This is a genomic window from Streptomyces sp. RK62, assembly GCF_018070255.1.
GTDB classification, from domain to species: domain Bacteria; phylum Actinomycetota; class Actinomycetes; order Streptomycetales; family Streptomycetaceae; genus Streptomyces; species Streptomyces nigra.
Window position 1 is genome coordinate 112,196 of the sequence record NZ_JAGPYD010000003.1, and the last position, 56,064, is coordinate 168,259.

A 56,064-nucleotide genomic window follows, 5' to 3' on the forward strand; every position below is an offset into this window, starting at 1 on the left:
CGGGCGGGCCGACATCGCCAACCCCGACACTCTCACTCGCGCTGCGACACTTGATCCGCTATCGGCGGTGACCTTACCCACCAGGGCGGTGCGGGCGGTGCCGGGCCACCCCGGGTCAGTCGCGCGCGGGGTGCCACCCCTCCGGGCCGCCGCCCCGCCACTCGATCAGCGCGGACCGCCGTACCCAGTCGTCGTCGACGTCGTCCAGGCCGGCGAGGCGCAGGAACTCGACGATGTCCAGCAGGCCGTAGGCCATCCCCACGAAGTGCTCGTCGACGCGGACGCGCCGGCCGCCGTCCTGGGCGGCCGGGTAGATGACGATGGGCTGTGCGCTGACCATGGCACCAGGGTGCGGCCAGGCCCCGGTGCCCGCATGCGGGAGGCCTCGGTTCCGGGGCCGCGTGGTGGCGGTCGTGATCCTGACGGGTGTCTTCGCCTCCGCCATCCCGATGACATCGCTCGTCGCCGTGATGGTGATGGTGTCGTTCGCGACGTTCGACTGGCACTCCATCGCGCCGAAGACGCTGCGGCGGATGCCGGCGGGCGAGAAGTACGCGCGGCACGGCAAGACCGTGGAGATCACCGGTCTGAACGGTCCCAGCGCCCATCTGCACGACCGCCTCAGCGGCGAGCTGGTCGCCGGGCACTGACCCCCGCGCGGCGTCCTCCGATCGCGCCCGTGCCGGGCACCGGGTGAGGATGGCCCGAGGAAGAGCCCGCGCGGGCCGGTTCGGGAGGTGGCGACGCTGGACACGGTGCTCCCCGTCGTCTTCGCGGTCTGCGCCGCCCTGAGCAACGCCGTGGCGACCGTGCTGCAGCGCATGGCGGCGCTCACCGTGCCCAGCTCGCAGGGGCTGCGGGCCGGGCTGATCCTCGATCTGCTGCGCCGGCCGGTCTGGCTGCTCGGCATGCTCGCGGTGATCACGGCGGCCGTCTGCCAGGCGGTCGCGCTGGTCACGGGGCCGCTGACGATCGTCCAGCCCCTGTTCGTGCTGGAACTCCCCCTCACCCTGATCGTGGCGTCCGTGCTGATGCACCGGCGGCTGCCGGCGTCGGGCTGGGCGTCGGTGGCGGTGGTGGTCGTGGGCCTGGCGGTCGCGCTCGCCGCCGCCGCGCCCTCCGGCGACCGCACCCGGGTGGCCTTGGACCGCTGGATCCCCGCACTCGCCGTCTGCCTGGGCCTGGTCGCCGTCCTCACCCTGATGGCGCTCAGACGCCCGCACGGGCCCGCCCGGGCCGCCTGCCTGGGGGCCGCTACCGCGATCAGCTACGCGCTCACGGCCGCGCTGCTCAAGACGTCGACGCACATCCTCGACGAGGAGGGGATCGTCGGGTTCCTGACCGCCTGGCAGACGTACGGGTTCGCGCTGACCGGCGTGTGCGCGCTGTTCCTGCTGGAGAACGCGATGCAGGCCGGGCCCCTGGTCGCCTCCCAGCCCGCCCTCACCCTCGGGGACGCCGCGGTCAGTCTCGCCCTCGGTATCACCCTGTACGAGGAGACCGTCCGCACCGGCTGGTGGCTGCTGCCGCAGTTGCTCGGGGTCGCGATGATCGCGGTGGGGATCGTCGCCCTGTCCCGGACGGCGCTCAACGAGTCGCTGGTGGCGACGGACGAGAAGGCGCCGGTCGCGTAGGCCGTGTCAGCGGGGTCTGCGAGACGCGCGAAGCGGTGCCGGACATGTCCGAACCTGTGGGCGTTCGACCCCGCCGGGCAGCGGGAGTGGCTCCAGGCCGCGTACGGGGAGCTGGTGGCCTTCGTGACCGGGGCGGCCGAGCGGGGCCAGGGGGCGTTCATGGGCTTCGAGTACCGAACGCCTCCCGAAACCGCTCACTCACGCGGTGCGCGCCTGCCACAGGTCGCGCAGCAGGGCGATCTCCGCCATGTGGTGGATGAACTCGAGGTTGGCGCCCCACAGGACCGCCGCATAGGGCTCGTCCGGGTCGGAGCCGTACGGGTACTGGGAGAAGCCGATCGTGTCGAGCTGCTCCTCCGTCACCGCGCCGACACTGTCGCGCCAGCGGTCGACCGACTTCCAGAACCGCTCGAGGGCCGTCGCGGCGGACGGGCTGAAGTCGACCATCTCCTTGGGGTCCTGACGCCGTTCGCCGAAGGCCCACTCCCAGTGCCCGGCGAAACCGTAGTGCAGATGACCCAGCCGCCAGGCGATGGTGGTGACCGGCGTCCGGTCGGGCTCCACGGGACCGGTGTGGGCGAGGACCTCCTCGACGCGCTCGACGGACACGCTCCAGTCCTCGGCGACCTTCTCGACGGTCATGCCGTCGGCGACCTGCCGCGCCACCTCGGCGTACTCGCTCGCCGGGATGTCGGCGGCGCCCAGGTCGAGCACCCACTCCCCCGGTCCGAACGCCCGCGGGGTCGTCGCCGCGCCGCGCGGGCGGATCGACCAGCCGCCGGGGGCCGGCTCCCACAGGTACTCCTCGTCGGTGAGCCCGGTCAGCCGGACCTCCGCCATCTCCCGGGCGCGGTCGAACTGGTCGAGCAGCAACCCCAGCCGGTCCGTCCGCAAGCCGCCGATCTCCATGCCTGGCCCCCTCGCCGGTATGCCGCTCGGCGGTCATGTCCCCCTGCGGGCATGCGCGTTCGCGGACACGCGGAGGCTAGTGGGCCGCCCGGCCCGGACGCGAACGATTTTGGGCTCAGGGCACGTCCACGTCGGCGAGCAGCGGATGGTGGTCGGAGTACACGGTGGGCCGTACGCCGTGCTCGACCGGGTCGACGCCGCGCAGGAAGACGTAGTCGAACTTGCTCAGCCAGTCCGTGGTCGGCTCGCACGGACCGGTGGGCGTGGGGCGGCACTCGGGGTCGACGTCGGTGCCCACCTTCCACATCGCCGCGAGTTCCGGGGCCTCCGGGACGGCGTTGAAGTCGCCCATGACGATGGCGCGGCCGTGGCGGGCGACCTCGCGGGCCAGCACGGGCACCTGCTCCGCGCGGACGGACTCCTGACGCCGCTGCGCGAGATGGGTGTTGAAGACCCGGACGGAGTGGCCGTCGACAAGGGTGGTGACGGCGAGATAGCCGCGGTCCTCGGACCCGCCGTCGGGGTACTCCCGCCGTACGACGTCCGTCATCGGCGCGGCGGAGAGGATCGCCTGCCCGAACCCGCCGGGGTTCCACGGCGACCCGCCGCACCGGCTCAGGCTGTCGAGCACCGTCCCGTACGCCACGTGGTACTTGAGCCCGTAGTAGCCCTCGAGGAAGTCCCGGATCCGCGCGACGTCCCGGTCGCATGCCTCCTGTACGCCGATGACCTGCGGGGCGTAGGTGGCGATCTCCGCCGCCCGGTCGACGTCGCTCACCCCGCAGGGATTGCAGAGGTTCCACGTCATCACACGGTTCGGGACGATCGACTCGGCCGCGTCGACGGGAAGCGCACGCGCGAAGACGGCGCCGCTCGGCGCGCTGGGGCCGACCAGCGCCACACCGGCCACGATCATGGCGGCCACCAGCAACCGCGTGCCGAGTCCCCGCACCCTCGCCTCCTCGCAGCGGACGGACGCGCCCTCGGCGTTCCGCCTTCTCAGGCACGAGGTTATGGGACGAACCTGTCAGCGCCGCGTGAGAGTCCCCGTCAGGGCCGGGCGGCAGGTGGGGTGTGGGAAAAGCACTGGCGTGGCCGGGGGTGCGGGCGCAGACTCCTGCCATGGGTGACATGGGGGCGTTCCAGCGGGCGGTGACCGCGTGGGCGGCCGGCGGGGACGGCGGTCCGGCGCGGGAGCTGGCAGGGCGGCTGCCCGTCCGGGTGGCGGTGCTGCTGGAGGGGCCCAGTGACGCGGCGGCGGTCAACGCGCTGGCACAGCGGCGCGGGCGGGATCTGGCGGCGGAGGGCGTCTGCGTCCTGCCGATGGGCGGCGCGATGAGCGTCGGCCGGTTCGCGGAACTGCTCGGGCCGTCAGGTCTGGGCATCCGCCTGGCCGGGCTGTGCGACGAGCGTGAAAGCCCCTACTACGCCCGGGGTTGGCGGCGGGCGGGCGCGTCACGGCCCGACTTCTTCGTGTGCGCGGCGGACCTGGAGGACGAGCTGATCCGCGCGCTGGGTGTGGGGCGCGTGGAGGAACTCGTCCGCGCGGAAGGGGACCTGCGTCCGCTGACGACGTTCCTGCGTCAGCCGGCGCAGCGGGACCGCACCGCGCAGCAGCGGCTGCGGCGCTTCTTCGGCACGACCAGCGGACGCAAGATCCACTATGGCCGGGTGCTCGTCGAGGCGCTCGACACCGACCGTGTCCCGGCCCCGCTGGAGGACCTGCTGGCCGTCGTCTGAGCCACGCGGCGGGGGGAGTTCGTGCCCGCCCGCTGCTGATGCGAGGCCGCCAAGTCGGGCGCAGACTGGACGCGTGAGTGGCTCGTACACGGGGCGTGGCCCGACCTCGCCCTCCTCCTCGACGGCACCACGACAGACCGTGGCGCTCGCGGCCATGATGTTCGCGGTCGCGATGACGTTCATCGACCAGACCATCGTGTCGATCGCGGCCCCCGACATCGTCCGGGAACTCGGTCTGTCCGCCTCCGGTATGCAGTGGGTCGTGAACGCCTATCTGCTGGCGCTGGCGGCGTTCTTCGCGCTGGGCGGCCGGATGGCCGACCTGTACGGCCCGCGCCGGGTGGTCGTCGTCGGCACGCTGGTCTTCGTCGTCTCGTCGGTGCTGTGCGGCTGCGTGCCCGAGGGCGATGTGGCGCAGGGGTGGCTGATCGCGTTCCGGGCCACGCAGGGGTTCGGCGCGGCGCTGCTGTTCCCCGCCGCGCTGGCCGTGGTGGTGGCGGTGTTCCCCCGGGAACGGCGGGGCCGGGCCCTGGCCCTGTTCTTCGGGATCTCCGGCGCGCTGACCGCGATCGGGCCGCTGCTGGGCGGCTGGCTGACCAGCTGGACCTGGCGGGCGGTGTTCTGGGTGAACGTCCCGGTGGCCGTCGTGGCGCTCGCGCTCGTCGCCGCCGCGCACATCGTGGACCGCCGGCGGGAGGGCACACTCGACGTGCCGGGCGCCGTGCTGATGGCGGCCGGTATGGGCCTGTGCGTGCTGGGCTTCCAGCAGGCGTGGTCCTGGGGCTGGGACAGCGCGGCCACCTGGATCTGCATCGTGGGCGGCCTGGTGATCCTCGGCGCGTTCATCCGCTACGAGCGCGGGGTGCGGCACCCCCTGATCGACCTGCGGGTGTTCCGGGACAAGGCGTTCAGTGTGGACGCCGCGGTGCTGTTCTTCGCGATGCTCGCGTTCGTCCCGGTGTTCTTCTTCGCGTCCGTGTACGCCCAGGTGTCCCTGAGCGCCTCGCCGAACCAGGCGGCGCTGTTCCTGCTGTACTTCTTCGCGGGCTTCGCCATCGCCTCGCAGTGGGGCGGCCGCATCCTCGACAAGCAGGGCGCGCGTCCGGCCCTGAAGATGGGCGGTGTGATCGGGGCCGTCGGGTTCGCGCTGTGGGCGGGCGAGTTGACGGACCTGTCGATCCACGACCAGTGGCCGTACGCCGCGCTCGCGGGCGCCGGGATCGGCTTCATCCTCGCCCCCGCGTCCACGGACGCCGTCAACCGGGCCATCGGGCCGTCGTACGGCGAGGTCACGGGCATCACGCAGACGATCCGCAACTTCGCGGCCAGCGTGGGCCTCGCCGTATTCGGCACGATCCTGACCCACGTCACGAACACGAACGTCCGCGACACCCTGGAAGGGCGCGGGCTGCCGGAGAACGTGTCGGACGACGTGGCCCACGGGGTCACCGAGTCCATCACGGGCAACGGCGACGACGCCGCGCCCACCGGCACGGGTCCGGTCGCGGACGCGATCCGGGACGCGGCGGGGGCGATCCGCATGGACTTCGCCGAGGCCAACCAGTGGGTCTTCTACGGCATGGCCATCGCCCTCGGCCTCGCGTTCCTCTGCGCGCTGCGCCACCCGGGCGGCCGGGCCGTGACGCCGGACGAGCAGGAGGAGGCGACGGCGCCCGCGTCACCGGGTGCCGGGCGGTCCGGGCAGCGGGCCGGTTCGTGACCGGTGCCGGCCGTACCGGCTGACCGCAGGGCGTCAGCCGTCGTCCGACAGCTCCTCCACCCTGCGGGCCGCCTTCTGCGCCGCACGGTCGGCGTCACGGACGCGCCGCTCGGCCGCCCGTGTCTCCTCGCGGGCCGTACGGTCGTCCGAGCGGGCCTGGCCGAGGTCGGCCTCGGCGCGCTTCAACTCCTTGGACAGGCTCTCCACCCGGTCCCTCAGCCCGGCGACCTTCTCCTTGACCTCCTCCGCCCGCCGGGCCGCCTCCTCCGCCTCCGCGGCCCGCGCGGCCCGTTCGCGGTCGGCCTCCTCGGCGGCCTTGCGGGCCTCGGCGAGCTCGCGGCGGCGGCGCTGCTCCGCCGCCGACTTCTTCTTGTCCTCGGCCGGGGCGGGCCGTTTCGCCCGGTCCGGTTTCTCGGCCCGGCGGGGCGGCGCCTCGCCGCTGGTGACGGGGAACGCGGCCGTGGGCGTGAGGGGTTTGGTGAGCCGGCCCGACGCCCACTGCCGTGCGGCCTCCTCGTCGGCGAGCACCGCCTGGAGGGTGTCCTGGACTTCGCGCTGGGCGTCCTGGCCGAGCGGATGCCCGGCGTCGGCGGCGAGCCGCGCGGCCTCCCGGGTCAGTGCGCCGATCAGCAGGCGCTGCTGGTGGACGAGGTCGCGCAACTGCCCGGGGTCCAGGTCTCGGTGGGCCTGCCGCAGGGCCTCGCCGAGTCCGACCAGGGGCTCGACCTGGTCGCGTTCGGCGCGGACCAGGGTGTTGCTGGCCCAGGCGGACAGGCTGGGGCGGCGCAGCTTGCCGATCGCGTCGGCGAGGGCCCGGTCACCGGCCGAGCGCGCGGCCGCCACCCGCTCGTTGCGCGCGGCGGTGAACTCCTCGGGCCGCAGTCCGTACAGCTCGTCGGCCACGGCGTCCAGATCCACGGGCTCCCTCTCGGCGAACGACTGCTCACGCCGAGATTTTCCCATTTCAGCCGGTATGCGCCACACGGTGGGGGGCCTGTGCCGGGTTTTGCCGTTCCGGCAAACGCGTTCGCCGGGGTGCCGGGGCGCTCCGCAGGATCGGTACGACCGCTCAGGCTCGTACGGGAGCCGCGCGGGCGAGGTGACGAGGTCCGCGGGAGGACACATGGCACGGCAGGACGGCTCGGCAGGCTTCACACATCGCACGGTCCTCGGCCCGGCCGGCCGGATCCATCTGGTGGAGCAGGGCACCGGGCCGCTGGTGCTGCTCGTGCACGGCTTCCCGGAGTCCTGGTACTCCTGGCGCCGCCAACTGCCCGCCCTCGCGGCGGCCGGGTACCGGGCCGTGGCACTCGACGTGCGCGGCTACGGCCGGTCCGCGAAGCCGGCGGCCACGGACGCGTACCGGATGCTCGACCTGGTCGCGGACAACGTCGCCGTGGTGCACGCGCTCGGCGAGGAGTCGGCCGTGGTCGTCGGCCACGACTGGGGCGCCACCATCGCCGCGAACTCCGGCCTGGTACGGCCGGACGTGTTCCGGGCGGTGGGGATGCTCTCCGTGCCGTACGTGCCGCGCGGCGGGCCGCGCCCCGGTGAGGTCTTCGCCGGGATGGGCGGGGACGAGGAGTTCTACGTGTCGTACTTCCAGGAGCCGGGCCGCGCCGAGGCCGAGATCGAGCCGGACGTACGGGGCTGGCTCGCCGGCTTCTACGCGGCGCTGTCCGCCGACACCATGGCCGGGCCCGGCGCCCCCGATCCGCACTTCGTCGGCGCGGGCGGGACGCTGCGGGACCGGTTCCCGGAGGGGCCGCTGCCCGGCTGGCTCGGCGAGGCGGACCTCGACGTGTACGCCGGTGAGTTCGAGCGGACGGGGTTCACCGGCGCGCTCAACCGCTACCGGAACATGGACCGCGACTGGGCGGACCTCGCCGCGTACGACGGGGCGCCCCTGAAGCAGCCGTCGTTGTTCGTGGGCGGGACCGAGGACGCCTCCACGATGTGGCTGGCCGACGCCATCGAGGCGTTCCCGGCCACCCTGCCGGGGCTCGTCTCCTCCCGTCTGCTCGATGGGTGCGGGCACTGGGTTCAGCAGGAACGGCCCGAGGAGACGAACCGCCTCCTCGTCGACTGGCTCGCGCGGGTCACTCCGGCTGGGTCGCGATCTGGATGAGGTTGCCGCAGGTGTCGTCGAGGACGGCGGTGGTGACGGGGCCCATCTCCAGGGGTTCCTGGGTGAAGCGGACGCCGAGGGCGCGCAGCCGCTCGTACTCCGCCTGTACGTCGTCCACGGCGAACTGGGCGAGCGGGATGCCGTCCTGCACGAGCGCGTCACGGTAGGTGCGGGCGGCGGGGTGGCCGAGGGGTTCCAGGAGGAGTTCGGTGCCGTCGGGCTCCTCGGGCGAGACGACGGTCAGCCAGCGGTCCTTCTCGCCGACCGGGACGTCGTGCTTCGTCCGGAAGCCGAGGATCTCGGTGTAGAAGTGCTGGGCCTTGGCCTGGTCGTCGACGAAGACGCTGGTCAGACGGATCTTCATGAGGGGTTCTCCTCGGGTGCGGAGCGGTCGGGCAAGGGGTCGGGCAGGGGCCAGCGCTCGGTGATGTGCCGCAGCGGGGCGGTGTCGAGGTCGTGGAACTTGTAGCGGCCCTCCCGCCGGGTCACGACGAGACCGGCGGCCTCCAGCACCGCGAGATGCTGGGAGACGCCCTGCCGGGAGATGCCGAGTCCGTGCTTCATGGCGAGGCGGCCGCAGATCTCGAACAGAGTCTGCCCCGACCGCTCCGTCAGCTCGTCGAGGATGATCCGGCGGGTCGGGTCGGCAAGGGCTTTGAAGAGGTCGTCGGCCACACCGCCACCATAGGCAAGTCATCGCTTGCCTATCAAGTCGCAGCGCCGCCTTTCGTCACCGGAGTCACCGGAGTCGGGCTCCCGGCTCAGTCCTCGGCCGGGTAGAGGCGGGTCACCTTGCCCTTGGGGTCGGCCACGAGATAGCCGGTGCCGTAGTCGTCCGTGAGGTAGATGGCCATACCCGCCGGGGTGTCGAAGGTGGTGCTGGGCGGCTGGAGGGTCACGTACCGAAGTGTCGGCTTGTCGACGTTCAGCTTCTTCTCGGCCTGGTCGAACAGGCCCGGGACCTTCGTCCAGTCGAAGCCGTCGAGGCGGACGGGCCGGTCGCCGCTGATGATCGTGCCGCTGATGATGTCCTTCTCGACGCCGCGACCGGGGCGATAGGTGTAGGAGTCGTACTTCTTGTCGCTGCCCTCGACCATCAGCTGGGCGGAGGCGTGGTCCGGGTAGACGGTGAGGTCGGCGTACCGGTCGCGGCCGGTCGCCTCCTCGAACGCCGCGATGGCGGTGCGGATGCCGTCCGGGGTGAGCAGGCCGCCCGCCGGGACCGCGTCCGCGGCCTGCGACCGGTCGGCGTCCGGGGTGCGCGCGGCCGAAGAGGCGGTCGAGGAGCCGGTCGGGGTGGTGGCGGGGGTGGTCGGCCGGTCGCCGGAGTCGGCCTTGTGGGCGTCGCCGCCGCCGAGGGGCAGCAGCCACCACAGGAGCGCCAGCGCACCGGCGAGCGCGGTGCCCGTGACACCGAGCAGGGCGGTGCGGTGGCCTGGCGTGCGGGCGGGGGGACGCGCGAGCGACAGGACGGGCGGGGGCCCGAAGGTGCCGTGTGTGACGGGGACGGTGGGCTGCCCGGGCGGCGACAGCGGGTACGACGTCGTGGCGGCCTGGGGCGGCGGGCCCGGGTGACCCGACTCGACGCCGGCCAGGGCCCGGTCCAGCGCGTCGGCGGTGGGGCGCGCGGCCGGGTCCCGGACGAGTACGCGCATCAGGACGTCACCGAGGGCGCCGGCCCGCACCGGCGGCGGCACGTCCTCGTGGAGGACGGCGGCGAGGGTGGCCACGGTGGTGCCCCGGCGCAGCGGGTGGCGGCCCTCCACGGCGGTGTAGAGCATCATCGCCAGCGACCACAGGTCGGCCGGGGCTCCGCCCTCCTGCCCCGAGACCCGCTCGGGCGCCATGAAGTCGGCGGTGCCGATGAGGGAGCCGGTGGCGGTGAGGGTGGTCGTCCCGCGGATCGCGGCGATGCCGAAGTCGGTGAGGGCGGGGCGCCCGTCGGGCCGTATCAGGACGTTGGCGGGCTTGACGTCGCGGTGTTCGATCCCGGCGTCGTGCGCGGCGCGCAGTGCGGCGAGCACCCCGCGGCCGATCCGCGCGGCCTCGGCGGGCGCCATCGGGCCGCGCTCCAGCCGGTCGGCCAGCGATCCGCCGGTGACCAGCTCCATGACGAGCCACGGGTACGTGCCCTCGCCGCCGTCGACGACGTGGTGGATGGTGACGACGTTCGGGTGGTCGAGGCGGGCCAGCGCCCTGGCTTCACGCAGCACGCGCTCGCGGAGCATCCGGGCGCCGTCGGGGTCGTACTCGGCGAGGTCCCGGTCGGGCGGGCGCACCTCCTTGACGGCCACCAGCCGGTGCAGCACCAGGTCCCTGGCGCGCCACACCGTCCCCATCCCGCCCCCGCCGAGGCGGGCCTCCAGCTCGAAGCGCCCGTCGACCACGCGTCTCGCGGGGTCTCTGCCGTCCTCACTCATGGGCGGGAGCTTAATTGCCCGGCGGCGCGGGCTTGTCAGGCGTCGGTGCGGGCTTCCAGGGCGCGCAGCACGGCCACCATGTCCTCGGTGCCGTGCCCTTGGGCGACGGTCTCGCCGAACAGGGCGTGACAGACGTCGAGAAGAGGTGACGCCACCTCGGCCTCGCGGGCGGCTTCGGCGATGAGCCGGTTGTTCTTCAGGACGTCCGCGGCGGCCGCCTGGACGTCGAAGTCGCGGGCCACCAGCTTGGCCGCCTTGCCGCGGGATACGGCGCTGGCCATCGGGCCCGCGTCGAGGACGTCCCGCAGCAGGGCCGGGTCGAGCCCGTGCCGGCCCGCGAAGTGGAACGCCTCGGTCAGACCGGTGACCAGGGTGATCAGGAAGAGGTTGACCGAGAACTTCATCAGCAGGGCGCCGGGGACGTCACCGCAGTCGAACGTCGCGCCGCACATCGGCGCCAGCAGGGGCCGTACGGCCGCGACGGCGTCGCTCTCACCGGCCAGCATCGCGACCAACTGCCCCTGTTCCGCCGGGATCCGGGAACCGGAGACGGGAGCCTCGACATAGCATCCGCCCGCAGCCTGTACGGCGTCCCCCAGTCCCGCCGAGTACGCGGCGGAGGTCGTGCCCATGTGGACGACGGTGTGCCCCGCGACACGGACCGCGAAGTCGGGGGTGCCGCGTCCGAGGACGGCGTCCACGGCGGTGTCGTCGGCCAGCATCAGGAACACCGTCCCGGCCCGCGCGAAGACCTCGGCGGGGCTCTCGGCGACGTGCGCGCCCGCTGTGTGGAGAGGGGCGCTGCGGTCGGGGGTGCGGTTCCAGACGACGAGGGGTGTCCCCGCCCGGACCAGGTTGAGGGCCATGGGGCGTCCCATGACCCCGAGTCCGATGAATCCGACGTCCATGCCGCACCGCCGTTCGCTCCGCACCGCGCCTGCCACTATGACAGTGGTCATAGTAGAGGAGCGATATGACGCCGGTCATAGGATGAGGGCTGGAACCGCACCGGGACGGACGGAGGGCCGGCGATGACGGGGCCACAGGCACGGGGACCGCGCGAGCGGATGGTCTTCAGCGCCGCCCAGCTGCTGCGCCGGGGCGGGGTCGCGGCCGCGGGCATGCGGGAGGTCGCCGCGCACGCCGAGGCGCCGCGCGGCTCGCTCCAGCACTACTTCCCGGGCGGCAAGGAGCAGGTCGTCAACGAGGCGGTGGGCTGGGCCGGCCGGTACGCCGCACGCCGGGTCGCGCGCTTCGTGGGCGGGCTCTCGGAGCCGACGCCCAGCGGGCTGTTCGCGGCGATGGTGCGCCAGTGGACCGACGAGTACGAGGCCGCCGGGTTCGCGGGCGGCTGCCCGGTCGCCGCGGCCACGGTGGACTGCGCCGAGGGCACGCAGTCGACGCGGGAGGCGGTGACCGCCGCGTTCGCGGAGTGGACATGCGCGGTCGCCGACGCCTTGGCGGGCATGGGCGTGCCGCGCGAGCGCGCCGGCTCGCTCGCCACGCTCATGATCAGCTCACTGGAGGGCGCGATCCTCATGGCCCGGGCCCAGCAGGACGTGCGACCGCTGGCCACGGTGAGCGCGGAGCTCGGTCCACTGCTGGACGCGGCGGTCGAACGGGACGGCTGAGGACCCACTTAGGGCGAGTCCTACGCTCCGTGGCCGTGGGACTCCGCACGGAGGGCGGCCTTCCGGATCTCCTCCTCGACGCCGCTGCGTGACGTGCCCTGACTCCGGGCGTACTCGGCCACGGCCGTCTGCAGATCCCTGGCGAGGTCCCGCCAGGCCCGCAGGGCGGTGTTGTAGGTCTCGGTCTGGCGGGCGCTCCAGCCGCCCACCTGGGTGGGTGGACCGTACTTGGCCCGCAGTTCCTCCACGCGGCTGTGCGCCTGCTCGGCCGCGCGCTGCTTCGCCACGAGCTCTTCGAAGATGGTCGTCACACAAATGGAGCATAGGCGGACGAATGCCGGAATGCGCGGCGAGCCCGCGCGGTACGGCTCAGCTCCGCAGTGTCAGGGCCTGCCCACTCCCCCGCGGGGAGGCCAGCCGCTCCCGATCCGGCAGGGACCATGACCGCCGGCCACGCGAAGCGCCCGCCCGGCGGGCAGGTGCCCCAGCGCAGCCCCGGCACCGCTCACACCTGCGGCGTCAGGGCCGCCCACTCCCCCGTCGGCAGAGCCAGCAGTTCCTCCAAGCGCTCCCGGTCCGGCAAAGGACCGTGGTCGCCCGTCACCCCGAGCGCCGACCCGGCGGTCAGGTGGCCCAGGCGCAGCGCCACCATGACGGACCGGCCCCGCAGCAGTCCCGCCAGGAAGCCCGCCGCGAAGGCGTCCCCGGCGCCCACCGCCTCCACGACCCGGACCGGCGGCGTGGGGACCGTGACGGGGCCTTCGCCGGTGAACGCGGTCGCGTCGCGTGGGCCGTCCTTCACCACGAGGACGCGCGGGTGCGGCAGCAGGGCCCGTACGTCCTGTGCCGTGAGGTCCGCTCCCCACAAGCCCTGCGCCTCGTCCAGGCCGACCAGGACGACGTCGGCTCGGTCGGCCAGGTCGCGCAGGACGGCCGGGGCGTCGCCGTCCGGCCACAGTGCGGGTCTGTGGTTCACGTCGAAGCTCACGGCGTACGGCCGTACGGGCGCCAGGGCCTGTTCGGTCAGGCTGCGGCACGACGGGGACAGGGCCGGGGTGATGCCGGTGAGGTGCACGAGCGCGGCACCCCGGACGGGCGCCGTGTCCAGCAGGTCCGGGCCCAGCGCGGAGGCCGCCGAGCCGCGCCGGTAGTAGTGCACGCGGGTCCCGTCAGGTGACGGGTCCTTCACCAACAGGCCAGTCGGGCGGGCCGGATCGGTGCGCACGTGCGACACGTCGACGCCGGGTGCCGCGACCGCGGCGCGCACGCGGCGCCCCAGCGGGTCGTCGCCGAGCGCCGAGAGCCAGGCGACCGGGACCCCGTGGTCCGCGAGGTACATGGCGACGTTCGACTCGGCCCCCGCCACCGACATCCGCAGCCGCCCGGCGTCGGCCAGCGGGCCCGGCGGGTCGGGGGCCAGGGCCGCCATCGTCTCGCCCACGCAGACGACCGGGCCCGGCGCGGGGCGCCACGCAGCGCCGGTGACCGTCATGCCGAGCCCTCCACGCGCACGCCGTCGAGGCGGCAGGCCGGCGTCGGCGTGCCCGGCACGTCCACCCGGACGGAGAACAGCGCCCCGTCGTCCGGTCCCGGCGCCTCCAGGCCCACGCGAGCCGTCGTGATGTGCAGGACGTGCCCGGCGAGGCAGACGCCCGCTGGCTGACGCGCGGGCAGCCGCAGCGTCCGGTCGAGCGTGCCGTCGGGCAGGTGGCGGCGAACCGTACCGGTGCCCCAGACCGCGATCCACACGGCTCCCTCGGCGTCGACGGCCATGCCGTCGGGGCTGCCGTCCTCCACCGTGACGAACTCGCGCGGTGTGCCGAGGTCGCCGGTGGCGGGGTCGACGGGGTAGCGCCGGACCACCCCCCGGGCGCTGTCCGCGAGGTACATGACGCTGCCGTCCGGGGTGAACGCGGGCCCGTTGGGCACGGTGATGCCGTCCAGGACCCGCACGACCGTGCCGTTCCGGTCGAGCCGGTACAGGGAGCCGGCGCCCTCGTCGGCGTCGTACGCCATGCTCCCGGCCCAGAACCGGCCGAACGGGTCGGCGACGGCGTCGTTCATGCGCATCCGGGCGGGGGCGCCGTCCTCGGGGCGGGCCAGCCAGTCGACGGTGCCGTCGGGGCGCAGCAGGCAGATCCCGGTGCCGGCGGCCGCGACCCAGGTGCCGTGGTGACCGGCGAGCGGGGCCACGGCGCCCAGCGGGACGGGGAGTTCGGCCAGCGTGCGCAGCGGTGCCGTCTCCCGCTGTGGGACGGACAGCAGGCGGCCCGCCAGGATGTCGACCAGGACCACCTCCGTGCCGGTCCAGCGGATGCCCTCGCCGAGTTCGAGCCGGTCCGGGCGGGTGGCCTGCGGTCGTACGGCGGTCATCGGACCGCCTCCTCGGCAATGGCGTGGAAGCGGCGGGCGCGCTCCCTGAGCGCCGCCACGCTGCCGCCGTCGGCCGCATCGCCCACCAGCGGGGAGCCCACGCCCACCGCCAAGGCCCCCGCCGCGAGGCACTCCCGGGCCGCGCTATCGTCGATGCCGCCGACGGGCACGAACGGAGCGTCGGGGAACGGGCCTTGCAGTGCCTCGAGATAGGCCGCTCCCCCGGCCTGGGCGAGCGGGAACAGTTTCAGCGCGGCCACGCCGAGGGCGCGGGCGGCGATGATCTCGGTCGGGGTCAGCACCCCGGCGAGGACCGGCAGGCCCAGATCCTGGGCGGCCGTGACGCCGGGCCCCAGGCCGGGGGTCACGGCGAAGTCGGCGCCGGCGGCGTGCGCGGCCCGGGCGTCCTCGGCGGTGAGGACGGTGCCGGCGCCGAGGGGGCGGTCGGGGCCGAGGGCAGCGCGGGCGCGTTCGAGGACGGTGAGCGCGTCCTTGCCGGACAGCGACACCTCGACCAGGTCGACGCCCTCCTCGACGAGGGTCAGGACGGTGCGCAGCGCGGCGTCGGGATCGTCGCCCCGCACGATCGCGACCAGGCGGTGGGTGGCCAGCGCGGCGGTGAGGTCCACGGGTGGTGCTCCTTATGGTGCGGGGGTCTCGGGGCAGCGGCAGGCCCCGGTGAGGGTGAGCCGCCAGCGGACCTCGCCGGAGGCGGGAACCCGGGCGGCGTCGCCGGGTCCCGCGTCGGCGAGGTCGAAGACGCGGCCGAGCATGGGTTCGACGCCGGTGCTGCGGTAGGGACCGGTGTCGGGGAAACCGCCGAGATTCCGCCACAGGGCGACCGACATGGGCTGCCCGTCCGCCCGCACGCGCAGGGCGAGCCGGTCGGTCCCGTCGTGCACGCAGCACGAGTCGGTGTCGACGACGGCGCCGACCGCGGTGCCGTCGTCCGGCCCGAGCCGGTCCAGGGGCACCCCGTGCGGGGCGGGCCACGGCCCGGCGATCCAGGGCGCGCCGGCGGGCCAGGGCCGGTCGAGCAGCGGGGCGGCCTCCGGGAAGAGTCGGGTGTCCGCTCCGTCCGGCATCCGCAGGCGGGCGTCCTCGGAGAGGTCCAGCAGGGCGTGCGCCGCCCACACGAACCGGAACCCGGCGGGAGCGGTCAGCCGATAGTCGACGCGGATGCGGTCGCCGTCGGTCCGGGCGGTGCGGGCGAGCGTGAAGGACGTGCCCCGGACGTGCTCGGTGCCGTCGGCGTCCCGGGTCCAGGGCCGGGCCCAGACGTCCCCGTGGTCGGGCCGGCCCCGCACTGTGGGGACGCACTCCTCCAGGCCGCCCGCGTCGACGAACGCGTCCCCGGGGGCGGCCGTGTCCCGTCCGGGCGCCGGGCGGTGCCAGAGCCATTCGCGGGTGGGTGAGCGCAGGGACGTCCACCGGCCGCCGTGCGCCGGGTCGGTGGTCAGCGTCAGCACATGCGCGGCACTCGGTGTCGGCACGCGCTCACCACTCCGCGAAGGAGTCGTCCGCGTGCCGCCAGACCGGGTTGCGCCAGGCGTGTCCGGCCCGGTCCGCCGCCCGTACGGCCGTCTCGTCGACGGTGATGCCGAGGCCCGGGGCGTCGTTGCGGGGCGCGTGCCCGTCGACGAAGCGGAACGGCGTCGGGTCGGCGAGATAGGACAGCAGGTCGGCGTCCTTGTTGTAGTGGATGCCCCGGCTCTGCTCCTGGATCAGGAAGTTGGGCGTGGCGAAGGCGACCTGGAGGCTGGCCGCGAGGGCGATCGGGCCGAGCGGGCAGTGCGGGGCGAGCTGGGCGCCGTAGGTGTCGGCGAGGGAGGCGATGCGGTGCACCTCGGTGATGCCGCCCGCGTGGGACAGGTCGGGCTGGGCGACGGCGATGCCGGCGGTGAGGGCGGGCAGGAACTCGGCGCGGGAGTAGAGCCGTTCGCCGGTGGCGAGGGGCACGGGGCTCGCCTCGACCAGGCCGGGCAGCAGATGGCCGTGCTCGGGGAGGACGGGTTCCTCCACGAACAGCGGGTGCAGCGGCGCGAGTTCGGCGAGGACCCGGCGGGCACTGGCGGCGGTGAAGCGGCCGTGGAAGTCGACGGCGACGTCCCGGCCGGGGCCGAGGACCTCACGGGCGGCGGCGACCCGGTCGACGACGGCGGCCGTCTCGGCGGCGGTGGCGATCGGCGAGGTGACGCCGGCGCCGTTCATCTTGACGGCGGTGAACCCGGCCTCCACCTGGGCGGCTATCTGCTCGCTGAGCTCGGCGGGTTCGTCGCCGCCGACCCAGGCGTAGACCCGGACGCGTTCACGTACGGGCCCGCCGAGCAGGGCGTGCACGGGTGCGCCGTAGGTCTTGCCCGCGATGTCCCACAGGGCCTGGTCGAGTCCGGCGACGGCGCTGGAGAGGACGGGGCCGCCCCGGTAGAAGCCGCCCTTGGTGAGCACCTGCCAGTGGTCCTGGATGCGCAGCGGGTCCTGTCCGACGAGGTACTCGGCGAGCACGTCCACGGCGGCGCGCACCACCTCGGCCCGCCCCTCGACGACGGGTTCGCCCCAGCCGACCACTCCGTCGTCGGTCTCCACGCGGCAGAACAGCCAGCGCGGCGGGACCTGGAAGGTTTCTATCCGCGTGATCTTCACTTGCCCCCCGTGCCTTTCGTGTCGTCGTCGCCGGCCGCCTCGCCGGGCCCGTCGAGCCGGTCCAGATCGCGTCCGGCCTGGACGAGCAGGGCGCGCATCGCGGACTCGGCGGCGCCGGGGTCGCGTTCGCGCACGGCGTCGAGGACGGCGCGGTGGGCGGGGACGGGGTCCTCGCTGTGCGGATGGCTGTGCACGATCCGGTCGCGGTGGGCGAGGCCCGGCTCGATGACCATCTCCATGCGTTCCAGCAGTTCGTTGTGGGTGGCGGCGAGCAGGGCCCGGTGGAAGGCGAGGTCGGCCTCGACGGCCTGGCCGGGTCCGGCGTCCTCCTCGCCCATGGCGACGAGGGCCGCCTCCAGGGCCTCGAGGTCGGCGTCGGTGCGGCGCTCGGCGGCGAGGCGCACGGCGGCCGGTTCGACGATGGCGCGGACCTCGGCGAGGTTGCGCAGCAGGGTCCGGTCGGCGTCGGTGGCCTCGCCGGCGCCCTCGAACTGCCAGCGCAGCACGTCGGCGTCGAGGAGGTTCCAGTCGGCGCGGGCCCGCACGAACGTGCCGCGTTTCTGCCGGGCGTCGACCATGCCCTTGGCGGCGAGCACCTTCAGGGACTCCCGCAGGGCGGTGAGACTGACGTCCAACTCGCTCTGCAGCGCCACCAGGTCGAGCGTGGCGCCCTCAGGGATCCGGCCGCCGAGGATGCGGCGGGCGAGGGCCTCCACGGTCTGGCCGTGCACGCCGCGGCGGGCGTAGGGCGTCATGTGGTCCAGCCTTTCTGCGGGGGAATGGGGGTGGGGGTCATGCCGAGGACTTCACGACGCTCCAGCCGCCGTCCACGACGAGGCTGGTGCCGGTGACGAAGGAGGCGTCGTCGGAGCCCAGGAAGGCGATGGCGGCGGCGACCTCGCCCGGGGCGCCGAAGCGGCGGGCGGCGGTCTCGGCGACGCTGCGCTCACGGTCCTCGGGTGTCACCCGGTCCCAGGCGGCGGTGAGGATCGGTCCGGGTACGACGGCGTTGACGCGGACCTCGGGCCCGTACTCGACGGCGAGCTGCCCGCACAGGGAGAGCAGGGCGCCCTTGGAGGCGGCGTAGGCGGGGTGTCCGGGGATGCCGACGCGGGCGTGCACGGACGAGGTGAGCACGGCCGCGCCGCGTCGCGCGCGAAGGTCGGGCAGGACGGCGCGGAGGCCGAGGAAGCTCGCGGTGAGGTTGACGTCGAGCTGCCGCTGCCAGGAGGTGAGGGTCATCGCGTCGGCCGGGGCGACCTCGACGGTGTAGGCGTTGCTGACGAGGAGGTCCACGGGCCCGAAGGTGTGCGCGGCGGCGACGATACGGCGCCAGTCGTCGTCCTCGGCCACGTCGGCACGGACGAACACGGCCCGGCCGCCGTCCTTGGCGATCCGTTCGGCGACGGCCGATCCGGCGTCCTCGGCGACGTCGGCGAGGACGACGGCGGCACCCTCCGCGGCGAGGCGTTCGGCGGTGGCGGCTCCGATGCCGGAGGCCGCGCCGGTGACCACGGCGGTGCGGCCGGTGAAGCGGTCCATCGTGGGGTCGTCTCCTTCGTGTGCGTCCGTCGTGGGCCGTGGGCGCGGGCGGGCGGGCCGTCCGGGCAAGATATGCGGCTCACTCACGTGTCAGTACCACCAGATCGGCGTCGTGACCGGCGCTCCAGGCGAACGGCAGTCCGTAGTGCAGCAGATGGGCTCCGCCGTACGTCGTGCCGGTGGCCGTGTCGCGGTAGCGGGCCGCCCGGTCCAGGCCGCGCAGCCGCAGCCGGGCGGGCCGGCCGGGCACGAGCGGGGCGCCGTCGAGGCGTCCAGTGCTGAGCGCGGCGACGACGGTGCGCTCCCCGGCGTCGTACTGGACGCCGCAGGTCGGCTCGTCGGGGCTGCCGAGCAGGCGGGCCTCCCCGTGATGGACGACGTCCCGGATCTCCTTGTAGCGGGCGATCCAGCGGGTGGCCTCGGCCCGTTCCTCGGGGCTCCAGGAGCGCAGGTCGGCGCCGATGCCGAGCACACCGCACATGGCGTTGACGAACCGGAAGGCGAGGCTGCGCGGGCGCGGGTCGAAGACGCCGGGCGCGTCGGTGACCCAGGAGCTCATGACATGCGGGGCGTGCGCGTGCAGGAAGCCGTACTGGATGGACAGCCGGTCCAGCGGGGCGGTGTTGTCGCTGGGCCAGACGACGTCGGTGCGGGCGAGGGTGAGGGGGTCGACGCGGCCGCCGCCGCCCGCGCAGCCCTCGACGGTGACATGGGGGTGGGCGGTGCGCAGGTGGTCCAGGACGCGCAGGTATCCGGCGACGTGCTCGGCGTCCAGGTCGACGGCTCCGGCGCCGGGCCGGCCGCGTTCGGTGGGCGGCCGGTTCATGTCCCACTTGAGGTAGTCGACGGCGTAGGTGCCGAGGAGCCGGTCCAGGGTGCCGATCACGAAGTCCTGGACGTCGGGGCGCCCGAGGTCGAGCAGCAGCTGGTTGCGGACGAGGCGGGCGGGCCGGCCCTCCACCCGGTACACCCAGTCGGGGTGTTCGGTGTGCAGCCGGCTGCCGGGGCTGACGGCCTCGGGTTCGACCCAGAGGCCGAAGTCGAGGCCGAGGCCGCGGACGTCCTCGACGAACCGGTCGAAGCCGTGCGGGAAGGCCGCCGGGTCGGGGTGCCAGTCGCCGAGTCCCCCGGTGTCGTCGGCGCGGCCGGTGAACCAGCCGTCGTCGACGACGAACAGCTCGGCGCCGATGTCGGCGGCAACCTTGGCGAGTTCGAGCTGTCCGGCGGCGTCGACGTCGAAGCCGGTGGCCTCCCAGGAGTTGTAGAGGACCTTGCGGGGGCGGTGCAGCCGGTCGCCGGCGAGCCGGCGTTCGTAGCGGTGCCAGACGCGGGACAGTCCGTCGAGTCCTTCGGGGCTGAAGGCGCAGGCGAGGCGTGGGGTGGTCAGGGTGGTGCCGGGGGTGAGAACGACGGCGCCCTCGTGCGGGACGCGTCCGGCGCGGACCCGGATCGCGCCGCCCGGTTCGGCCTCGGCGGTGATGTGCCAGTTGCCGGCCCACTCCAGGGCGACTCCGTAGGCGGGGCCGTCGCCGGGGGTGCCGTCCTGCACGGCGAGCCAGGGCGCGTAGGCGTGGCCGGGGACGCCCTGGGTGCTGCCCATGGTGAACGTGCCCCGGGTCAGGTGCAGTTGGGTGCGCTGGAACTCCTGGGACCACTGGCCGGTGAGGTACGTGAGCCGGGCGCCGGCGGTCACGGGGACGTTCACGGCGGCCGAGTCGAGGCGTTCCAGGCGCAGTTCGCGGGTGGCGGTGTGCTCGGTCCAGCGCAGGATGACGTCGGTGCCGGGCACCGTCTCGTAGCACAGGACCGTGCGCAGGCCGAGGACGTCGTCGGTGAACGCCAGCCGCAGCGCGCCCTCGCTCTCCTCGGCGCCGGCGAACTCCCACCAGGAGCCGCGCTCCCCCTCGGGGGTCGCGGCCACCAGCTCGGCCCCGGTGAAGGGCCGCAGACCGTACGGCAGATACTCGGCGGGCGCCGCGTCGGCCGGGGTGACGAAGTGGGTGCGGTGGGACCAGTCGAGGGCCGAGGGTCCGTCCTCGACGCCGGCCGGGCCCCAGGCGTCCAGCTCGGCCCAGGGTCCGTCCTGGGACAGACGGACGGTGTAGGTGGTCTGCTCGGTGCGCAGAGTCCAGCGCGGGTGCGTCACTTGACCGCTCCCAGGTTGAGGCCGGCCACGAAGTGCCGCTGGAAGCGCAGGAAGACGGCGACGGTGGGCGCGGCGGCGATGACGGACCCGGCGGCGATGACGTTCCACATGGACACGTACTGGCCCTGGAGTCCGATGAGGGCGGCGGTGATGGGCATCTTGGTGTCGCTGCGCAGCACGGTGATGGCCCACAGCAGGTCGTTGAAGATCCAGGTGAAGGACAGGGCGCTGAGCGCGGCGAGCGCGGGCCGGGTCAGCGGGAGGATGATCCGCCAGAACACCTGCCAGGGTCCGGCGCCGTCGACGACGGCGGCCTGCTGGATCTCGGCGGGGATGGCCCGCATGAACCCGTGCAGTACGAAGACGTAGAAGCCGACGCCGAAGCCGATCTGCACGCCGATGAGGGCGGGCAGGGTGTCGAAGACGCCGATCATCTCGCTCAGCTTGGAGACGGGGATGAGCAGGATCTGCGGCGGGAGCAGGTTGCCGCCGAGCATGAGGAGCAGCAGGGAGCGGCGCAGCGGCAGGTCGTAGCGGCTGAGGGCGAACGCGGCCATGGCGGCGAGCGCGAGCGTCGCGAGGACGCACGGGACGGTGACGAGCAGGCTGTTGATCAGGGCGCGCTGCTGGCCGCCGTCGACCCAGGCCTGGCGGAAGTTGTCCAGGGTGAAGGAGTGCGGGAGGCTGCCGAGCCCGTGGGCGGCGATGTCGTCGAAGGAGCGCAGGCTGGTCACCAGGACGAGGGCGATGGGCAGCAGCCACAGCAGGGCCAGCGCGCCGGCGCCGAGATGGAATCCGGCGGTCGCGGCCCGCCTGCGGCGTACGGCCGTGGTGGTGGCGGACATCAGTCGGCCTCCCGGAAGGCGCGGACGAGGTAGGAGGCAATGACGCCGAACGCCAGCAGGAAGATGACGACGGCCAGCGCGGAGCCGTAGCCCAGCCGCAAGGACTGGAACGCGGTCGAGTACATGTAGGTGCTCAGCAGTTCGGACGAGTGGTAGGGGCCGCCGCGGGTCAGCGACCACACGACGTCGAAGGAGCGCAGCGAGTCGATGATGATGACGGACACGACGACCGCGTTGACGCTGCGCAGCTGGGGCAGGGTGACATGGCGGAAGCGCTGCCAGGCGCTCGCGCCGTCGACCTTGGCGGCCTCGTACAGGGCGGGGTCGATGCCCTTGAGCCCTGCGAGGTAGAGGACCATGACGTAGCCGATCTGCCGCCACAGCGCGGGCACGATGACCGCGTACAGGGCGGTGGCCTGGTCGGCGAGCCAGGCGTGCCGCAGACTGCCGAGGCCGACCGACTCCAGCAGCTGGTTGAGGACGCCGTCGGGCTGGTAGACGGCCTGCCAGACGAGCGCGGTGGCGACGAGCGAGAACACCACGGGCAGGAAGAGGGCGGCCCTGTAGAAGCCGACGCCGCGCCGCTCCTGCTGGAGCAGCAGGGCGGCGGCGAGCCCGAGGAGGGCGGAGAGGCCGCCGAACAGCACGAGCCAGAGGACGGTGTGGCCGAGGGCGCCGCGGAAGACGTCGTCGGAGGCCATCTCGCGGAAGTTGTCCAGGCCGACGAACGTCGGCGCGGACACGCCGTCCCAGTCGGTCAGGGCGAGGTAGAAGCCCTGGACCGCGGGCCAGAACACCCAGACGGCCTCGGCGAGCAGCGGGACGAGGACGAAGGCGAGGACCAGCGGCGGGGTGCGCCGGGGGCCCCGGGCCCGGCCGCCACGGGACGGCGCCGGGACCGGGGGCTTGCGGTGGGGGGCGGTGAGGACGGCCATGGGTCAGGCCTTCCAGATCTTCTCGGCCTCGCGCTGCCAGTCGGTGAGGATGGAGTCGATCTCCTTGGGCTTGGCGAGGAACTTGGTCAGCGCGGTGTCGGCGGTGGGCTGGAGGGCGTCGCTGGAGTCGCGGTTGAAGAACTGGGTGATCTCGACCGCCTCCTCGATGTGCTTGCGGCCCTTCGTCACCAGCGGCGTACCGGCGTCCTTCGCGTCGGGGTGGCAGGGCAGGACGGTGCCGGAGGAGCCCTTGATGTAGATCTCCTGGGCCTCGGCGGTGGCGAGGTAGCCGAGCAGGTCGAGCACGCCCTCGCGGCGTCCGGTGCGGGCGCTGGCGAAGTAGCCGTCCGTGGGCGCCTCTTCGGCGAGCGGCACCTTGGGGTCGATGACGGGGAAGCGGAAGAAGTCGATGTCGTCGAGGGCGTCCTTGGGGGCCGCGTCGGCGAAGAAGGTGCCGATGAGCATCATGCCGCTGCGGCCGTTGAGCAGCGCGGTGGTGGCGTCCTGGAAGGCGCCCGCGGTGCCGTTCGGGTCGAAGTACGGCAGCACCTCGCGCCAGCGGTCGAAGACCCGGCGCACCTGGGGGTCGTCGAACCGGTGCTTGCCCGCGAGGAGTTCGCGGTGGTACGCGGCGCCGTTGATGCGGATGTCGAGGTAGTCGAACCAGGCGGAGGCCACCCAGGCGGTGTTGCCGCCGGCGCCGAGGCCGATGGGGGCGACGCCCTTGCTCTTGAGCTTGTCGCACAGGTCGAGGAACTCGTCCCAGGTCTTCGGCTCGCTGACGCCCCACTTGGCGAAGTTGGACTTCCGGTAGAACATGCCCCACCAGTAGTAGGTGGTGGGGACGAAGACCTTCTTGCCGGAGCCGGCGGTGCACAGGGAGTTCAGGGCCTTGGAGTAGCCCTTGAGTTCCGGTCCGTCCCAGAGCCCGCCGAGGTCGAGCAGCAGGTCCTTCTTGGCGTAGGCGTCCGCGACGGAGCCGGGGTACCAGGTGTAGACGTCCGGCGGGTTGGCGGAGGTGAGGTAGGTCGGCAGCTGGGTGCGGAAGGTCTCCGCGGCCACCGTGTTGAGGCTGACGTCCCCGGACTTCTTCTTGCCGTAGGCGGCGACGATGTCCTCCATCGCCGCCTTGGCCTGGGGTGCGGAGAGGTTGGACTGGAGGGTGACCGCGCCCGAGGAGGAGTTCTTCGAGGACGAGGTCGAGGTGACGCAGCCGCTGAGCAGCGCGGCCGTCCCGGCGGCGCCGATCCCGGCGAGGAGTTGCCGTCGGCTGGGCTGGGGGTGGGTCATGGAGGGCTCCCTGTGGATCCGCGCGGGCGGGGCCGGCCCTCCTTAAGGCCGGGGGCCCGCTCGCGGCGGATCCAGGTTCGCGTGGCGCTTCCACCACGTCAAGAATAATTACTAATTTATTTGAACTGGGTCCGGTGAATCCCGGGCTTGGGCCCCGCGACTACGGAACCTGAGCCCGACGGCCACTCGAACCCGGGTCCGGTGATCACTTGAGCTGGGCCTGGTGATCACTTGAGCCGGGTCCGGTGGACGAGACCGTCCACGCCCCGGTACGCGACGTCCACGCCACCGTCCGCTCCCGCGACCGCGCCGAGCGCGCCCTCGAAGGCGGCGCTCGGGAACTCCTGCCGCTTCGTCCAGCCCTGCCAGGCGCCGTTCTCGTACCGCTGCTGCCAGAGCGTGTAGTCGCCGGCCCGCGCGTACAGCACCACCGCGTCCCCGGCGGTGACCAGCGTCGGGCTGCCGCTCACGGTGCCGCCGAGCGAGGACCACTCCGACCAGGTGCCCGAAGTGTCGCGCGACCGCGTCCAGATGTCGTCCGACGGGGTGCGTACGGCGACATGCACCCGGCCCTGCGCGTCGACGGCGGCGGAGGGCCGGCCGTATGTCTCCCGGTCCCCGGGGGCGCCCAGCGACGACCAGTCCGAGGACGGCCCGCGCCGCACGATCCTCCCGTCCGCCCCGCGCGCGACGAGCGTCCAGTGCTCGGGGTCGGTGAAGGCGACGGACGGCGCGTCGGTCACCCGGCCGCCGAGGCTCTGCCAGCCGCCCCAGCGCCCGCCCTCGAACACCCGCCGGTACACCCGGGAGTCGGTGCCGCGTACGAACAGGTCGATCCGGCCGCCGGCCGAGGCGTACGCGGCGGGCTGCCCGAGGATCCGGCCGCCCGTGGGCCCGCCGAGGTCCTTGGTACGCCCGGTGCCGTCGCCGGTCACCTGCTTCAGGCTGCCGTGCGGCCCCCGGAAGAACGTGGTGAGCGTGTCCCCGGCGCGGACGACGGCCGGGCTCGCGGTGGCCCGTTCACCGAGGCTCGTGCCCGGCAGCGTCTCCTCGCCGGTCAGCTTCAGGAACGCCGTGCCGTGCGCGGGGACCTCCACGGTGTACGACCCGGTGTGCGTGCCGCGGTCGGCGCGGGCACGCAAGTCGCGGACCTTCACCGTCCCGCCGAGGGCGACGTCGGCGAAGTCCACCGTCCGGCGGACGGGTTGGTCGGAGCGGTTGAGCAGGACGACGGCCCGCTCCCCGCGTCCGGCGAGGTCCTTGCTGTAGACGTCGCCGGTGGAGTCGGAGGCCACCCGGACGCCCTGGACGGCGAGCGGGTCCTGGTTGACGGCGATGATCTCCGGGTTGCGCAGCGTCCCGATCATCGACGGCGTCAGGGTGCGCGGGTCGGAGCCGACGACCAGCGGCGAGGACATCTCGGCCCACATCACGAACTGGGTGGTCGACTCCTCCTCGGTCAGCTCCAGGGAGCCGTCGGCCATGCGGCGCATCGGGATGAGGTAGTCGGGGTCGTTGTAGTGGCCGGGCCCCTGCGCCTCGGGGTGCCAGGCGTTGGCGTCCATGTTGCGCAGGACGTTGGGCCACTGGCCGGGGCTGGGGGTGCCCCAGGCGATGTCGGTGCCGGTGCGCCAGGAGTCCGCGATCGTCGGCGCGTAGGCGTACGTGTTGTGCGCGTCCTGCTCGGGGGTGTGCGGCAGGCCCCAGTCGTCGGTGAGCGGGTTGCAGAGGTTGAGCAGCATCGTGCGTCCCGACTTGGCGACGGCGTCGCTGAACTCCTTGAAGGCGGGCCCCGGGTCGAGCTTCGCACCGATGCCGCACAGGAAGTCGACCTTGATGGCGTCGACCTTCCAGGCGGCGAACTGCCGTGCGTCCTCGGTGTAGTGGCCTCGGCTGCCGAGCCCGCAGGTCTTCCCGCCGTCGTACTCTCCGGCGTCGGTGTAGATGCCGGCCTTCAGTCCGCGCTTGTGCAGGTAGGAGACCAGAGCCGGGATGCCGGAGGGGAAGCGGTCGGGGTGGGCCGTCAACCGGCCTTGCGCGTCACGGGGGTTGTCGGCCTGCCAGCCGCCGTCCAGCCACACGATGTCGTAGCCGCTGTCCCGCAGACCGCTGCTGACCAGCTTGTCGGCGACCGCGCGGACCTCCTTCTCGGTGGGCGCGCCGAGCCCGTAGTAGGTGTTCCAGCCCATGTACGGCGTCGGCGCGAGGCCGCTGTCGTAGTAGGCGGGCGCGCCTTGGTCCACGGTCGCGTTGAAGCTGGTGTCCGCGGTGGCGTTCACGGTGGTGTCCGCGGTGGCGGGCGGTGCCGCGGAGGCGGTCAGGACCACGGCGATCGCGGTCGTCAGGGCGAATGAAGTCACGTGCCTCTCCGGAGGGTTGGGAAGCAGGAGGGGTGTGACGCGGGCCGCTACGGGTGCCGGGGCCGTCGGCGTCACGGCGAAGACTGTGGCGCGCGGCCGGAACCGTGTCAATATTAATTACTAATTTACAGAAACACGTATCCGCCCTGTCCGGACTCTTGACGGGCCGGGGCCCGGGGTGCAGGGTTTGGCAACGTTGTCAGAGCCTCTGGGGAGCCCAACACCGTCCGCTCCAGGCAACGTTGTCAACAGCGTCCCCGGGGCCGCCGGCCCCGGGACCTTCCTGATCGGAGCCGTGCCCCATGCCGGATCAGCCGTCCGTGCCGTCCCGCCGCACCGTCCTCGCCGCCGGATCGACGCTCCTCGCGGGCTTCGGGGCCGGCATGGGCCTCCCGACCGCCGCCGCGGCGGCGGGAACCGGCCACCCGCGCCCGGCCGCCGCCCAGGGCGAACTCGCCGCGTACCGGCCCGTGAAGGTGTCCTCCACCGACTACGCGCCCACCCCGGCCGAGTTCGCCGTGGACGGCCTGGACACGGTGGGGGTGCGCGGCACCGGCTGGCGGGCCGCGGCCGGCGACCCGCAGTGGATCAGCGTCGACCTCCAGGCCCTGTGCGAAGTCGAGTCCGTGCGGCTCGTCTTCGAGGCGACCGTGGACGACCCGCCGTACGTCGACTCTCCGAACGGCAGCCCCCGCGACAACACCACGGGGCAGGAGATCCTCTCCAGCTGCGCGGTGGACTTCGCCGTCGAGACCTCCCGCGACGAGAAGACGTGGACGGCCGTGTACCGCACGGACTCCGGGCGGGGCGGGGCCGTCGCCATCGACCTGCCCGAGCCGGTCACCGCCCGCTGGGTGCGCCTGACCGTCCACAAGCGCTCGAACGCCAACCCGCTGGGCCTGAACGGCTTCCAGGTGTACGGCACCTGCCGCGACCGGCGCCCGGCCGTCACCGGCTGGACCGACTGGGGCGTGCACCACGGCACTCCCCCGGCGCTGAAGCCGGCCGCCGACGGCACCGTGCCTCTGGAGTCCGGCTGGGACCTGACCATGGACGACTGGGCCGGTGCCGAGGGCGCCGAGCTGTCCCGCCCCGAGTTCGACACCAGCCGCTGGCTTCCCGCGACCGTGCCGGGCACCGTGCTGACCTCCCTGGTCGACCAGGGGCATCTGCCCGACCCGGTCGCCGGGTTCGCGAACCTGCATGTCCCGGAGGCCCTGTCCCGGCACTCCTGGTGGTACAGACGGCCGTTCCGGCTGCCGAAGGGCCTGGACAACGGCGCCGGACGGCACGTCTGGCTGGAGTTCGACGGGGTGAACCACAAGGCGGAGGTCTGGCTCGACGGGCACCGCGTGGGCGAGGTCGAATTCCCCTTCGCCCGCGCCGCCTTCGACGTCACCGAACTCCTCGCCGACGGCGGTGAGCAGGCCCTCGCCGTGAAGATCACTCCGATGCCGTACCCGGGCAGCCCCGGCGACAAGGGTCCGGCCGGGCTGGCGTTCGTCGACGCCGGCGCCAACATGATGAACCGCAACTCGCCGACATATCTGGCCGCTTCGGGCTGGGACTGGATGCCGGCGGTGCGCGACCGGGCGGCCGGCCTGTGGAACCATGTGCGGCTCCGCTCGACCGGCGCGGCCGTCCTCGGCGACGTCCGCGTGGACACCCGGCTGCCCGACCTGCCCGACACCGGCACGGCCGAGCTGACGCTGGTCGTCCCGGTGCGCAACGCCGACTCCACCGCCCGCTCCGTCACCGTGCGGGCCGCCTTCGGAGGCGTGAAGCTGACCCGGACGGTCACCGTCCCCGCGGGCGAGACGACCGACGTCGTGTTCAGCCCCGCCGACCACGCGCAACTACGGCTGCGCAACCCCAAGTTGTGGTGGCCCAACGGCTACGGCGAGCCGTCCCTGCACGACCTGACGCTCACCGCGACGGTCGGCGGCCGGGAGAGCGACCGGCGCACGACCCGCTTCGGCATCCGCCAGTTCGGCTACGAGTACGACGTCCCGCTGACCTTCCAGTCGGGCAGCGACGCCTACGCCCAGACCGTGGAGTTCGCCCGGCAGAAGGCCCGCCATGTGCGGATCCGGTGCCGGACCAGGGCCACCCAGTGGGGTGCGTCGATCTGGAACCTGTCGGTGCTCGACAGCACCGCCCCCGGCGCCGACCTCGCCCTGCACCGGGACGCCACCGCCTCCACCGTGGACGAGGACGCGCACAAGCCGGGCAACGTCACGGACGGCGACCCGAAGACGCGCTGGTCGTCGGCGTTCGAGGACGACCAGTGGATCGCGGTCGACCTGGGCGCCGAGGCGTCCTTCGACCGGGTCGTCGTCACCTGGGAGCAGGCGTACGCGAAGACGTACGACGTGCAGGTCTCCGACGACGGCGACACCTGGCGCGACGCCGCCTCCGTCGACAACACCGCGACACCGCTGCCGTTCCGCGCCTCGGGCTCGGCCGCGCTCCAGAGCGTGGAGTTCGAGCCGCGCACCGCACGACACGTCCGCGTGCTGTGCCACAGCCGGGCCACCAGCTGGGGCGCGTCCATGTGGAGTCTGTCGGTGATCGACAGCGCCTCCCCCGGCACCGACCTGGCCCTGCGCAAGGACGCCACCGCCTCGTCGGAGGAGGGCGGGGGCAGCAGGGCCGCCAACGCGGTGGACGGCGATCCGAACACCCGCTGGTCGTCGGCGTACGAGGACGAGCAGTCGATCCAGGTCGACCTCGGCGCGTCGGTCCGGTTCGACCGGGTGGTCATCCTGTGGGAGCAGGCGTACGCGAAGACGTATACGGTCCAGGTCTCGGACGACGGCGAGCGGTGGACGGACGTGAAGTCCGTCGACAACTCCACCGTTCCGCTGAAGATCAGCGTCAACGGTGTCCGGGTGTTCTGCCGGGGCGGCAACTGGGGCTGGGACGAGCTGCTGCGCCGGATGGACGCCGAGCGGATGGACGCGGCGGTGCGTATGCACCGCGACATGAACTTCACGATGATCCGCAACTGGCTGGGAAGCAGCAACCGCGAGGAGTTCTACGCCAGTTGTGACGAGCACGGGCTTCTGGTCTGGAACGACTTCCCCAACGCGTGGGCCATGGACCCGCCGGACCACGAGGCGTTCCTGAGCCTGGCGCAGGACACGGTGCGCCGCTATCGCTCGCACCCGAGCATCGTCGTGTGGTGCGGCGCCAACGAGGGCAATCCGCCCGGCCCGCTCGACGACGGGATGCGGGCGGCGGTCCGGGCGGAGGCGCCCGAGCTGCTGTACCAGAACAACTCGGCGGGCGGCATCGTCACCGGCGGCGGCCCGTACGGCTGGGTGGAACCCGAGCGGTACTTCTCGGCGAGCACCTACGGCAGCGGGGACTTCGGCTTCCACACGGAGATCGGTATGCCGGTGCTGCCGACGGCGGCGACGATGCGCCGTCTGGTGGGCGACGAACCGGAGTGGCCGGTCAAGGGCGCCTGGTACTACCACGACTGGAGCACGCGGGGGAATCAGGCGCCGCAGAACTACCGGGCGGCGATCGAGTCCCGGCTCGGTGAGGCGAAGGACCTCGACGACTTCTGCCGCAAGGCGCAGTTCGTCAACTACGAGAACTTCCGCGCCATGTTCGAGGCGTGGAACGCCCGCCTGTGGGACGACGCGAGCGCCCTGCTGCTGTGGATGTCGCATCCGGCCTGGTACAGCACGGTGTGGCAGACGTACGACTACGACTTCGACGTCAACGGCGCCTACTACGGTGTCCGCAAGGCGAGCGAGGCCGTGCATGTGCAGGCCGACCCGGTGAGCGGGCAGGTGCTCGCCGTCAACCACACGCCCCGCCGGATCAAGGGCGTCACGGTCGTCGCCACCCGTTACGACCTGACAGGCCGCCGGCTCGGCGCGGAGCGGCGCGCCAAGGTCGACGTCGACGCCTCCTCGACGGCACCCGCTCTCACCGCCGGCTGGACGGACGACCTGCCCGACCTGCATCTGCTGCATCTGCGGCTGCTGGACGCGCGTGGCGATCTGCTCGCCGAGAACACGTACTGGCGCTACCGCGAGCCCGCCCATCTGCGCGCCCTGAACGAGGTCGCCCGGACCCGGGTCTCGGTGGAGGTCACCGGCACGGACCGCTCGGGCGGGCGGCACGGGCTGACGGCCCGGCTGCGCAACCGGGGCACGACGGTCGCGGCCATGGTGCGTGTGTCGCTGCTGGACGGGAAGGGGCACCGGGTGCTGCCCACGCTGTACGGCGACAACTACCTGTGGCTGCTGCCCGGCGAGTCCCGGACGGTCACGCTCGAGTGGCCCGCGTCCGCCCTGGGCTCCGGCCGGCCGGTCGTCCACGTGGAGGGCCACAACGTCCCGGCGGCCACCGCGAGCGGACGATGAGGGTGAGCGGCGGCAGACATTCAGAAACGGCGTCGCTGAATGCGATGAAAAGGATGCGTTGGACGCGAGAATCGGGCAGGAGCACAGTGAACACGTCCCTCACCAGGACGGAACCACCCCGACTGCACCCCGCGGAGACCACTCGATGAACCACGTCGCCGACCCCGAGCGCTACGACGGCACCATGCGGTACCGGCGCACCGGGCGCTCAGGACTCGACCTGCCCGTGCTGTCGCTGGGCTACTGGCACAACTTCGGTGACGACAAGCCGTTCGAGTCCCAGCGCGAGATCGCCCTGCGCGCCTTCGACCTGGGCATCACCCACCACGACCTGGCCAACAACTACGGCCCGCCGTACGGCTCCGCCGAGATCAACTTCGGCCGGCTGATGAAGCAGGACCTGGCGCCGTACCGGGACGAGCTGGTGATCTCCACCAAGGCCGGCTGGGACATGTGGCCCGGCCCGTACGGCCAGGGCGGAGGCTCCCGGAAGTACATGCTGGCCTCGCTCGACCAGTCGTTGCGGCGGATGGGGCTGGACTACGTCGACATCTTCTACTCCCACCGGCTCGACCCCGGCACCCCGCTGGAGGAGACGATGGGGGCGCTCGACACCGCCGTCCGCCAGGGCAAGGCCCTGTACGTCGGCATCTCCTCCTACGACGCCGAGCGCTCCCGGCAGGCGGCCGCCATCCTGCGGGACCTGGGCACGCCGCTGCTCATCCACCAGCCGTCGTACAGCATGCTCAACCGCTGGATCGAGAACGAGGGGCTGCTGGACGCCGCCGAGCAGGAGGGCTTCGGTGTCATCGGGTTCACGGCACTGGCCCAGGGGCTGCTGACGGGCCGGTATCTGGAGGGCGTGCCGGAGGGGTCGCGGGCCACCCAGGGCAAGTCCTTCGACCAGGGCTGGCTGTCCGACGAGATGCGCGGCCGGCTGCGCGCGCTCAACGACATCGCGGCCCGGCGCGGGCAGAGCCTCGCCCAGATGGCGCTCGCCTGGGCCCTGCGGGACCCGCGGGTGACGTCGCTGGTGATCGGCGCCTCGCGCACCGAGCAGCTGGAGCAGAACGTGGCCGCGCTGGAGAACCTCGACTTCAGCGACGAGGAGCTGGCCGAGATCGACAAGTACGCCACCGACGGCGGCGTCGACCTGTGGCGGGAGGCCAGGACCGGCCAGATGGGCTGACGCACACGCCGTACGGCACCGCGCGCACTCCGGAACTCCGGGGGCGCGCGGTGCCGTTCGTGCGCCGGGACTCCCTTCTGTCGCTGGTATGGACCTGACAGGCTGCCCTGGCTATGCTCGGCCCGACCCGATGAGAGCGCTCTCAGCTTGCGGTTGTTCCACCCCCACCTTGCTGGAACGACGAAGGGCAACTCCCTTGAGACGCAGCAGACTCACCTATGCCTGTCTCTCCGCGCTCCTGGTGCTCGGCGGCTGGACCGCGACCGGGACCGGACAGGCCACGGCCGACGACTCCCCCACCAAGGCGCCCGCCAAGGCGAGCCCGGCGCCCGCCTCCGAAGGACTGCTCCAGGCCATGCGCCGGGACCTCGGCCTGTCGAAGGAGCAGGCCGAGAAGCGGCTCGCGGCCGAGCGCACGGCGACGGCGCTCGTGCCGAAGGCGCGCAAGGCGGCCGGATCCGCCTTCGGCGGCTCATGGTTCGACGCGCGCAGCGAACGGCTCACCGTCGGTGTCACCGAGGACGCCTCCCCCGCGACCGTGCGCCGCGTCGAGGCCACCGGCGCCGCCGTCCGCACCGTCGAGCACACCGCACGGGAACTCGACCGGGCCAAGGCCCGTATCGACCGCTTCGACGCCCCGTCCGGCGTGAGCAGTTGGCACGTTGACCCAGCGGCCGGGACCGTCGTCGTGAACGTCGTACGGGGCGAGCGGGCTGACAACGATGTCCGCGATTTCGTGTCCCGCGCCCGTGCGGCCGGTCCGGTCACCGTGCGGACGGTCGCGTCCGCGCCGACCACCTTCGCGGCCGGCACCGTCGGCGGCGACCCGTACTACACGGGCAACGTCCGCTGCTCCATAGGCTTCTCGGTGCACGGCGGCTTCATCACCGCCGGCCACTGCGGCGGCGTCGGCCAGCAGGTGCGCGGCTGGGACGGCTCGTACATCGGGAACTTCCAGGGCTCCTCGTTCCCGGACAACGACTACGCCTGGGTGAACGTGGGCAGCGGCTGGTGGACCGTGCCGGTGGTGCTCGGCTGGGGCACCGTGCCGGACCAGCTCGTGCGCGGCTCGGCCGAGGCCCCGGTCGGCGCCTCGATCTGCCGCTCGGGCTCGACGACCCGCTGGCACTGCGGCAGGGTGCTGGCCAAGAACGAGACCGTCAACTACGCCCAGGGCGCGGTGCACCAGATGACGAAGACCAGCGTGTGCGCCGAGGGCGGTGACTCGGGCGGCTCGTTCATCAGCGGCGACCAGGCCCAGGGCGTCACCTCCGGCGGCTGGGGCAACTGCTCCAGCGGGGGCGAGACCTGGTTCCAGCCGGTCAACGAGATCCTCGGCCGCTACGGCCTGACCCTCCACACCGCCTGACCCAGGGACCCCCACCCGATCGAGGCCCCGTGTCCGGCCCCGGCTCCGGCCGGACACGGGGCCTTTCCCATGCCAACACAAGGCCCTTCCCACACCAGAGGGCCGGAGTGAGTGCTCACTCATTGACGGAGTGAGCACTCACTCCGTAGGCTGCTCGGTATGACACCGAAGGAGAACCAGCCCGCCCGTCGCCGCTCGCCCGCCATGTCGCCGGAGCAGCGCCGCGAGATGATCATCCAGACCGCGATCCCGCTGATCGCCGAATACGGCGGCACGGTGACCACCGCGAAGATCGCCCGCGCCGCGGGCATCGGGGAGGGCACGATCTTCCGGGTCTTCGCCGACAAGGACGAACTGATCCAGGCCTGCGTCGCCGAGGCGCTCTCCCCCGACCACGCGATCCGCGAGCTCGACGCGATCGACCTGGCCCAGCCGCTCCCCGACCGGCTCGCCGAGGCGGCCGAGGCGCTGCAGGCGCACATGGCGAGGATGGGCGCGGTGATGGGCTCGCTGGGCCACCGGGGCGGCAAGCATCCGGGGACCGTGCGCGGCGCCGGCCGCCAGGAGTCGACGGCCCGTCTGCGCGCGGCTCTCGCCGATCTGCTGGAGCCCGACCGGGCCGCCCTGCGCAGGCCGCCGGAGCAGATCGCGGCCCTGTTCTTCGGCCTGCTGTTCACCCAGCCGCGCACGGACGAAGAGCCCGATCTGACCCCGGTGGAACTGGTCGACGTCTTTCTGCACGGGGCCGTCTCGAGCGAGGGCCGGTGAAGAGGCGGGCGCGACGCGCGGCGGTCTGCGCCCTGGCCGTCCTCGCTCCCGTTCTGGTCCGGCTGGTCGCTGACCCGCTGCTGGGCCATCGGCTGAGGATCACCGACGGGGACCGGACGCTCGACATCGGCGCCGGGCCGACCGTGTTCGTCGCCCTGCTCGCCTCGCTCGCCGGCTGGGCACTGCTGGCCGCCCTGGAGCGTTCCGCCGTACGCCGCGCCCGCGCTGTATGGACCGGGGCGGCCGTCGCCGTACTGGTCCTGTCCTTCCTGCCGTTGACCGGAGAGGGCATGGGCAACGGCACCCGCGCCACCCTCGCGCTGATGCACATGGCGGTGGCGGCGGTGCTGATCCCGGGGTTGACGGCCGGCTCGGCGGTCGACGGGGTCCGCACCGCCGCCCGGGCCGGGTGACCTCGGTCAGGGGTGCGTGAACGCCCGTCGCGCGTGCGCCAGGAAGTCCCGTACGGCCGGGCCGTGGGCGGGCCGCCACACCAAGGCGAGCAGCGCCGGTGTCTCGACGTCGGCGAGGGTGCGGGCGACGAGGACGTCATCGAGACCCTTCGCCATCGAGGCGCTCAGGACGGCCACGCCGAGCCCCCGGGCGGCGAGTCCGGCCAGGGCGTCGGCGGCGCCGGCCTCCAGCGCGATCGTGGGCCGCAGTCCCCGCGCGGCGCACGCCTGGTCGAACACCGCGCGCAGCCCGGTGCCGGGGGGCATGCACACGATCGGATGGCCCGTCAGGTCGTCCAGGACGACCTTCCGCCGCCGGGCCAGCGGGTGCCCGGGCGGCACGGCCACGACGAGCCGTTCGCTGATGACCGTGAGGGCGTCCAGCCCCTCGGGCGCGGTGGCGGCGGCGCCGATCAGCGCCATATCGAGGGTGCCGTCGCGCACCCCCTCGGTGAGCCGGTCCGAGCTGTCCTCCAGCAGCGACAGCTCCACTCCGGGGTGTGCCCGGTGAAAGGCGGCCAGGGCGTCGAAGAGCGGGGTGAGCGTGCAGCCGCTGACCATGCCGACGGTGAGCCGGCCCCGGATCAGGCCGGTCACCTCGCCCACGGCCTGGCCGACCGCGCCGGCGGCGGCGAGCGCGGCCCGGGCGTGTTCCAGGGCGGCCTTCCCGGCGACGGTGAGGGTGACGGCCCGCGCCGACCGGTCGAACAGCTCGGCGCCCAGCTCCCGTTCGAGCTGCCGGATCTGTGCGCTGACCCCGGACTGGCTGATGTGCACCCGCTCCGCCGCGCGGGTGAAGCTCCGCTCGTCGGCCACCGCCACGAAGTACTCCAGCTGCCTCAGCTCCATGACTGTGGATTCTAGAACGCAGAAGAACCATCTGTTGGACTTCTGATCGCCCGGTGACCAGGCTGGAAGGCGAGGGAACGTCGTCTCACCCCCAGGAGGAATCCATGCCGGAGTACGAGAAGGCCATGCGGCCGGAGGACATCACGCGTCTGTTCGTCGAGCGGTCCAACGCCGGGGACGCGGCCGGGGTCGCCGCCCTCTACGAGGAGGACGCGGTGCTGGCCTACCCGCCGGGCGAGCGGACGGTGGGGCGGGAGGCGATCCGCGCCCTGTGGGAGAAGGTGCTGGCGAACCGTCCCCGCTTCGCGCCGGAGCCACCCCTGCCGACGCTGGTCAGCGGGGACATCGCCCTGACCTCGACCCCGCCGTCCGACGGTGCCGGCGCGCGGGCGCAGGTGGTGAGGCGCCAGCCCGACGGGAGCTGGCTGCGGGTGCTCGACCAGCCCGAGTTCGTCACGCCCGGCAGCTGACCGGCGCGCATGCCGCGCACGCTGGGCGGGACGCATGCCGGGCGGGGCGCGCTGGGCGGGGCGCACGCACCCCTGCACGGCCGGATGTAGGACACTTCGGCCCATGATCCGGGGCGGGGCCCGTCCGGGTCCCCGTGCTACGAAAGGTGTGCTGTGCCCAGTATCGTCAAGATCAATGTGCTGACCGTCCCGCAGGAGCAGCGCGAGACGTTGGAGAAGCGGTTCGCCTCGCGGGCGCACGCCGTGGAGAACTCCGACGGGTTCGAGTGGTTCGAGCTGCTGCGGCCCGTCGAGGGCACCGACACCTACCTCGTCTACACCCGCTGGCGGGACGAGGAGTCCTTCCAGGCGTGGATGGAGGGGCCGATGAAGGCGGCTCACCAGGGTGGCGGGCAGGAGGGCGGCGACCGGCCCAAGCCCGCGGCCGCCGGTTCGACGCTGTGGTCCTTCGAGGTCGTGCAGCAGGCCGGGCCCAAGGGAGCGTGAGGCCGGGGCGGGGCGATCGGCCCCGCCCTCCGCTTCTCCCCGAACGTCCCTATGCGCGCGGCCGTCTGGACCGGGCGACCGCCGCGAGGACGAACGTCACGCTGATCAGCAGCGACCAGGCGCCGAACTTCTCGACGCCGACCGGCTGCCAGCCGTGGAGCTGGTAGGGGTAGCGCCAGGCGCCCAGATAGGTGGCGAGGTTCTCGGCCACCCACAGGAAGAAGCCGATGAGGACGAACGACAGGGCCAGCGGCATCCGCAGGCGCCGCCCGCGCACGGTGTAGCGCACCCACGTGCCCGCGGTGACGGCCAGCAGGAGGGCGGCGAGCGGCCAACGGACGTCGGGTAGCCAGTGGTGGGTGAAGAAGTTGACGTAGACGGCCGCGGCCACCAGGGCGGTCGAGCGGGCCCGGTACCGGACCAGTTCCAGGTCGAACAGGCGCCAGGCGCGGCAGACATAGCTGCCGACCGCTGCGTAGAGGAAACCGCCGTACAGCGGGACGCCCGCGAACTTCAGGACGGCGGGCTCCGGATAGCTCCAGGAGCCGAGGGAGACCTTGACGATCTCGAAGGCCAGGCCGACCACATGGCAGACGGCGATGACGGCGACGTCCCGGCCGTTCTCCCAACCGCGCAGCCAGAACAGCAGCGTGAGCAGGACCCCGTAGACGACGAGCAGGTCGTAGCGGGCGACAGGGAGCCCGTGCAGAAGGCCGGACGCGGCGACGCCGGACATCAGGGCGATGGCGAAGGCGCACGACCGCGTCTGTATCCACGCGAAGTCGAGCAGCTGGCGCAGGGGGGCGCCCACGGGGCCGGTGGCAGTGAACATGTTCAAAAGGACGTTCACCTCGGGTGATCGGTTGCGCCGGTCATGACACGCGCTATGGGACTCCGGTAAGGGTTCCGGGCCGGACGTGTCGAAAATCCGTTGCGGCCGCCCCTGCCTTCCCCGGACCCTTGGCCCATGCCCTACGCACTTCGCCCGGCCGGCCTCGCCGACGCGGCCGCCGTGACCGACCTGCTCAACGAGATCGACCGGATCGAGATAGGCCGGCCCGAGACCGACCTGCACACCGTCGAATCCGATCTGAAGCGACCCGACATCAGCCTCGAGCAGGACTCGTGGCTGGCGTTCGACGGCGAACGGCTGGTCGCGTACGGCCTGTTGTGGGACGAGTCGGGCGGCGAGCGGATCGACGTCGACCACTATGTGCTCCCCGACCACCAGCGGGCCGGCGAGCTGCTGCTGGACGCGATGGAGGCGCGGGCGCGGGAGAAGGCCACGGAGAACGGCGCCGGCCGGGCGGTGGTGCATCTGCACCTCAACGCCGAACCCACCACCGACAAGGCCCTGTTGGAGCGGCGCGGATGGTCCGCGGTACGCCGCTACCACGTACTGCGCCGCCCGCTCGACGCGGCCGGTGACCTGGCTCCGGAGGTGCCGCCCGGCGTGCGGCTGCGGGCCTGCGCCGACGAGCGCGACCGGGCGCGGGTCCACGCGCTGCACCAGTCGACCTTCGCCGCCCACTTCGACTTCCAGCCGCGCACCTACGAGCAGTGGCTGCACGACGTCGACGCCGATCTGCTCGACTGGTCGCTGGTGTGGCTCGTCGAGACGGACGACCTGGGCGACACCGGGTTCCTGCTGGCCCGCGACGACCGGGAGGCGATGGCCTGGGTCCGCAGCATCGGCGTACGGAGCGAGGCGCGCGGGCGGGGCCTGGGCGGACTGCTGCTGCGGCACGCGTTCGCCGTGTTCGCCGCGCGCGGCCGGGACACGATCGGGCTGGGCGTGGACACCGCCAACGCCACCGGTGCCCCGGCGCTCTACGCCCGGCACGGCCTGGACGTGCACTTCGCGGTGGACACCTGGGAGACGGTGCTGGCGTAAGACCCGTCCGCCCAGCCGTGGTGACGCCCCCGGGCCGGACGGCCCGGGTCCGGTTCACCGTCCGGGCGCGCCCGCAGGTCGCTGCTCCGGCGCCCGCGCCCCACCCCGTTCATGACGCAGGGCCAGCCCCGTGGCCAGCGCGCCGACGCCCTCCCATACCCCCACCCCGAGGAAGCCGGCCGGGGCACGGCCGGCGATCACGGCGAGCGTGAACACCGTGCACGTCAACAGCCGGAACGGCACGGTCCAGCGGAAGAACGGACGCCAGTCGGCGAGGGCCGCCAGCACGTAGTACACGCCCATGTTGAGCGCCGCCATGGACGACGCGGTCACGAAGACCAAGGTGTGGTCGCCCTCGGCGCGCCCCGCCTCCGCGACCGGCGTGAACCCCATCACGTCCAGCAGGACGTCCGGGGCGAGAAGGCCGACGACCCCCATGACGGCGGCGAGGACGCCGAAGACCGCCATCGTCCAGCCGGCCGGCGAGCGGGGCAGGGATCGCATCAAGTCCTCCTGGAGGCGCGGAAGTCCGGCTCAGCGCCGGGGGGCGCCCCGGCGCGCGTTGTTGTACAGACGTAGCAGGTGCTTCGCGACGGCGCACGGGGCGGTGTCCACATGGCACTGACGGCACGTCTGCATGTGCTGCTCGTAGTCGGCGCGCGCCTGGCGCACTGCCTCTTCGGGAGATGACATCGATGTCCTCGGGAGTGTTCGGATGGTCGGTCGAGGGCTCACGGGGCGGACGCCGCGGACGCCCGGGCAGACCGCGTGAGACACCCGGGGAGCAAGTGGATCATGTTACTTACGGTAGTGGGAAGCCGCTTTCCCTCATTGATCACTTCCTCACAGAACACGGCCGACGGCTGGAAAAGCCTTGGACGGAGCGGGAGTCGGCGCGGGACACTGCCGTACTCACACCGTGACTCCACGTAGTCGCCTGAACCTGTACAGGGGTGGGATGGGAACGCCTGAGACCCGCAGGACCCTGCCGGGCAAACGCTCGGTGCTGCTCGCACTGCGCCACTACGGCCGGGAGCTCGTCCGCCTGAAGTGGCTGACGATCCCGGCGATGCTGCTGACGTCCCTCGGCAACATCGGCATCAACTACATCGCTCCGCTCATCGTGGCCAAGCTCGTCGGCGACATCGCCGGCGGCGGGGAGGTCACCGTTTCCTCGACCCTGCCGTACGTCCTCGGCTTCATCGCTGTGCTGCTGCTCGCCGAGACGCTGTGGCGGATCGCCCTGCACTGCCTGAACCGGCTGGACGCGCTCGGCATCGAGCATCTGTACGTCATCGGGATGGACGAACTCTTCGCCCGGGACGCCGCGTTCTTCCACGAGAACTTCGCCGGCTCGCTGACCAAGCGGGTCCTGAGCTTCGCCGCCCGCTTCGAGCAGTTCGTCGACACATTGACGTTCCAGATCATGGGCAGCTTCGTGCCGCTGGTCTTCGGTGCCGTGGTGCTGTGGCGCTACGAACCGCTGCTCGTCGTCGGCCTGTTGGTGATGATCTCGGTGACGGCGGTCTGCGTGGTGCCGCTCATCCGGCGCCGCCAGGCCCTCGTCGACCGGCGCGAGGAGGCGATCGCCCGGGTCGCCGGCCATGTCGCCGACAGCCTGACGAACATGGAGACCGTGCGCGCGTTCGCCGCCGAGGAGCGCGAGGCCGCCGAGCACCGCACCCGCGTCGCCACCTCGCGCCGGCTGACGCTGCGTTCGTGGGACTACGGCAATCTGCGCATCGACACGCTGGTCGCGCCGATGTCGGTCCTGACGAACGCGCTGGGGCTGCTGCTCGCGGTGACGCTGGGCGGCGGCGAGCACGGCGTGGAGGCGGTGGTGGTCGCGTTCACCTACTACAGCAACGCCACCCGGATCATGTTCGAGTTCAACCAGATCTACCGCCGCCTGGAGAACTCGATGACGGAGGCGGCCCAGTTCACCGAACTGCTGCTGACGCCGGCGACCGTGCTGGACCCGCCCGTGCCCGAGCCGGCGCCGTGCGGCGCCCTCGACGTCCGCTTCGAGAAGGTCACCTTCGCGCACCGGGGCGGGCGCCCGCTGTTCGACGGTCTCGACCTGGAGGTGCCCGCCGGGTCCCGGATCGGCCTGGTCGGACGGTCGGGTGGGGGCAAGACCACACTGACCCGGCTGCTGCTGCGGATGACGGACGTCGACGGCGGCCGCATCCTGATCGGCGGTCAGGACATCAGCCGGATGCGCCAGGCCGACCTGCGCAGCCTGATGGCGTACGTGCCGCAGGACCCGGCGATGTTCCACCGCACCCTGCGGGAGAACATCGCGTTCGCCCGGCCCGGCGCCAGTGACGCGGAGATCCGCCGCGCGGCCGAGGCGGCGCATGTCACGGAGTTCGCCGACGCGCTGCCGCAGGGCTTCGACACCATGGTCGGCGAGCGGGGCATCAAGCTGTCGGGGGGTCAGCGCCAGCGGGTCGCGCTGGCCCGGGCGATCCTGCGGGACGCGCCGATCCTGCTGCTGGACGAGGCGACGAGCGCGCTGGACTCGGAGAGCGAGATCCTCGTCCAAGAGGCGCTGTGGCGGCTCATGGAGGGGCGCACCGCCCTGGTGGTGGCGCACCGGCTGAGCACGGTCGCCGGTATGGACCGGCTCGTCGTCCTGGACCGCGGGCGGATCGTCGAGCAGGGCTCCCACGCGGAGCTGATCAGCACCGACGGCGCCTACGCACGGCTCTGGCAGCACCAGTCGGGCGGGTTCCTGGACGACACGCCCGCGCGAGCCTAGGGCCTCTCGTTTGGATCATGCCGGGCTCGCGGGGTCTGGCACCGCACCTCGCCGCGTTCTCGTCGGTTGCCATGGCTCCGCCATGGCGCCCTCCTCCGCCTTGCGATGCACGGCACCAGACCCCGCTCCCTGATCCGGCCTGATCCAAACGAAAGACCCTGGCTCCCCTGAGCCCGGCCCGCACCGGCGTCACATCAGCCGCGTGCCGCGCGGCGGCGGCGCACCACGAGGACGGCGGCAGCGCCGGCGCCCACGGCGGCGGCAGCGGCACCGGCGATCGGCAGGGCGGAGCTGGACCCGGTGCTGGCGAGGTCGCCGGAGGCGCCCGTGTCCGCTCCGCCGGTGGTCGAACCGCCGGTGGAGGAGCCGCCGCCGGTGCCGCCCGTGCCGGATCCGCCGGTGGACGAGGAGCCGCCGGTGGATCCGCCGCCACCGCCGGTGGAGGAACCGCCGCCGGACGACGAGCCGCCACCGGTGGAGGAGCCGCCACCGGTCACCTGGAGGGTGATGGGCGCCTTGTCGTTGCCGTGCTCGGTGTCCCACTCCCCGAGCTTGCCGACCAGCGCCACCGAGCCCTTGGCCCCGTCGACGGCCTTGTCGATCCGCACCTTGAAGGTCCGCGCGTAGTCCTGGTTCTCGTCGGCCCAGGGCAGGTCGAGGGGGCAGCGGTAGGTCCGGGCGGCCACCTTCTCGCAGTTCGGGTACTTCGTCGCCGTCGTGCCGGCGGGCAGCTTGACCTCGACCTCGGCGAGCGGGACGCCGTCCCGGTACACCTGCACCCAGGCGGGGCCGGCGTTGCGGAACCCGGCCTTGAGTTCCACGGTCTCCCCGACGCGGCCCTTCAGCGCTCCGCCCAGGGCCTGGAAGTCCGCGGTGTTCTTCGCCGTCACGGGTATCCGCTGGAAGTGCGCGTCCTCGTCGACGGGCGTGCCGGGCTCCTGCGCCGGGACGTCCGGCTGCTCGACCAGCTTCAGGGCCGGGCCCGTGCCCGGCATGGGGCCCGACGTGGCCTCGTCCCCGGGGTAGGCCTCGTAGTCGGTGACGGAGACGGCGAGGCGCTCGTACAGCGCCCGGTCCATGGCGCCGATCCTCAGGCCGCCCTCGGGAGCGTAGGTGACACCGGGCTCCACCTGCTGGTCGAACTCGCACAGCGCCATGGCGCCGGTCGGGATCTCGTCGTAGCCCCAGGTCTTGAAGGCCCGGCAGTTGGAGGGCACCTCGCTCAGGGACAGTCCGTGACTGACGGTGTACGTCATCCAGACCTTGTCGAGCGCTTCGGTGCCGGTGTACCAGAAGCGGCCCGGCACCGTGAACGTGCCGCCCGGCCGCACCCCGTCGATCGGTGCGCTCTTCTCCAGAACCAGTCCGGGGGCGGGGGCGGGATCGTCCGCGGCGGCGGGTGCCGCGCACACGGCCAGCAGGGAGACGGCACCCACCGCGCCGGCGATCCTGCGGTGCACACGAAGTCCTGGGGCGGTGGGGAACATGAGGTCCTCTGATCGAACGTCGGTGACGGAAGGGTGAACCACGGCGGAACGCCGAGTTCACCCCCAAGACGTCCGAGGGGACCGAAGGGTTGTACGACGGAGCCGTTTCATCCGGCGCAGCAGTGGTCCCCGGTGCCCGCGCCCGTCTTCTCCAGCCGGCAGTAGCAGGACGCCTCGACCGGTACGTCGGCCAGGGCGGTGGCGAGCCGCAGTTGCTGGGCCACCATCTGCGCCTCCCCCGTCCGGCCGAGGCGCACCAGGCACTCGTGCAGACCGTGCAGGGACCAGACGTTGTTGGGATGACGGCACGGGCGCGGCAGGGTGTCGTCGAGCCCGAGGTCGGCCCGGTAGACCGCCGCGGCCTCGGCGACCCGGCCCTGTTCGAGCAGGAGGGCGCCGTAGGCGTGCCGGGTGGGCTGCATCCAGCCCCAGGGCTCGTCGTAGGGGAGGTTGTCGTCCAGTTCGATGGAGCGTTCCAGCGCGGCGAACGCGGCGTCGTGGTCGCCCTTGCGGTACTCGAGTTCGCCGTCGAGCATCGCGCCGGCGATGGCGAGGATGTCGGCGCAGGTGTTGTTGAAGAGCATCCGGGTCTCCGGCACCCGGGCGACGGCCTCGTGGAACAGCCGCCGCTCCTCCTCCGCCTCCGGCACGCGGTGCGTCGAGGACAGGGCGACCCCGCGCGCGTAGTGCGTCATCGCCGTCGTGACGCAGTACAGGTCGCGGTCGGCGGGCAACGGCAGGGCCAGGATGTCGTCCCAGCGTCCGAAGCGGATCAGGGCGTGGACGCGCATGGCGAGGAAGCCTTCCAGCCAGTCCGCCATCGGCGGGCTGGTCACCCGCAGCAGTTCCTCGGGTGTGGACTCCTCGAGCTGGGCCACGGTGTCCAGCGCCACCTCGCTCTGTCCGAGGAACATCGCCCCGTAGATCTTGAAGTGGTAGTCGTGCGAGCGGTACAGGGTGTAGAAGTTCATCACCCCGGCCCGCGCGCGGTACTTCTCGTCGGCCGCGATCGCCGCCGAGTTGTCCGCGACCACGCGGCGGTAGTCGCCGCACAGCACCTCCAGATGGGAGGGCATGTGGAGCAGGTGCCCGGCGTCGGGCACCAGGTCGCGCAGCCGGTCGGCGACGACCAGGGCCTCCTCCGGCGAGGGGGACATCTCCATCAGGTGGATGTACATGTGCACCACGCCGGGGTGGTCGCGCCCCCGCGGGTCGGCGAGCGCCCGCTCCAGCACCCTCCTGGCCTCCGGGGTGCGCGCGCCCTCGGCCGGCTCGCCGGTCCTGAGGTCCCACAGCTGCCAGGGGGTCAGGTTCATCAGGGCGTCGGCGTAGAGGGTGGCGACGTCCAGGTCGTCGGGGGCGAGTTCGTAGACCTCCCGCATACGGTCCGCGTAGGGGGCGTTCCAGACGGAGCAGTCCGGCACGGCCCGGCTCTGGGGGTAGCGGGCGCGCAGCGCGAAGATCAGGGCCTGTTCGACCGGGGTGGCGTTCGCGGCCTTCTCGTGGGCGCGTTCCACGGCGGCGTGGGTGCGCTCGACGGTGCCGGCGAGGTCCTTGTCGTCGAAGGCCTCCCAGGGCTTGTTGTAGTTCGGGCCGAGGGCGTAGGCGATCCCCCAGTACGCCATGGCGCAGTCGGGGTCGGCCTCGGCGGCGGCCTCGAAACAGGCGACGGCCTCCTCGTGGTTGAAGGCGTACGTCCAGGTCAGGCCACGGTCGAACCAGAGCTGGGCCTGCGCGGAGGACGTGGTCACGGGGCGGGTGCGGGTGCCGAGGTCGTAGTAGTCCATCGTCGCTCTCCTGCCTGTGCGGGGCCGCCTCCCGTGGCCCGGGGGGCGGTCGGCGGCGCCGGGGGTGTCGCACCGAGGACGCGGAAGCCGGTCCCTTTTCTGCTGATGTGCCCGGCCGGCCGGCGCGTCACGCGCCCTGTTCGACGCCCAGGGCTTGCCCGCGCCGGGCCGGGGTACCCGCCCGGGGCATCTGACGCCCGTCGATCCATGCGGCCGCCGTGGCCGAGCCGGTCCGCCCAGGTGCGGACGAGGTGCGTCCTGGCGCATTCTTGCTGTGTCGCACGCGCGATGCGTACGGACGAGGTAGGACCGATGACTGGGAGCGCCGAGAGCGCGGAGCGGAGGTCCGGCAGGCTGGCGGCACTGCTGATCGATGTCTCGGCGGAGGCGATCAGCGCGTCCGGCGGTCACGCGGCCGGGGTCTATCTGCGTTCCCGCACGCCCGGGCTGCTGCGGCTCGCGGTGCTGGAGGGGCTGCCGGGCCCCCTGTTCCGGCCGTGGTGGCGGGTGCACTGCGACCGTCCCTTCCCGGTGGCCGACTCCTACCGTCTGGGCGTCGAGGTGGCCCTGCCGAACGCGACCGAGACCATGCGGCGCTATCCCCAGTTCGCGGCGGCCCTGCCGTTCCAGTTCGGCTCCCTGTCCGTGCCCGTGGCCGGGTCCTCGAAGGTGTTCGGGGTGCTGACCGTGCTGCGGCCCTCGACGACGGACGCCATGGAACTGATGCCGGTGCGCGAGCGCCTGGGACGGCTGGCCGAGGAGCTGGGGGCGGCGCTGGAGAAGCTGGACGGCCAGGACCCGGACACGGTCACCTGGGACGGCGGCCCGCTGTGCGTACGGCCGCCGGCCAGCCGTGAGCCGTCCGGGCACGTCGGCCGCTTCCGCTGGGATCCGGCGACCGGCGAGGTCGTGGCGGACGCGTGGCTGAGCGGCGCGCTGGGCACCCCGCCCGAGGACGCCCCGCTCACGGCGGAGACGTTCGCGGCGGCCGTCGCGCCCGCCGACGCGCAGCGGGTCCTGGCGGTGCTGCGCGAGGCGGCCGGGGGCAGGCCGCCGGCGCTGCCGCTGTACGTCCGCGCCCCGCACGGCGCGCCCCGCCTGGTCGAGGTGTGGGGTCCGCGCACGGACGCGCCGGGCCCGGCCGTGCCGGCGGCGGTCCGGGGCGTCGTCCTCGACCCCGGCCCGGGATCCGTGGCGGACGCGGCGGCCGATCTGCTGCCGGAGGGTGTGCTGTGCCTGGACCGGCTCGGCCATGTCGTCTACGCCAACCCGCACGCGGCACGGCTGCTGCGCCGTCCGCGCACCGAGCTGCTGGGCCGCACGCTGTGGGAGGGCGTGCCCTGGCTGAACCAGCCGACCCTGGAGGACCATCTGCGCGGGGCACTGCTCTCCCCCGACCCGGTGCACTTCCACGTCCGAAGACCGTCCGCGCACGGGCGGGAGCGCCCGCCGCACCCGTTCGCGGGCGACTGGCTCGCCCTGTCCGTGTATCCGGGCGCCGACTTCCTGACCTGCACGGTCCGGCTGGGGCACCGGGTGGCGGACGCCCCGTCCGGTCCGCCGGGGGAGCAGTCCGCGTCCCAGTCCCCGGGGACGCCCTCCCTCGCGCCGCTGTACCGCCCGATCGTCCTCGCCATCGCCCTGACCGAGGCCGTCACCGCCCGGCAGGTGTCGGCCGTGGTGATGAGGGAGCTGCTGCCCGCGTTCGGCGGGAACCGGCTGGCCATCTATCTGCTGCAGGACCGGCATCTGTATCTGGCGTGGGAGACCGGCTTCCCGAAGGGGTTCCTGGCGCCGTTCGAGGGGGTCGGGATGGACGAGCGGCTGCCCGGCGTGGAGACCCTGACCAGCGGCCGCCCCCTCTTCTTCGACTCGATGCAGCAGCTCGCCGACGCCTATCCGGGTGTCGCGCTGGACGCGCGGGAGGGGGCCCGCGCCTTCCTTCCGCTGATCGCGTCCGGCCGCCCGGTCGGCTCCTGCATCCTCGGCTTCGACCGTCCGCGCAGCTTCAGCAACGAGGAACGCACGGTCCTGACGGCTCTGGCCGGGCTGATCGCGCACGCCATGGAGAAGGCCCAGCGCTACGAGAGCGAGGCGGCCCTCGCCCGGGGGCTGCAGCAGGCGCTGCTGCCCCGGCGTCTGTCGCAGCACCCGCTGATGGAGACCACGGGCCGTTATCTGCCCGGCACCCAGGGCATGGAGGTCGGCGGCGACTGGTACGACGTCGTGGCCGCCGGGGACGGGATGGCGCTGGTCATCGGCGATGTGCAGGGGCACGGCGTCCAGTCGGCCGCCACCATGGGCCAGCTGCGCAGCGCGGTACGCGCCTTCGCGCTCGGCGACCGGTCGCCCGACGAGGTCATGAGCGGCACCAACCATCTGCTGATCGACCTCGACGCGGGGCTGTTCGCCAGCTGCTGCTACATCCGTCTCGACCCGGAGACCGGTCTCGCCCGGGCAGCCGTGGCCGGGCATCCGCGGCCGCTGCTGCGCGCTCCCGACGGGCGCACCCAGGTGCTGGATCTGCCCGGCGGGGTGGTCCTGGGGGTCGATCCGCAGGCGCAGTACCCGGTGGCGGAGCTGCTCGTCGAGCCCGGTGCCGTGCTGGCGCTCTACACCGACGGGCTGGTGGAGCGGCCCGGCGTCGACATCGACGTGGGGATCAGCGCGCTGCGGGTGGCCCTGGCCAGGGCCGGTGCCCTGGGCGGGCGTCCGGAAGGGCGCTCGCTGTCGGCTGTGGCCGACCGGCTCACCGCGGCGGCCCGGCACATGGCGGACCGCCCCGACGACATCGCGCTGCTGCTGGCGACCCGGCGCACCATGCCGTTGCGGCCGTCGTAAGGGGGTCTCGCCTCGCGGGGCGCGGCAGTGTAGACATGGCACATGGTCCGATCACGGGGTCGCTCGGGGGCCCGGTCGGCCGGTCGCGCCGGCGGCGTGTCCGGGGACGGGCTGTCCCCGGCGACGGAGCGGGGACGGCACCGGGGGTGGTTCTCCGCGGTGCGGTCGACGGTCGGCGGGCGCAGTCTCGCCGGTCAGGTGTTCGTCCTCCAGGTCGTGATCGTGCTGCTGCTCGTGGTCGCCGCGGTCGTCGCGCTGGTGCTCCAGGTGCGGTACGACAGCACGCAGGAGGCCCGCAACCGCTCGGTGGCGGTCGCCGAGGCGTTCGCGAACGCGCCGGGCACCCGGGAGGCGCTCGACGACCCCGATCCGACCGCTGTCCTCCAGCCGAGGGCCGAGGCGGCCCGCAGGGCGACGGGCGTGGACTTCATCGTCGTCATGAACACCGACGGGCTGCGCTACACGCATCCCAAGCCGGACCGCATCGGCAAGATGTTCGTCGGCACCCTGGGTCCGGCGCAGGCCGGTGGCGTCGTCGTCGAGCAGATCACCGGGACCATCGGCCCGCTCGTACAGGCCGTGGTGCCGGTCGAGGACCCGGACGGCGAGGTCGTGGGGCTGGTGTCGGCGGGGATCACCACCGACACCGTGGGCGGCACCGCCGACCGGCAGCTGCCGCTCGTGCTCAGCGCGGCGGCCGTCGCGCTGGCGCTGTCCACGGCGGGGACGGCTCTGGTCAGCCGGCGTCTGCTGCGGCAGACGCACGGCCTGGGTCCGGACGAGATGACCCGCATGTACGAGCATCACGACGCCGTGCTGCACGCGGTCCGCGAAGGGGTTGTGATCGTCGGCGACGAGGGACGGCTGCTGCTCGCCAACGACGAGGCGCACCGGCTGCTCGACCTGCCGGACAGCGCCGAGGGCCGCCGGGTCCTCGACCTGGGGCTCGCCCCGGAGACCGCCGAGCTGCTGCACTCGGGCCGGATGGCCACGGACGAGGTGCATCTGGTCAAGGACCGGCTGCTGGCGGTGAACCAGCGGCCGACGCATCTGCGGGGCCGGCCGTCCGGCAGCGTGGCCACGGTCCGCGACTCCACGGAGCTGCGGGCGCTATCGGGCCGGGCCGAGGAGGCCCGCGAGCGCCTGGACATGCTGTACGACGCCGGGGTGGGCATCGGCACCAGCCTGGACGTCACCCGGACCGCCGAGGAACTGGCGGAGCTCGCGGTGCCCCGGTTCGCGGACTACGCGACCGTCGACCTGTTCGACGCGGTGCTGGACGGCGGGCAGCCGGAGCCGGCGACCCTGGTGCGGCGGTGCGCGCTCAGCGGGATACGCGCGGACGCGCCGCTGTACCCGGTGGGCCGGGAGATCCGCTTCGTGGACTCGTCGCCGCAGGCCCGTGCGCTGAAGGGCGCGCAGGCGGTGGTCGAGCCACGGCTGGACGAGGCGCCGGGCTGGCGCGCGCAGGATCTGGAGCGGTCGGTCCAGGTGACGGAGTTCGGCATCCACTCGCTGATCGCCGTGCCGCTGCGTGCGGGGTCCCTGGTGCTGGGTGTGGTGAGCTTCTGGCGGTCGCGCAAGGGAAGGCCGTTCGACTCGGAGGAGCTGGCGCTCGCCGAGGAGCTGGTCGCCCGGGCCGCCGTGTCCATCGACAACGCCCGCCGGTACACGCGTGAGCACGGCATGGCGGTGACGCTGCAGCGCAGTCTGCTGCCCCGCAGGCTGCCCGAGCAGAACGCGCTGGACGTCGCCTACCGCTATCTGCCGGCGCAGGCCGGTGTGGGCGGCGACTGGTTCGACGTACTGCCGCTGTCCGGGGCCCGGGTGGCGCTCGTGGTCGGGGACGTCGTCGGCCACGGTCTGCACGCGGCGGCCACGATGGGCCGGCTGCGGACGGCGGTGCACAACTTCTCGGCCCTGGACCTGCCGCCGGACGAGCTGCTGGGGCTGCTGGACGAGCTGGTGGCCCGGATCGACCAGGACGAGGGCCAGGACGCCGACACCGCCCCGGTGACGGGTGCGACCTGCCTGTACGCGGTCTACGACCCGGTGTCGCAGCGGTGCACGATCGCGCGGGCCGGGCATCCGCCGCCGGCCGTGGTCCGACCGGACGGCACGGTGGAGTTCCCGGACGTGCCGACGGGTCCGCCGCTGGGGCTGGGTGGGCTGCCGTTCGAGGCGGCGGAGCTCGACCTGGCGCCGGGCAGCCGGCTCGTGCTGTACACCGACGGGCTCGTGGAGGACCGCGAGCACGACATCGACGAGGGCCTGGAACTGCTCCGGGAGGCGCTCGCGGGCGCCGGGCGCACCCCCGACGAGACCTGCCGGGCGGTGCTGGAGGCCCGGCTGCCGGACCGGCAGAACGACGACGTCGCGCTGATCGTGGCGCGCACCCGGGCGCTCGGCGCGGACCTGGTCGCCGAGTGGGACGTGCCGTCGGACCCGGCGGCGGTGGCGCGGGTGCGGGCGGCGGTGACCCGGACCCTGGAGGAGTGGGGTCTGGGCGAGCTGACGTTCGCCACGGAGCTGATCCTGAGCGAGCTGGTGACCAATGCCATCCGGTACGGCGGTGAGCCGATCCGGGTGCGGATGCTGCGCGACCGCAGTCTGATCTGCGAGGTCTTCGACAGCAGCAGCACCTCGCCGCATCTGCGGTACGCGGCGATGACGGACGAGGGCGGCCGCGGCCTGTTCCTCGTCGCCCAGCTGGCGGAGCGCTGGGGCACCCGCTATCTGCCGGCGGGCAAGGTGATCTGGGCGGCGCAGCCCCTGCCGTAGAACGGCCCGCATCATCGCTCTCTTGTTCATTGGTACGAACCTTCGGCGCACCCGCTGTTCGGCATGCCCGGCGTCTGATAGGAAACCTTCCTATCAGTGCACGTACGGCAAGCCCTCCTTCCCCCCCACTCAGATGCGGAGTCGCCGTGAAGCACCCCACGACACCTGGCACAGCCCTGCCCCGCCGCACCCTGCTGACCGCGTTCGGCGCGGCCCTGGCGGCCGTCCCGTTCCTCGACCCCCCGCCCGCCGCCGCGCACCACGCGGCCGGACTCGACGACCCGGCGAAGAAGGAGATCGCCATGAAGCTGGTGTCGAGCGCGGAGAACTCCTCGCTCGACTGGAAGGCGCAGTACCGCTACATCGAGGACATCGGCGACGGCCGCGGCTACACCGCCGGCATCATCGGCTTCTGCTCCGGCACCGGCGACATGCTCGACCTGGTCGAGCTGTACGCGGACCGCCGCCCCGGCAACGTCCTGGCCCCCTACCTCCCGGCCCTGCGCCGGGTGGACGGCACCGACTCGCACGACGGGCTCGACCCCTACTACCCGCGGGACTGGGCGCGGGCCGCCGAGGACGAGGCGTTCAAGCAGGCCCAGAACGACGAGCGGGACCGGGTGTACTTCGACCCGGCCGTCCGCCAGGGCAAGGCGGACGGCCTGCGCGTGCTCGGCCAGTTCGCCTACTACGACGCCATCGTCATGCACGGCGACGGCACCGACCCCACGAGCTTCCGCAGCATCCGCCGCCGCGCCCTGGACCGGGCCCGGCCGCCCGCCCAGGGCGGCGACGAGGTGACCTACCTCCACGCCTTCCTGGACGCGCGGGTCTGGGCCATGAAGCAGGAGGAGGCCCACAGCGACACCAGCAGGGTCGACACCGCCCAGCGCGTCTTCCTGCGCGCCGGCAACCTCGACCTGAGGACCCCGCTGAACTGGAAGGTGTACGGCGACAGCTTCCACATCGACTGACACCCGACCCGGTCGCCGCCCCCGCCGCGCTCGGGGGCGGCGACCGACCACCCCGCGGCCGGTCATAGAATTGATCTATGGGCTCATAGACCGGACCCGTGTACCGGGTAAGGCTTGCCTTAGTTTAGGCTTCCCCCGAGTCGATCTATCGCCTCTCGAAGGGAACCTGATCATGCCCCGCCCCCTGCGGGTAGCCATCGTCGGAGCCGGCCCCGCCGGGATCTACGCGGCCGACGCGCTGCTCAAGTCCGAGGTGGCCGCCGAACCCGGTGTGTCCATCGACCTGTTCGAGCGGATGCCCGCGCCCTTCGGACTGATCCGCTACGGCGTGGCCCCCGACCACCCGCGCATCAAGGGCATCGTCACGGCCCTGCACCAGGTGCTCGACAAGCCGCAGATCCGCCTCTTCGGCAACGTCGACTACCCGAACGACATCAGCCTGGACGACCTGCGGGCGTTCTACGACGCCGTGATCTTCTCCACGGGCGCCACCGCCGACCGCGAGCTGCGCATACCGGGCATCGACCTCGACGGCTCGTACGGCGCCGCCGACTTCGTCTCCTGGTACGACGGGCACCCGGACGTGCCGCGCACCTGGCCGCTGGAGGCCGAGAAGGTCGCCGTCCTCGGCGTCGGCAACGTCGCGCTGGACGTGGCCCGCATCCTGGCCAAGACGGCCGACGAGCTGCTGCCGACGGAGATCCCGCCGAACGTCCACGACGGCCTCAAGGCCAACCGGGCGAAGGAGATCCACGTCTTCGGCCGCCGCGGCCCGGCCCAGGCGAAGTTCTCGCCGATGGAGCTGCGCGAGCTGGACCACTCCCCCAACATCGAGGTCATCGTCGACCCCGAGGACATCGACTACGACGCGGGCTCCATCGAGACGCGACGCGGCAACAAGCAGGCCGACATGGTCGCCAAGACGCTGGAGAACTGGGCGATCCGCGACGTCGGCGACCGGCCGCACAAGCTGTTCCTGCACTTCTTCGAGTCGCCGACCGAGATCCTCGGCGAGGACGGCAGGGTCGTGGGCCTGCGCACCGAGCGCACCGCCCTCGACGGCACCGGCAACGTCAAGGGCACCGGCGAGTTCAAGGACTGGGACGTCACCGCGGTCTACCGCGCGGTCGGCTACCTCTCCGACAAGCTCCCCAAGCTGCCCTGGGACATCGACTCGGGCACCGTCCCGGACAAGGGCGGCCGGGTCGTCCAGGAGTCCGGCGAGCACCTGCAGTCGACGTACGTCACCGGCTGGATCCGGCGTGGCCCGGTGGGCCTGATCGGCCACACCAAGGGCGACGCCAACGAGACGGTGGCGAACCTGCTGGACGACTTCGCAGGCGGCCGTCTGCAGACGCCGGGCTCGCCCGAGCCGGAGGCCGTCGACGCGTTCCTGGCCGAGCGCGAGGTCCGCTTCACGACGTGGGAGGGCTGGTACAAGCTCGACGCCGCCGAGAAGGCGCTGGGCGAGCCCCAGGGCCGTGAGCGCGTGAAGATCGTCGAGCGCGAGGACATGCTGCGGGAGAGCGGCGCGTAAGCGCGTCCGCGAGCAGCGCACGGAGGGCCGGGGCCGCGAACCCCGGCCCTTCGCCTCGTCCGCACGGGAAACGGCCGCGCCCAGAAGGTGACCGTCTGTTAACTTCCGCTGATGTTCTCGCTTCTGGAACCCCCTTTCCTGACCCGGCTCCGTGGCGCGCGGCGTGTGCTCGTGGCCGGTGCCGGCGGCGGCTTCGACGTCTACGCCGGGCTGCCCCTCGCCCTGGGGCTGCGCGCGGCCGGCAAGGAGGTGCACCTCGCCAGCCTCTCCTTCTCCGACCTGTTCGGGCTGGACGACGGCGTGTGGGTCGACCCCGACGTCGCCGCGATACGCCCGGACACCGAGGCACGCGGTCACTACTTCCCCGAGCGGAGCCTCGCCCGCTGGCTCGCCGCGCACGACCTGCCCGCCACGGTGTACGCGTTCCCGCTGACCGGCGTACGGCCGCTGCGGGCCGCGTACCGCACGCTGCTGGACCATCTCGGCGGCGTCGACGCGGTGGTGCTGGTGGACGGCGGCACCGACATCCTGATGCGCGGCGACGAGCACGGGCTGGGCACCCCGGAGGAGGACATGGCGAGCTTGGCCGCCGTGGCGGGGCTCGACGAGGTCGCCGTACGGCTGGTGGCCTGCCTCAGCTTCGGCGTGGACGCCTATCACGGGGTCAGTCACGCCCTGGTGCTGGAGAACCTGGCGGCCCTGGACCGGGACGGCGGCTACCTGGGCGCGTTCTCCCTGCCGCGCGCCAGCGAGGAGGGACGGCTCTTCCTGGACGCGGTGGAGCACGCCCGGCGCGAGACGCCGGAGTATCCGAGCATCGTCCAGGGCTCGGTCGCGGCGGCCGTGCGCGGCGAGTTCGGGGACGTGCGCTTCACCGAGCGCACCAAGGACGGCGAGCTGTTCGTCAATCCGCTCATGGCGCTGTACTTCTGCGTGGACGCGCTCGCCCTGGCCCGGCGCAACCTCTACCTGGACCGCCTGGAGGACACGGCGCTGATGCGCCAGATCAGCACACGTATCGAGGAGTTCCGGGACGGGCTCCCACGCCAGCGGCCGCCTCGCGCCTACCCCCACTGAGGCTCCCGCGTCCCGCGTTCCGGGGAAGTGGTCGTCGCCGTCGGAGTGACTGTATACACTCCTGATCTTCACACAAGCTCCACACAGGGGGGATGTTTCTCCATGCGTATACGCACCATCGCCACAACCGCCGTCGCCGCCGGCGCCCTCGCGGCCCTGACCGCCACCCCGGCCCAGGCCGCCGAGTACTCGTCGGCGCTGAAGATCCGCGGCATCCAGTACGACGCACCCGGCCGCGACTCCAACGCCTGCGCCACCGGCAACACCGACGACGAGTACCTGACGATCAAGAACTACTCGTCGGGCTCCACGGTCAACCTCAAGGGCTATGTCGTGAAGGACAAGGCCGGCAACCGGTTCACCTTCACCGCCAACCACTACCTCCAGCCCGGTGACTACGTGAAGCTCCGGGGCGGCCGCGGCACCGACTCCGACGCGCGCAACGTCGTCTACCGCGACAACTGCAACTTCATGTGGAACAACGACAAGGACACGATCTACCTGAAGAAGCCGTCGGGCGCGGGTGCCGACACCCACGCCTACACCAAGAGCCAGAACGACCGGGACGGCAACGGGTACATCACGTACCACAACTGACCGGACGCCGACCGGAAGGCGAGGGGACCCGTCCCGATGCGGATGGTGGACGGGTCCCGCTCACCGCCATTGTCACGACGGTCCACGGCCCGGACCACGGGTGAGCGCCGACGGGTCGGTGCGCACGACACACACCCCGTGTGCACCCCCCGCTCACCCGGTTCACGCGCCCGGTGACGATACTGGGAGGAGCACGCGCCCCCGGCCCCAGATGGACTCATGCCCAGCTCCTCCCGCACCCGCCCCATGACTCCCCCCACCGTGTGGTCGGCCCGCGGCCGTCACGTCGGACCCGCCGCGCGGGACGACCTGCTGAGCGCCCTGACCCGGCACAAGGACGACGGAGCCCTCGACGACTTCCGCGAACGCCCCGGCCCCGAGGACGGCGACGCGACGGCCTTCGAGGCCCGCTGGCGGATCGCCGGCTCCACGACGACCGTCCGCGCCCGGCTGGCCCTTGAGACGAGCCGTGACGGCACGCACGTGTGGACGCTCGTCGCGGAGGCCGACGCCCCCTGGGACCCCCGCTGGCCGTCGCCGGCCACCCTGTTCTGGCCCGAGGGGGACGGGGCTCCCTGGGCGCACGACGCCGCCACCGGCCTCCCCCTGCGCACCGTCAACCTCCTGCCCACGGACGACAAGGCCGTACGCCGGCTGCTGCGGGACGCCGTCCGCGACGGCGGGAGCATCCACGTCCTCGTCCACGAGGCCATGACCACGGACGAACGCGGCCGCACCCCGCTGGCCGGCATGCTGCCGCCGGGCCTGCGGCACCGGGTCGTGGAGCACCGCGCCGTCCCCAGCCAGCTGCGCGTCGTCAACTACGCCCTGCGCGACCTCGGCCCGCAGCTGCCGCGGGGCGGCGCCGTCGTGCTCCCCGGGACCCCGGCCCCGGACGGCTACGACCCGGACGACTTCACCGTCCGCACCGTCTTCCTCGACGGCACCGAGCCGGCCGAGCTCATCCACGCCGTCACCCGCTACGCGGCCCTGCCGCACGCCCTCCCGCCCGGCGCCGAGGACACCCTGACCGCACTGCGCGAGGACTGGAGCCTGCTCACCGTGGCGGAGGAACTCGAGCGCGAGCGCGCACTGGTGAAGATGTACGCCGACGCGCTCGACGCGATGACGAAGTCGCGGGACCTGTACCGGGAGGCCGCCGAGGAGGCGCACGCCGCGCTGGCCGCCTTCCGGGAGTCCGCGGACACGGTGGCCGCGCTGCCGCCCGCGCCGCCCGCCGACCCCGCCCCGTCCCCGCTGCAGCAGCTGACCCGCACCTTCGAGCGGCTCAAGTCCTCCGCCCGGGTCCGCCGGCAGGCCCCCGCCCCCGAGGAGACCGCCGAACGGCCGCGGGAGAACGCCGACCGCTGACGGCGGGGCGTAGGGCCGCTGCGCCGGATGCCTCGGTGGGGCGTACGGCGGTCGGCGGGGGTGTTCCGGTGCGGCGCCGACCGGTTTCGCACGCCCGCCCGAGCAGGTGACCGGCCCGGTTCGCGCGTCTTCCGTCCTGACGGGTGACGTGATGCGGCCGGGTGACCCCCGTCATGCCATGTGCGGGGCGCGAGGGGGAATCCGACCTGCGGAGCGTGTGGCGTGCGCCACCGCCGGGAGGAGGATCCGTGGAGCCGAGCACCCCGTGGATCGCCGTGGTGGCGGTCCTGGCCGTCGTCCTGTTCGTCGCGGCCTTCACGGTCCTGACGCGTCTGGTGCGCACCCGGCGGGCGATGCGCCGCGCCGGGCTGCCGACCGGCCCCCGCTGGGTCTTCTGGGGGGCCGTCCTGTACTTCGTCCTGCCCACCGATCTGATGCCCGATCCCGTGTATCTGGACGACATCGGCGTGCTCTTGCTGGCACTGCGCACGCTGCGCCGTTCGCCCGGGTCGGGACGCCGGACGCCGTTGGTCACGGAAAGTAAGGAAACCAACCACTCGTTCGATTCGTTTAAGTAAGTGGATACCGCAGGGCGTCGTCGGGCAGCGTGACGCGCTGGGTGGCCAGGCTCGATCGGAGCAGCACCTGTGAGGGAGAGACGATGCAACCGTTC

Annotated in this window: 50 protein-coding genes and 1 pseudogene (1 of these 51 running past the window's edge); 24 read left to right on the top strand and 27 right to left on the bottom strand. The window is 72.9% G+C overall.

Going from position 1 to position 56,064, the window contains the following annotated elements:
* Window positions 1–115: 115 nt before the first annotated feature.
* A complete protein-coding gene (locus KBY32_RS06875; RefSeq protein WP_055619815.1) occupies window positions 116–340 on the bottom strand; it encodes a hypothetical protein in 225 nt (74 codons plus the stop codon).
* 61 nt (window positions 341–401) lie between these two features.
* Here KBY32_RS06875 and KBY32_RS06880 point away from each other — a divergent pair.
* A pseudogene (locus tag KBY32_RS06880) lies at window positions 402–650 on the top strand (hypothetical protein); the annotation flags it as partial.
* Between the two features lie 96 nt (window positions 651–746).
* Window positions 747–1,634: a DMT family transporter gene (locus KBY32_RS06885; RefSeq protein WP_210979510.1), complete on the top strand. Its 888-nt coding sequence runs from the start codon at window positions 747–749 to the stop codon at window positions 1,632–1,634.
* Window positions 1,635–1,832: 198 nt separating this feature from the next.
* Here KBY32_RS06885 and KBY32_RS06890 read toward each other — a convergent pair whose 3' ends face one another.
* Window positions 1,833–2,543 (bottom strand): DinB family protein, encoded by a 711-nt coding sequence (locus KBY32_RS06890; RefSeq protein ID WP_055619812.1) that lies wholly within the window; start codon window positions 2,541–2,543, stop codon window positions 1,833–1,835.
* Between the two features lie 115 nt (window positions 2,544–2,658).
* On the bottom strand, window positions 2,659–3,459 hold the full coding sequence (locus tag KBY32_RS06895) for an endonuclease/exonuclease/phosphatase family protein (RefSeq protein ID WP_210979511.1): 801 nt from the start codon (window positions 3,457–3,459) through the stop codon (window positions 2,659–2,661).
* Window positions 3,460–3,665: 206 nt separating this feature from the next.
* Here KBY32_RS06895 and KBY32_RS06900 point away from each other — a divergent pair, with 206 nt between their 5' ends.
* The gene (locus KBY32_RS06900; protein ID WP_055619810.1) at window positions 3,666–4,283 is read left to right on the top strand and encodes a TOPRIM nucleotidyl transferase/hydrolase domain-containing protein; all 618 of its coding nucleotides are present in this window, start codon (window positions 3,666–3,668) and stop codon (window positions 4,281–4,283) included.
* A 154-nt stretch (window positions 4,284–4,437) separates the two neighbouring features.
* Window positions 4,438–6,003 (top strand): MFS transporter, encoded by a 1,566-nt coding sequence (locus KBY32_RS06905; RefSeq protein WP_210979512.1) that lies wholly within the window; start codon window positions 4,438–4,440, stop codon window positions 6,001–6,003.
* A 33-nt stretch (window positions 6,004–6,036) separates the two neighbouring features.
* Here KBY32_RS06905 and KBY32_RS06910 read toward each other — a convergent pair whose 3' ends face one another.
* Window positions 6,037–6,921 (bottom strand): hypothetical protein, encoded by an 885-nt coding sequence (locus KBY32_RS06910; protein WP_210979247.1) that lies wholly within the window; start codon window positions 6,919–6,921, stop codon window positions 6,037–6,039.
* Window positions 6,922–7,126: 205 nt separating this feature from the next.
* Between KBY32_RS06910 and KBY32_RS06915 the strand changes: the two genes are divergently transcribed.
* Window positions 7,127–8,131, top strand: a complete 1,005-nt coding sequence (locus tag KBY32_RS06915; RefSeq protein ID WP_210979248.1) for an alpha/beta fold hydrolase — start codon at window positions 7,127–7,129, stop codon at window positions 8,129–8,131.
* Here KBY32_RS06915 and KBY32_RS06920 read toward each other — a convergent pair.
* The 4 genes from KBY32_RS06920 to KBY32_RS06935 all read right to left on the bottom strand — a co-directional run bounded on the left by KBY32_RS06920 (window position 8,103) and on the right by KBY32_RS06935 (window position 11,459).
* Window positions 8,103–8,495: a VOC family protein gene (locus KBY32_RS06920; RefSeq protein WP_055619806.1), complete on the bottom strand. Its 393-nt coding sequence runs from the start codon at window positions 8,493–8,495 to the stop codon at window positions 8,103–8,105. The genes KBY32_RS06915 and KBY32_RS06920 overlap by 29 nt on opposite strands.
* Window positions 8,492–8,806 carry a helix-turn-helix transcriptional regulator gene (locus KBY32_RS06925; RefSeq protein ID WP_115506580.1) on the bottom strand — a complete coding sequence of 105 codons (315 nt, stop codon included), beginning with the start codon at window positions 8,804–8,806 and terminating at the stop codon, window positions 8,492–8,494. The genes KBY32_RS06920 and KBY32_RS06925 overlap by 4 nt, the downstream gene beginning before the upstream one ends.
* Before the next feature lie 86 nt (window positions 8,807–8,892).
* Window positions 8,893–10,551, bottom strand: coding sequence for a serine/threonine-protein kinase (locus tag KBY32_RS06930; protein ID WP_210979249.1), 1,659 nt, complete (start codon window positions 10,549–10,551; stop codon window positions 8,893–8,895).
* A gap of 35 nt (window positions 10,552–10,586) precedes the next feature.
* Window positions 10,587–11,459, bottom strand: coding sequence for an NAD(P)-dependent oxidoreductase (locus tag KBY32_RS06935; protein WP_210979250.1), 873 nt, complete (start codon window positions 11,457–11,459; stop codon window positions 10,587–10,589).
* A 123-nt stretch (window positions 11,460–11,582) separates the two neighbouring features.
* On the opposite strand from KBY32_RS06935, the gene KBY32_RS06940 reads away from it, so the two are divergent.
* Window positions 11,583–12,182 (top strand): TetR/AcrR family transcriptional regulator, encoded by a 600-nt coding sequence (locus tag KBY32_RS06940; RefSeq protein WP_210979251.1) that lies wholly within the window; start codon window positions 11,583–11,585, stop codon window positions 12,180–12,182.
* A gap of 20 nt (window positions 12,183–12,202) precedes the next feature.
* Here KBY32_RS06940 and KBY32_RS06945 read toward each other — a convergent pair whose 3' ends face one another.
* From KBY32_RS06945 to KBY32_RS07005, 13 genes are all read right to left on the bottom strand, one after another.
* Window positions 12,203–12,493 (bottom strand): hypothetical protein, encoded by a 291-nt coding sequence (locus KBY32_RS06945; protein ID WP_115506576.1) that lies wholly within the window; start codon window positions 12,491–12,493, stop codon window positions 12,203–12,205.
* A 194-nt stretch (window positions 12,494–12,687) separates the two neighbouring features.
* Window positions 12,688–13,674 carry a sugar kinase gene (locus tag KBY32_RS06950; protein WP_210979252.1) on the bottom strand — a complete coding sequence of 329 codons (987 nt, stop codon included), beginning with the start codon at window positions 13,672–13,674 and terminating at the stop codon, window positions 12,688–12,690.
* Window positions 13,671–14,555 (bottom strand): SMP-30/gluconolactonase/LRE family protein, encoded by an 885-nt coding sequence (locus KBY32_RS06955; RefSeq protein ID WP_210979253.1) that lies wholly within the window; start codon window positions 14,553–14,555, stop codon window positions 13,671–13,673. The genes KBY32_RS06950 and KBY32_RS06955 overlap by 4 nt, the downstream gene beginning before the upstream one ends.
* Window positions 14,552–15,184, bottom strand: coding sequence for a bifunctional 4-hydroxy-2-oxoglutarate aldolase/2-dehydro-3-deoxy-phosphogluconate aldolase (locus tag KBY32_RS06960; RefSeq protein ID WP_210979254.1), 633 nt, complete (start codon window positions 15,182–15,184; stop codon window positions 14,552–14,554). Before KBY32_RS06960 ends, KBY32_RS06955 begins: the two co-directional genes overlap by 4 nt.
* Window positions 15,185–15,196: 12 nt before the next feature.
* Window positions 15,197–16,048, bottom strand: a complete 852-nt coding sequence (locus tag KBY32_RS06965; protein ID WP_308293664.1) for a hypothetical protein — start codon at window positions 16,046–16,048, stop codon at window positions 15,197–15,199.
* 4 nt (window positions 16,049–16,052) lie between these two features.
* Entirely contained in the window at window positions 16,053–17,198 is a 1,146-nt protein-coding gene (gene dgoD, locus KBY32_RS06970; RefSeq protein ID WP_108705445.1) for a galactonate dehydratase, read from the bottom strand.
* Window positions 17,195–17,953, bottom strand: coding sequence for a FadR/GntR family transcriptional regulator (locus tag KBY32_RS06975; protein ID WP_210979255.1), 759 nt, complete (start codon window positions 17,951–17,953; stop codon window positions 17,195–17,197). Before KBY32_RS06975 ends, dgoD begins: the two co-directional genes overlap by 4 nt.
* Before the next feature lie 37 nt (window positions 17,954–17,990).
* The gene (locus KBY32_RS06980; RefSeq protein ID WP_210979256.1) at window positions 17,991–18,740 is read right to left on the bottom strand and encodes an SDR family NAD(P)-dependent oxidoreductase; all 750 of its coding nucleotides are present in this window, start codon (window positions 18,738–18,740) and stop codon (window positions 17,991–17,993) included.
* Between the two features lie 79 nt (window positions 18,741–18,819).
* Window positions 18,820–20,886 (bottom strand): alpha-galactosidase, encoded by a 2,067-nt coding sequence (locus KBY32_RS06985; RefSeq protein ID WP_210979257.1) that lies wholly within the window; start codon window positions 20,884–20,886, stop codon window positions 18,820–18,822.
* Complete coding sequence (locus KBY32_RS06990) at window positions 20,883–21,731, bottom strand: carbohydrate ABC transporter permease (protein WP_055619793.1); 849 nt, start codon at window positions 21,729–21,731, stop codon at window positions 20,883–20,885. Before KBY32_RS06990 ends, KBY32_RS06985 begins: the two co-directional genes overlap by 4 nt.
* A complete protein-coding gene (locus KBY32_RS06995; RefSeq protein ID WP_210979258.1) occupies window positions 21,731–22,666 on the bottom strand; it encodes a carbohydrate ABC transporter permease in 936 nt (311 codons plus the stop codon). The genes KBY32_RS06990 and KBY32_RS06995 overlap by 1 nt, the downstream gene beginning before the upstream one ends.
* 3 nt (window positions 22,667–22,669) lie before the next feature.
* A complete protein-coding gene (locus KBY32_RS07000; RefSeq protein WP_210979259.1) occupies window positions 22,670–23,956 on the bottom strand; it encodes an ABC transporter substrate-binding protein in 1,287 nt (428 codons plus the stop codon).
* 227 nt (window positions 23,957–24,183) lie between these two features.
* Window positions 24,184–26,316, bottom strand: coding sequence for a glycoside hydrolase family 27 protein (locus tag KBY32_RS07005; protein WP_308293665.1), 2,133 nt, complete (start codon window positions 26,314–26,316; stop codon window positions 24,184–24,186).
* A gap of 302 nt (window positions 26,317–26,618) precedes the next feature.
* Here KBY32_RS07005 and KBY32_RS07010 point away from each other — a divergent pair, with 302 nt between their 5' ends.
* The 5 genes from KBY32_RS07010 (at window position 26,619) to KBY32_RS07030 (ending at window position 34,437) form a co-directional block, all read left to right on the top strand.
* Window positions 26,619–30,698 (top strand): discoidin domain-containing protein, encoded by a 4,080-nt coding sequence (locus KBY32_RS07010; protein ID WP_210979261.1) that lies wholly within the window; start codon window positions 26,619–26,621, stop codon window positions 30,696–30,698.
* A gap of 145 nt (window positions 30,699–30,843) precedes the next feature.
* A complete protein-coding gene (gene mgrA, locus KBY32_RS07015) occupies window positions 30,844–31,887 on the top strand; it encodes an L-glyceraldehyde 3-phosphate reductase (RefSeq protein ID WP_055619789.1) in 1,044 nt (347 codons plus the stop codon).
* 196 nt (window positions 31,888–32,083) lie between these two features.
* Window positions 32,084–33,256 (top strand): S1 family peptidase, encoded by a 1,173-nt coding sequence (locus KBY32_RS07020; RefSeq protein WP_210979262.1) that lies wholly within the window; start codon window positions 32,084–32,086, stop codon window positions 33,254–33,256.
* 204 nt (window positions 33,257–33,460) lie between these two features.
* Window positions 33,461–34,024, top strand: coding sequence for a TetR/AcrR family transcriptional regulator (locus KBY32_RS07025; protein ID WP_374224914.1), 564 nt, complete (start codon window positions 33,461–33,463; stop codon window positions 34,022–34,024).
* Entirely contained in the window at window positions 34,021–34,437 is a 417-nt protein-coding gene (locus KBY32_RS07030) for a DUF6069 family protein (RefSeq protein WP_210979264.1), read from the top strand. Before KBY32_RS07025 ends, KBY32_RS07030 begins: the two co-directional genes overlap by 4 nt.
* Before the next feature lie 6 nt (window positions 34,438–34,443).
* Here the strand turns inward: KBY32_RS07030 and KBY32_RS07035 are convergent, their stop codons facing one another.
* The gene (locus KBY32_RS07035; protein ID WP_210979265.1) at window positions 34,444–35,325 is read right to left on the bottom strand and encodes a LysR family transcriptional regulator; all 882 of its coding nucleotides are present in this window, start codon (window positions 35,323–35,325) and stop codon (window positions 34,444–34,446) included.
* Window positions 35,326–35,429: 104 nt separating this feature from the next.
* On the opposite strand from KBY32_RS07035, the gene KBY32_RS07040 reads away from it, so the two are divergent.
* Window positions 35,430–35,795, top strand: a complete 366-nt coding sequence (locus KBY32_RS07040) for a nuclear transport factor 2 family protein (RefSeq protein WP_055619784.1) — start codon at window positions 35,430–35,432, stop codon at window positions 35,793–35,795.
* Between the two features lie 153 nt (window positions 35,796–35,948).
* On the top strand, window positions 35,949–36,281 hold the full coding sequence (locus KBY32_RS07045; protein ID WP_115506560.1) for an antibiotic biosynthesis monooxygenase: 333 nt from the start codon (window positions 35,949–35,951) through the stop codon (window positions 36,279–36,281).
* 49 nt (window positions 36,282–36,330) lie between these two features.
* On the opposite strand, the gene KBY32_RS07050 is transcribed toward KBY32_RS07045, so the two are convergent.
* Window positions 36,331–37,113: a DUF817 domain-containing protein gene (locus KBY32_RS07050; protein WP_210979266.1), complete on the bottom strand. Its 783-nt coding sequence runs from the start codon at window positions 37,111–37,113 to the stop codon at window positions 36,331–36,333.
* Between the two features lie 135 nt (window positions 37,114–37,248).
* On the opposite strand from KBY32_RS07050, the gene KBY32_RS07055 reads away from it, so the two are divergent.
* Complete coding sequence (locus KBY32_RS07055; RefSeq protein WP_210979267.1) at window positions 37,249–38,175, top strand: GNAT family N-acetyltransferase; 927 nt, start codon at window positions 37,249–37,251, stop codon at window positions 38,173–38,175.
* Between the two features lie 54 nt (window positions 38,176–38,229).
* On the opposite strand, the gene KBY32_RS07060 is transcribed toward KBY32_RS07055, so the two are convergent.
* Window positions 38,230–38,679, bottom strand: a complete 450-nt coding sequence (locus tag KBY32_RS07060) for a hypothetical protein (RefSeq protein WP_055619781.1) — start codon at window positions 38,677–38,679, stop codon at window positions 38,230–38,232.
* A gap of 30 nt (window positions 38,680–38,709) precedes the next feature.
* Entirely contained in the window at window positions 38,710–38,868 is a 159-nt protein-coding gene (locus tag KBY32_RS07065; RefSeq protein ID WP_181890321.1) for a hypothetical protein, read from the bottom strand.
* A gap of 265 nt (window positions 38,869–39,133) precedes the next feature.
* Here KBY32_RS07065 and KBY32_RS07070 point away from each other — a divergent pair, with 265 nt between their 5' ends.
* Window positions 39,134–40,939, top strand: coding sequence for an ABC transporter ATP-binding protein (locus KBY32_RS07070; protein ID WP_210979268.1), 1,806 nt, complete (start codon window positions 39,134–39,136; stop codon window positions 40,937–40,939).
* 194 nt (window positions 40,940–41,133) lie between these two features.
* On the opposite strand, the gene KBY32_RS07075 is transcribed toward KBY32_RS07070, so the two are convergent.
* Together KBY32_RS07075 and KBY32_RS07080 are read right to left on the bottom strand one after the other, a co-directional pair.
* On the bottom strand, window positions 41,134–42,399 hold the full coding sequence (locus tag KBY32_RS07075; protein ID WP_210979269.1) for a hypothetical protein: 1,266 nt from the start codon (window positions 42,397–42,399) through the stop codon (window positions 41,134–41,136).
* 134 nt (window positions 42,400–42,533) lie between these two features.
* Window positions 42,534–44,213, bottom strand: coding sequence for a hypothetical protein (locus KBY32_RS07080; RefSeq protein ID WP_210979270.1), 1,680 nt, complete (start codon window positions 44,211–44,213; stop codon window positions 42,534–42,536).
* A 312-nt stretch (window positions 44,214–44,525) separates the two neighbouring features.
* Here KBY32_RS07080 and KBY32_RS07085 point away from each other — a divergent pair, with 312 nt between their 5' ends.
* From KBY32_RS07085 to tgmA, 9 genes are all read left to right on the top strand, one after another.
* Complete coding sequence (locus tag KBY32_RS07085) at window positions 44,526–47,054, top strand: SpoIIE family protein phosphatase (protein WP_210979271.1); 2,529 nt, start codon at window positions 44,526–44,528, stop codon at window positions 47,052–47,054.
* Between the two features lie 42 nt (window positions 47,055–47,096).
* Complete coding sequence (locus KBY32_RS07090) at window positions 47,097–49,835, top strand: SpoIIE family protein phosphatase/ATP-binding protein (protein WP_210979272.1); 2,739 nt, start codon at window positions 47,097–47,099, stop codon at window positions 49,833–49,835.
* 146 nt (window positions 49,836–49,981) lie between these two features.
* Window positions 49,982–50,809, top strand: a complete 828-nt coding sequence (locus KBY32_RS07095; RefSeq protein ID WP_055619775.1) for a chitosanase — start codon at window positions 49,982–49,984, stop codon at window positions 50,807–50,809.
* Between the two features lie 172 nt (window positions 50,810–50,981).
* Window positions 50,982–52,346, top strand: coding sequence for an FAD-dependent oxidoreductase (locus KBY32_RS07100; protein WP_055619774.1), 1,365 nt, complete (start codon window positions 50,982–50,984; stop codon window positions 52,344–52,346).
* A gap of 111 nt (window positions 52,347–52,457) precedes the next feature.
* On the top strand, window positions 52,458–53,423 hold the full coding sequence (locus KBY32_RS07105) for a DUF1152 domain-containing protein (protein WP_210979273.1): 966 nt from the start codon (window positions 52,458–52,460) through the stop codon (window positions 53,421–53,423).
* A 102-nt stretch (window positions 53,424–53,525) separates the two neighbouring features.
* Window positions 53,526–54,020, top strand: a complete 495-nt coding sequence (locus tag KBY32_RS07110) for a lamin tail domain-containing protein (protein WP_210979274.1) — start codon at window positions 53,526–53,528, stop codon at window positions 54,018–54,020.
* Window positions 54,021–54,239: 219 nt separating this feature from the next.
* On the top strand, window positions 54,240–55,391 hold the full coding sequence (locus KBY32_RS07115) for a hypothetical protein (RefSeq protein ID WP_210979275.1): 1,152 nt from the start codon (window positions 54,240–54,242) through the stop codon (window positions 55,389–55,391).
* A 248-nt stretch (window positions 55,392–55,639) separates the two neighbouring features.
* The gene (locus KBY32_RS07120; RefSeq protein ID WP_308293666.1) at window positions 55,640–55,969 is read left to right on the top strand and encodes a YkvA family protein; all 330 of its coding nucleotides are present in this window, start codon (window positions 55,640–55,642) and stop codon (window positions 55,967–55,969) included.
* 83 nt (window positions 55,970–56,052) lie between these two features.
* Window positions 56,053–56,064, top strand: partial view of a putative ATP-grasp-modified RiPP gene (gene tgmA, locus KBY32_RS07125; protein WP_055619769.1) — the 5' portion only. The gene runs 180 nt beyond the window's last position; 12 of the gene's 192 nt are visible here — the first part of the coding sequence; it begins with the start codon at window positions 56,053–56,055; its stop codon lies off the right edge, out of view.

What these genes read in the sequence shown, in the direction of transcription:
- KBY32_RS07070 (WP_210979268.1), top strand. Translation starts at nt 39,134, where the DNA reads ATGGGAACGCCTGAGACCCGCAGGACCCTGCCGGGCAAACGCTCGGTG.
- KBY32_RS06935 (WP_210979250.1), bottom strand. Translation starts at nt 11,459, where the DNA reads ATGGACGTCGGATTCATCGGACTCGGGGTCATGGGACGCCCCATGGCC.
- KBY32_RS07080 (WP_210979270.1), bottom strand. Translation starts at nt 44,213, where the DNA reads ATGGACTACTACGACCTCGGCACCCGCACCCGCCCCGTGACCACGTCC.
- KBY32_RS06975 (WP_210979255.1), bottom strand. Translation starts at nt 17,953, where the DNA reads ATGACGCCCTACGCCCGCCGCGGCGTGCACGGCCAGACCGTGGAGGCC.
- KBY32_RS06930 (WP_210979249.1), bottom strand. Translation starts at nt 10,551, where the DNA reads ATGAGTGAGGACGGCAGAGACCCCGCGAGACGCGTGGTCGACGGGCGC.
- KBY32_RS07055 (WP_210979267.1), top strand. Translation starts at nt 37,249, where the DNA reads ATGCCCTACGCACTTCGCCCGGCCGGCCTCGCCGACGCGGCCGCCGTG.
- KBY32_RS06980 (WP_210979256.1), bottom strand. Translation starts at nt 18,740, where the DNA reads ATGGACCGCTTCACCGGCCGCACCGCCGTGGTCACCGGCGCGGCCTCC.
- KBY32_RS07000 (WP_210979259.1), bottom strand. Translation starts at nt 23,956, where the DNA reads ATGACCCACCCCCAGCCCAGCCGACGGCAACTCCTCGCCGGGATCGGC.
- KBY32_RS07105 (WP_210979273.1), top strand. Translation starts at nt 52,458, where the DNA reads ATGTTCTCGCTTCTGGAACCCCCTTTCCTGACCCGGCTCCGTGGCGCG.
- mgrA (WP_055619789.1), top strand. Translation starts at nt 30,844, where the DNA reads ATGAACCACGTCGCCGACCCCGAGCGCTACGACGGCACCATGCGGTAC.
- KBY32_RS07060 (WP_055619781.1), bottom strand. Translation starts at nt 38,679, where the DNA reads ATGCGATCCCTGCCCCGCTCGCCGGCCGGCTGGACGATGGCGGTCTTC.
- KBY32_RS06875 (WP_055619815.1), bottom strand. Translation starts at nt 340, where the DNA reads ATGGTCAGCGCACAGCCCATCGTCATCTACCCGGCCGCCCAGGACGGC.
- KBY32_RS07040 (WP_055619784.1), top strand. Translation starts at nt 35,430, where the DNA reads ATGCCGGAGTACGAGAAGGCCATGCGGCCGGAGGACATCACGCGTCTG.
- KBY32_RS07050 (WP_210979266.1), bottom strand. Translation starts at nt 37,113, where the DNA reads ATGTTCACTGCCACCGGCCCCGTGGGCGCCCCCCTGCGCCAGCTGCTC.
- KBY32_RS06895 (WP_210979511.1), bottom strand. Translation starts at nt 3,459, where the DNA reads ATGATCGTGGCCGGTGTGGCGCTGGTCGGCCCCAGCGCGCCGAGCGGC.
- KBY32_RS07085 (WP_210979271.1), top strand. Translation starts at nt 44,526, where the DNA reads ATGACTGGGAGCGCCGAGAGCGCGGAGCGGAGGTCCGGCAGGCTGGCG.
- KBY32_RS06955 (WP_210979253.1), bottom strand. Translation starts at nt 14,555, where the DNA reads ATGACCGCCGTACGACCGCAGGCCACCCGCCCGGACCGGCTCGAACTC.
- KBY32_RS07100 (WP_055619774.1), top strand. Translation starts at nt 50,982, where the DNA reads ATGCCCCGCCCCCTGCGGGTAGCCATCGTCGGAGCCGGCCCCGCCGGG.
- KBY32_RS07110 (WP_210979274.1), top strand. Translation starts at nt 53,526, where the DNA reads ATGCGTATACGCACCATCGCCACAACCGCCGTCGCCGCCGGCGCCCTC.
- KBY32_RS07025 (WP_374224914.1), top strand. Translation starts at nt 33,461, where the DNA reads ATGTCGCCGGAGCAGCGCCGCGAGATGATCATCCAGACCGCGATCCCG.
- KBY32_RS06890 (WP_055619812.1), bottom strand. Translation starts at nt 2,543, where the DNA reads ATGGAGATCGGCGGCTTGCGGACGGACCGGCTGGGGTTGCTGCTCGAC.
- KBY32_RS07010 (WP_210979261.1), top strand. Translation starts at nt 26,619, where the DNA reads ATGCCGGATCAGCCGTCCGTGCCGTCCCGCCGCACCGTCCTCGCCGCC.
- KBY32_RS06915 (WP_210979248.1), top strand. Translation starts at nt 7,127, where the DNA reads ATGGCACGGCAGGACGGCTCGGCAGGCTTCACACATCGCACGGTCCTC.
- KBY32_RS06990 (WP_055619793.1), bottom strand. Translation starts at nt 21,731, where the DNA reads ATGTCCGCCACCACCACGGCCGTACGCCGCAGGCGGGCCGCGACCGCC.
- KBY32_RS06920 (WP_055619806.1), bottom strand. Translation starts at nt 8,495, where the DNA reads ATGAAGATCCGTCTGACCAGCGTCTTCGTCGACGACCAGGCCAAGGCC.
- KBY32_RS07065 (WP_181890321.1), bottom strand. Translation starts at nt 38,868, where the DNA reads ATGTCATCTCCCGAAGAGGCAGTGCGCCAGGCGCGCGCCGACTACGAG.
- KBY32_RS07035 (WP_210979265.1), bottom strand. Translation starts at nt 35,325, where the DNA reads ATGGAGCTGAGGCAGCTGGAGTACTTCGTGGCGGTGGCCGACGAGCGG.
- KBY32_RS06905 (WP_210979512.1), top strand. Translation starts at nt 4,438, where the DNA reads ATGATGTTCGCGGTCGCGATGACGTTCATCGACCAGACCATCGTGTCG.
- KBY32_RS06940 (WP_210979251.1), top strand. Translation starts at nt 11,583, where the DNA reads ATGACGGGGCCACAGGCACGGGGACCGCGCGAGCGGATGGTCTTCAGC.
- KBY32_RS07090 (WP_210979272.1), top strand. Translation starts at nt 47,097, where the DNA reads ATGGTCCGATCACGGGGTCGCTCGGGGGCCCGGTCGGCCGGTCGCGCC.
- KBY32_RS06995 (WP_210979258.1), bottom strand. Translation starts at nt 22,666, where the DNA reads ATGGCCGTCCTCACCGCCCCCCACCGCAAGCCCCCGGTCCCGGCGCCG.
- KBY32_RS07115 (WP_210979275.1), top strand. Translation starts at nt 54,240, where the DNA reads ATGCCCAGCTCCTCCCGCACCCGCCCCATGACTCCCCCCACCGTGTGG.
- KBY32_RS06950 (WP_210979252.1), bottom strand. Translation starts at nt 13,674, where the DNA reads ATGACGGTCACCGGCGCTGCGTGGCGCCCCGCGCCGGGCCCGGTCGTC.
- KBY32_RS06900 (WP_055619810.1), top strand. Translation starts at nt 3,666, where the DNA reads ATGGGTGACATGGGGGCGTTCCAGCGGGCGGTGACCGCGTGGGCGGCC.